Source organism: Cupriavidus sp. FW305-27, from assembly GCF_058787995.1.
Map to the genome: position 1 here is coordinate 16,281 of NZ_JBYTAG010000018.1, position 55,980 is coordinate 72,260.

A 55,980-nucleotide genomic window follows, 5' to 3' on the forward strand; every position below is an offset into this window, starting at 1 on the left:
ATTTGCGGCGCCCCGCGGCGGTTAAGCTTCAGTTTCATTGACACGCAATCCTAGTAGGTGGTGCGACAGCAGGACGCCGCGAAAGATCAGGCCAGCAGGCCGGCGGCGGCCAGTGCCTTGCGTACATAGTCGTGGTTGGCCTCGGATAGAGGGGTCAGCGGCAGGCGGATACCGCCTTCCATCCTGCCCATCTGCTGGAGCGCCCACTTGACCGGGATCGGGTTGGCCTCGATGAACATGGCCTTGTTCAGCCCGATCAGCTCCATGTGCAGGCGGCGCGCGGTGACGACGTCGCCCTTGAGCGCCGCGACGCACATCTCGTGCATCTTGCGCGGTGCCACGTTGGCGGTGACCGAGATATTACCGTGGCCGCCCAGCAGGATCAGCGCAACCGCGGTGGGGTCATCGCCGCTGTAGATGGCAAAGCCTTCCGGCGCGTCCTTGATCAGCTGCGCGGCGCGGTCGATATTGCCCGTCGCCTCCTTGACGCCGACGATGCCCGGCACCTGCGCCAGGCGCAGGATGGTCTCGTTGTTCATGTCCGCGACCGTACGGCCCGGCACGTTGTACAGCAGCACCGGCAGCTCCACCGCTTCGGCGATGGTGCGGAAATGCCGGTACATGCCTTCCTGGGTCGGCTTGTTGTAGTACGGCACGACCTGCAGCGACGCATCGGCGCCCACCTTCTTGGCGAAGGCGGTCAGCTCGATGGCCTCCTTGGTGGAGTTGCCGCCGGTGCCCGCGATGATCGGGATGCGCTTGCCGGCCTGTTCCACGGCAACGCGGATCAGTTCGCAGTGCTCCTCGACGGAAACCGTCGGGGACTCGCCGGTGGTGCCCACGATCACGATGCCGTCGGTGCCTTCGGCCACGTGCCAGTCGACCAGTGCGCGCAGGGCCGGGAAGTCCAGGCTGCCGTCTTCATGCATCGGGGTAACGATGGCGACAATGCTGCCGGTAATCTGTGTCATAACGTTAAGGAATTCGGGATGCGAATAACGGGATTGTACCGGAACCGCAGGCCGCCTCGACCGCCGCCCGGACAGGGGTTGATACCAACTGTTTCAACGTGTGCAGCGGCATTCTCGCCGACAGCGCCGTGCCTGGCTCAGGCGTCGAGCCGGTAGCGTGCCGGCGCGGGCGCATCGGCGCCGCCAGCCGCCTCGCGCACCGCACATATCCGCTGCACGAAGGCTGTTTTCGGCACTTCGACCAGGCCATCCTCATAGGCGACTACGCGCAGGCCATGCTGGCGCGCCACTTCGAGCAATTCGCCCGGCCGCAGCAGGAAATCCGGCCGCGACGGCTTGCCGACGGTTTCATTGCCCGCGGCAAAGGTTTCATAAATCCACATGCCGCCGGGCGCCAGTGCCGCCGCCAGGTGCGGCCACAGCGGCCGGTGCAGGTAGTTGGTGACGACGATGGCGTCGAACGGCGCCTCGCCGGCCAGCGGCCAGGCGCCCTGCTCCAGGTCGGCCACCCGGCCGGTCACGCCGGCCGGCAGGCCGGCGATGGCCTCGCCGTCGCGGTCGACGGCCAGCACCGTGTAGCCGCGTGCCGCCAGCCAGGCGGCATGGCGGCCGCTGCCGCAGGCCAGGTCCAGCACCCGCGCGCCGGGGCGCAGCAGGCGGGCCCAGCGGGCAACCCAGGGGGATGGCGCCGAAAGCCCGGCATGCGATAGCGTCATGGCGTTCCCCTGCACGTCAATGCAGCAGCATCACGATCGGGCGCAGCATCAGCTCGATCAGCGACATCAGCACATTGACCACCGGCGTCATCCAGATCGTGGTGATCACGCCCGCGGCCACCAGCGCCAGCACCACGAAGATGCCGTACGGCTCGATGCGCGACACCGCGCGGGCAATGCCCTGCGGCAGCAGCGCGGTCAGCACGCGGCCGCCGTCCAGCGGCGGCACCGGGAACAGGTTGAAGGCCGCCACCACCAGGTTGACGCGCACGCCCGCCAGCGCCATCTCGCCGAAAAACGGCTCGCGCACGCCGCCCCAGGTCAGGCCGATGGCCAGCAGCACCCAGACGAAGGCCTGCACCACATTGCTGGCCGGCCCGGCCAGCGCCACCCACATGCCGTGCCAGCGCGGGTTGCGCAGGCGCTCGAACGCCACCGGCACCGGCTTGGCATAGCCGAACACGAACTGGCCGCTGGTCATGATGTAGAGCAGCAGCGGCACCGCGATGGTGCCGATCGGATCGATATGGCGGATCGGGTTCAGGCTGACGCGCCCGAGCGCATAGGCCGTGTCGTCGCCGAAAAGCTTGGCCACGTAGCCATGCGAGGCCTCATGCAGCGTGATGGCGAACAGCACCGGCAGGGCATAGACCGCGAAGGTCTGGATAAGGGAGGAATCCATGGCCCCTATTGTAACGGCCCGGCGCCGCCCAGGCGCACGCTCGTGCACCCGCCAGGCGGGGTGGCAGCGCCCGGGGAAGTCAGAGCCCGAAGCGCCCGACGTCGCCGCGGCCCGCGCGGATCAGCTCGGGCTCGCCGCCGGTCAGGTCGATCACCGTGGTCGGCTGCGCCGGCGCCGGGCCGCCGCACACCACCAGATCAAGCTGCTTCTCGAGCCGCGCGCGGATTTCCGCCGGGTCGTTGAGCGGCTCTTCGTCGCCCGGCATCTGCAGCGTGGCCGAGATCAGCGGCTCGCCGGTCTCGCCCAGCAGCGCCAGCGGAATCGCGTGTTCAGGCACGCGCACGCCGATGGTCTTGCGCGCCGGGTGCGACAGCCGCCGCGGCACCTCCTTGGTCGCCTCCAGGATGAACACGTACGGGCCCGGCGTGGCGCCCTTGAGCCAGCGGTACTGCCGGTTGTCGACGCGCGCAAAGTTGCCGAGCTCGGACAGGTCGCGGCACATCAGCGTCAGGTGGTGGCGGTCATCGATGCCGCGCAGCCGGCGCAGGCGCTCGACGGCGGCCTTGTCGTCGAGCCGGCAGGCCAGCGCATAGCTGGAATCGGTCGGCAGCGCAATCAGGCCGCCCTTCTGCAGGATCTGGGCGGCCTGCTTGACCAGGCGCGACTGCGGATTGAGCGGATGGATCTCGAAGTACTGTGACATGGACCAGGGTGGCGGATTCGGACAGATCGGAGCGGAATCTGGGGGGTACCCCGGCCAGGCCGGGCTTGCACCTACCAGTCGTGCCAGACCGGCGTCACCGTCGACGGCAGCGGCGGCAGCTTGCCCAGCTCAACGCGCCCTTCGCCAGGGCCGTGGAAGTCCGAGCCACGCGAGGCCAGCAGCCCGTAGTGGCGGGCCACCGCGGCATAGCGGCGGTACTGGTCGGGCGTGTGGCTGCCAGTCACGACCTCGACGGCGCCACCGCCCAGGGCGGTGAATTCATCGAACAGCGCGTCGTGCTGAGTATCGGTGTAATTGTAGCGGCCCGGGTGCGCCATCACGGCGATGCCGCCGGCGGCGCGGATCCAGCCGACTGCGTCGGCCAGGCTGGCCCAGCGGTGGCCGACATAGCCGGGGCGGCCTTCCGACAGGTACTCGCTGAAGACCTCGCCCACGGTGGCGCAACGGCCCTGGTCGACCAGCCAGCGCGCAAAGTGCGTGCGCGAGATCAGGTCCGGGTTGCCCACGTGCTGCAGCGCCCCTTCATAGGCGCCTGTGATGCCCACTTTTGCCAGCGCCTCGGCAATATCGCGCGCGCGGCGCGCGCGGCCCGAGCGGGTATCGGTCAGGCCGTCGATCAGTTCCGGGCAGTGCGGGTCGATCTGCAGGCCGACGATATGCACGGTCTGCCCGGCCCAGGTCACCGAGATCTCCACGCCCGGCACATAGCGCATGCCGAATTCCTCGGCCGCGGCACGCGCCTCGGCCTGCCCGCCCAGTTCGTCGTGGTCGGTCAGGGCCCAGAACGCGACACCCGCGTCGCGGGCGATTTCCGCGATGGCGCGCGGCGCCAGCGTGCCGTCGGACACGGTGGAATGGCAATGCAGGTCGGCATTGATGGCGTGGGCGTTTTGCATGGGGCCATTCTACTCCCGTCGTCCCCTCCATGCGTGACGCCGGCGCCCCCTGGAAAGCCATGCCAAAGCCCTGCCGGCAACGCTGGCGTGGGCGGAAACGGGCGATGTGCGGGGTATAGTCGGGCCTTGCACCGTCTTTTTGCGGGCACCTGGCGTGCCCGCCATGCCCAATGTCCACCGCTACCCCTCTCGCACCAACCCCCGTCACCACCACCGATGTCCTGATCGTGGGCGCCGGCCCGGTCGGGCTCTTTGCCGCGTTCCAGGCCGGCGTGCTCGGCCTCAGATGCGAGCTGATCGATGTGCTCGACCGGGCCGGCGGCCAGTGCACCGAGCTCTATCCCGAAAAACCGATCTACGACATCCCCGCCGTGCCGGGCTGCCTGGCGCAAGACCTGGTCGACCGGTTGCTGGAGCAATGCGCGCCGTTCGCTTTCCCGATGCACTTCGGCCAGCGCGCGGAGAGCCTGTCCGAAATCCCGCGGCAGCCGGCACCTGACGGGCATGCCGCCCATGAGCGCCTGCTGGTCACCACTGACGGCGGCAAGCGCTTCGATGTCTCTGCGGTGCTGATCTGCGCCGGCGCGGGCGCGTTTGCGCCGCAGCGTGTATCGCTGCCGGAAGCGCCGGCACTGGAAGGCCGCCACGTGCACTACGCCGTGCGTGATGTGTCGCGCTTTGCCGGCAAGCGCGTGGTGGTGGCCGGCGGCGGCGACTCGGCGCTGGACTGGGCGCTCGCGCTGCGCAAGGTGGCCGCGCGCGTGACTCTGCTGCACCGGCGCGAAGGCTTCCGCGCGGCCGACGGCACCGTCGCGGAAATGCGCGAGGCAGTGGCGGCCGGCGAGATGGATTTCGTGGTCGGCATGCTCGGCGCCCTGCGCACCGAAGGCCAGGACGGCCCGCTGACCGAGGTCGAGGTGCGCACCCGCGACGGCAGCACGGTGCTGCCCGCCGATGAACTGGTGGCGCTGTACGGCCTGGTGTCCGAGCCGGGCCCGATCGCGCAGTGGGACATGGACATGCGCGCCGGCCGCATCCTGGTCGACACCACCACTTATGAAAGCTCGCGCCGCGGCATCTTTGCCGCGGGCGATATCGCCTACTACACCAACAAGCAGAAGCTGATCCTGTCAGGCTTCCACGAGGCCGCGCTGGCGTTGCGCCGCGCCTACCACTACGCCTTCCCGGAAAAGGCGCTGGTGCACGTGCACACCAGCAACAATGCCGCGCTGAAGGAAAAGCTGACGCACGCCTGAGCGGCGGCGCCAGCGCTCACACCGCGCTACAGAACGATTCCACCAGCTCCGCCACCGCCGCGGGCTGGTCGTGATGCAGCATGTGGCCGGCATCATCGACCACGGCTTCACGGAAGTCGCGGAAGGCGCGGAAGCGCTCCTTGAATTCGTCGATGGCCTGCTTGTGGGCGATATTGCGCAGCGTTGCAGAATCGCGCGCTTCCACATGCAGCACTGGCGCGCTGACCTGCTCCCAGATCGCCATCACCTCATCGAGCCGGTACAGCATCGGGTTGACCAGCTTGTGCGCCGGATCTCCCAGGATCTCCCAGCGGCCCTCCGCATTGCGGCGCGACCAGTGCGCGGCCAGGAAGGCGGCACGGTCGTCGGGCAAGCGCGGGTTGGTCTTCTGCAGCCGGGCGGCAACGCCGTCCACGCTGTCATACGTCTTCAGCGCCGAGCCGGTGCGCAGTTCGTCGAGCCAGCGCGCATAGCGCTTCGGCGCATGCACCGGCCGCGTCGCCGTCATACCGAAGCCCTCCAGGTCCACCACGCGGCGCACGCGCTGCGGGCGGATGCCGGCATACAGGCAGATCACGTTGGCGCCCATGCTGTGGCCGACCAGGTCGACCTGGCCGTCGGGCTCATAGTGGTCGAGCAAGGCCTCCAGGTCGGCGATATAGTCGGCGAACCAGTACGACTGCGTGCCCGGGTAGCGCGTGGGCCAGTCGCTCTCGCCAAACCCGCGCCAGTCCGGCGCAATCACATGCCAGTCGCCGCGCAGGTGGTCGACCAGGAACTGGAACGACGCGGACACATCCATCCAGCCATGCAGCATGAACAGCTTGCGCGCGCCGGGCTGGCCCCAGTGGCGCACGTGGTAGCGCAGTCCGCGCAACGTGATAAATTCAGACCGCGAGGTTTCCTTGATTGTCATTGTCTCCACCCTTGCGCGCGGGTCTTCCTGCCGCCGGGCGCGGCGCCACGGGGGCTGGCGAGGGAAGCCCACGCAAAATAGAACGATCGTTCGCTTGCGCGCATTATAGCGGCCGCCGCCATTCCGGGGGCCCCGTGGCCGCGCGAGCCGGACCTACCGGAGACCTTGGATGGCCGCAGCTGCCTTGCCGGCAAGCCGGCGCGACGACTATCGCGCCCTGTATGAATCCTTCCGCTGGGAAATCCCCCCGCATTTCAATATCGCCGAGGCCTGCTGCGGGCGCTGGGCGCGCGACCCGGCCACGATGGACCGCATCGCGGTCTATACCGAGCATGAGGACGGCCGCCGCAACGCGCATACCTTTGCCCATATCCAGGCCGAAGCCAACCGCCTGTCGGCGGCGCTGCGCGCACTGGGCGTGGCGCGCGGCGACCGCGTGGCAATCGTGATGCCGCAGCGGATCGAGACCGTGATCGCGCATATGGCGATCTACCAGCTCGGCGCCATCGCCATGCCGCTGTCGATGCTGTTCGGGCCCGAGGCGCTGGCCTACCGTATCGCACACAGCGAAGCCAATGTGGCGATCGCGGACGAGACTTCCATCGACAATGTGCTGGCCGCGCGCCCGGAATGCCCGACGCTGGCCACCGTGATTGCCGCCGGCGGCGCGCATGGCCGCGGCGACCACGACTGGGACGTGCTGCTGGCCGCGCAGCTGCCGACTTTTGTCGCCGAGCAGACCAAGGCCGACGAGGCCGCGGTGCTGATCTACACCAGCGGCACCACCGGCCCGCCCAAGGGCGCGCTGATCCCGCACCGCGCGCTGATCGGCAACCTGACCGGCTTTGTCTGCTCGCAGAACTGGTATCCGCAGGACGACGACGTGTTCTGGAGCCCGGCCGACTGGGCCTGGACCGGCGGCCTGTGGGATGCGCTGATGCCGGCGCTGTATTTCGGCAAGCCCATCGTCGGCTACCAGGGCCGCTTCTCCGCCGAGCGCGCCTTCGAGCTGCTGGAGCGCTACGCCGTCACCAACACCTTCCTGTTCCCGACCGCGCTCAAGCAGATGATGAAGGCCTGCCCCGAGCCGCGGCAGCGCTACGACATCAGGCTGCGTGCGCTGATGAGCGCCGGCGAGGCCGTGGGCGAGACCGTGTTCGGCTGGTGCCGCGATGCGCTGGGCGTGATCGTCAACGAGATGTTCGGCCAGACCGAGATCAACTACATCGTCGGCAACTGCACCGCGCAGAACGACGACAAGCAGCTGGGCTGGCCGGCACGGCCGGGCTCGATGGGGCGTCCCTATCCGGGCCACCGCGTGCAGGTGATCGACGACGAAGGCCAGCCCTGCGCGCCGGGCGAGGACGGCGAGGTCGCGGTATGCGCCACCGACAGCGCCGGGCATCCGGACCCGGTGTTCTTCCTCGGCTACTGGAAGAACGAAGCCGCCACCGCGGGCAAGTACGCCGAGCGCGACGGCCTGCGCTGGTGCCGCACCGGCGACCTGGCGCGCGTCGATGCCGATGGCTACCTGTGGTACCAGGGGCGTGCCGACGATGTGTTCAAGTCCTCGGGCTACCGCATCGGGCCGAGCGAGATCGAGAACTGCCTGCTCAAGCATCCGGCGGTGTCCAACTGCGCCGTGGTGCCCTCGCCCGACCCCGAGCGCGGCGCCGTGGTCAAGGCCTTCGTGGTGCTGACACCGTCGGTGGCGCGCTCGTTCGACAGCGACGCGGCGCTGGTCACGGAGCTGCAGGCGCATGTGCGCGGCCAGCTGGCGCCGTATGAATACCCGAAGGCGATCGAATTCATCGACCAGCTGCCGATGACCACCACCGGCAAGATCCAGCGGCGCGTGCTGCGCTTGCTGGAGGAAGCGCGCGCGGGCAAGCGCGCCTAGGCAGGAAAGACCCGCTCGCAGAGGAAATCGACCAGCGCCCTCACCTTGGGCGAGGGATGCCTGCTCGCCGGCCAGAGCACGTGAAAGGCCTTGGCTGGCCCCACATGGCCAGCCAGTACCTGGCACAGGCTGCCATCGGCGAGCTGCTCGCGGATGGCGAAATCCGGCAGGCAGGCAATGCCCAGGCCGCGCAGCGCAAAACACAGGCGCGTCTCGATGTTGTTGCAGATCATCGATGTCGGCAGCGCCAGCTCGGGCTCGCCCGGCGCGCGCCGCAGCGGCCAGGCCTCGAGCTTGCCGGTGTGCGGGAAACGGTAATGCAGGCAGGCATGGCCGGTCAGGTCGGCAGGCAGCTTCGGCGTGCCACGCTGCGCGAGGTAGTCGGGCGATGCCACCAGCATCGCCTGGAACGCACCCAGCCTGCGTGCCGACAGGCGCGAGTCGGCGGGCTCGCCGGTGCGGACCACCGCATCGAAGCCCTCCTCGATGACATCGACCAGCTGGTCGGTGAAATCCAGGTCCAGCTCGATGTCCGGATACGCGCGCATGAAGTCGCCCAGCACGGGCAAGACCAGTGAACTGACCAGCGGCAGGCTCACCCGCAGGCGGCCGCGCGGTGCCGCGGTGGCTTCGGCCAGCTCCAGCTCCGCCGCTTCGATCTCGGCGAGCACGCGGCGGCTGCGCTCCAGGAACAGCGTGCCTTCGGCGGTCAGCGTCACGCTGCGCGTGCTGCGGTGGAACAGCCGTACGCCGAGCCTTTCTTCCAGCCGCGCCACGCTCTTGCCGACGGCGGAGGCCGACACCCCAAGCAAGCGCCCCGCCGCGACAAAACTGCGGGTCTCGGCCACCTGCACAAACACTGCGAAGCCACTGAGGCTGTCCATGATGCCCCCGATTGCGGACACAAAGTTCCGGAGAAAAAGGAACTGTAGCCCACTTTTTCTTTAATGGCCGGGTCCTTATCGTGAGCGGGTCGTTCATTGAACAAGGATTCGCTGTGTCCCTCCCCACGATTGCACCGCCCCCGGGCGTGTCCCCTGCATTCCCCGCGCCCGTGAGTGCGCGCATCGACGCCGTGGTCCGGCAGGCGCTGGAGCAACGGCGACTGGTCGGCGCCGTCGTGCTGGTCAGCCGTGACGGCGAACTGGTCCACCGGCAGGCGGCAGGCCTGGCCGATCGGGAAAGCGGACAGCCGATGCGCATGGATGCGGTCTTCCGGCTGGCTTCGGTAAGCAAGCCGATCGTCTCCGTGGCGGCACTGGTGCTGGTCGCACAAGGCCGGCTCGAGCTTGACCAGGGTATCGACCGCTGGCTGCCTGAATTCCGCCCGCGCCTGGCCGATGGCCGACCGGCACGTATCACGGCGCGGCAACTGCTCAGCCATACCGCGGGGCTGGGCTATCGCTTCTTCGAGTCTGGCGAAGACGGACCCTATGCCCGCGCCGGCGTCTCCGACGGCATGGACGACGCCACCATCAGCCTGGCGGAGAACCTGCGGCGCATCGCCAGCGTGCCCTTGCTGTACGAACCGGGTACCGCGTGGGGCTACTCGCTCGCGACCGACGTGCTGGGCGCGCTGATCGAGCGCGTCCATGGCACGCCGCTGGACACCGCAGTGCGGCAGCTGGTGACCGGCCCGCTGGGCATGGCCGACACCGGCTTCGTGGCACACGACGTGCACCGCGTGCCGACCCCGTACGTGAACGACAGCCCGCACCCGCACCGCCTGCGCGAAGGCGAAACCGTGCCCGTGCTCGAAGGCACGGTTGGCATTCCCTACAGTCCCGCACGCATCTTCAATGCGCGGGCCTTCCCCTCCGGCGGGGCGGGCATGGCGGGCACGGCGCAAGACTTCCTGTGCCTGCTGGAGAGCTTGCGCCAGGGCGGCGGCGCGTTGCTGCCATCCGCCCTGGTCGAGGACATGGCGCTCGACCAGACCGGCGGCCTGGACCTGCCCGATGCGCCGGGAACCGGCTTCGGGCTGGGCTTCTCGGTGCTGCGCGATCCGCGCCGGGCGGGCTCGCCGGAAGCCGCCGGCACCTGGCGCTGGGGCGGGGCCTACGGCCACGCCTGGTTCGTCGACCGCAGCCAGGGGCTGAGCGTGGTGGCGTTCACCAACACGCTGTACGAGGGCATGTCCGGCCGCTTTGTCACCGACCTGCGCGACGCGGTCTACGGTGTCGCCCCCACAGCCGCGTAACCATCCAGGCAACACATCAGTCCTTATCCAGGCGCCAACATGACCACAGCCACCAACACGCTTGCGAACGATGCACAGCCGGACACGCGGCCTGCGCGGCTACCGCTTCCGGCACTGCTTGCGCTTGCCGTCGCAGGCTTCATCACCGTCCTGACCGAGGCCTTGCCGGCGGGGCTGCTGCCGCAGATCGGCGCGGGCCTTGCCATCTCCGAGCCGCTTGCCGGCCAGTTCGTCACCATCTACGCCTTCGGTTCACTGGTGGCCGCCATGCCGCTGACGGCGGCTACGCAAGGGCTGCGGCGGCGGCCGCTGCTGCTGCTTGCCATCGCGGGCTTTGCCGTCGCCAACGCCGTGACGGGCTGGTCCGGCAGCTATGTCCTGACGATGGCGGCGCGCTTCCTTGCGGGGGTCTCGGCCGGACTGCTGTGGGCGCTGCTGGCTGGCTATGCCGCGCGCATGGTTCCCGATCACCTCAAGGGTCGTGCCATTGCTGTCGCGATGGTTGGCATCCCCCTGGCCTTGTCGCTGGGCGTGCCATCCGGGACCTTCCTCGGTGCGTTCATGGGCTGGCGCGCGTGCTTCGGCATCATCAGCGTGCTGACGCTGGGACTGATTGCCTGGGTGCTGGCGAGCGTGCCGGATTTTGCCGGCCAGCCCGCCGGCCAGCGGCTGCCGATCGCGCGCGTGTTCACCGTGCCGGGCGTGCGTCCGGTGCTGTTCGTGACGCTCGCCTTCGTGCTGGCGCACAACATCCTCTACACCTATATCGCGCCGTTCCTGCGAGCCGGCAACGCCGGGGCACGGCTTGACCTGGTCCTGTTCGTGTTCGGCGTGGCCTCGCTCGCCGGCATCTGGATCACCGGCGTGCTGATCGACCAGTGGCTGCGGGCGCTGACGCTGGCCAGCACGCTGCTGTTCGGGCTTGCGGTGCTGGCGCTTGGGGCCGGGGGCGGGCACCCGGCCGTGGTCTATGCCGCGGCCGCGATCTGGGGCCTGGGCTTCGGCGGCGTCTCAACGCTGTTCCAGACGGCGCTGGCGAAGACCGCCGGCAAATCCGCGGACGTGGCCCAGTCGATGCTGGTCACGGCCTGGAATATTGCCATTGCCGGCGGCGGCGTCATCGGCGGGCTGCTGCTCGATGGCTTCGGGATCGGCGCATTCCCGCCCGTGCTGGCTGCGCTGCTCGCCGCAACCTGGCTGGCGGTCTGGTCGGCGCGCAAGTATGGCTTTCCGCCGCGCGGCTGAGGCACTGGGCGGCAGCACTAACCGGCCGATGCCTCCAGCCAGGCCAGTTCCTCTTCATCGAAGCCCGCAGCGCGCCGCGCATCGAGATTGAACGGCCCGCGCAGCTTCGGCGCGCGGTACTGCCCGGCCAGCTGCGCGTAGGTGGCAACGGGGTCCAGGCCGCGCTGCGCGCACAGCCAGCGGTACCAGTGGTTGCCGATGGCGACGTGGCCGACCTCGTCGCGCAGGATGATGTCGATGATGGCCGCGGCGGCGTGGTCGCCGGCGCCGGCCAGCCTGGCGCGCACCGGCGGCGACGCATCGAGCCCGCGCGCCTCCAGCGTGCGCGGCACCAGCGCCATGCGCGCAAGCACGTCGCCGGCGGTCTTGTCGGTCATCTCCCACAGGCTGTTGTGGGCAGGGAACTCGCCGTAGGCCGCGCCCAGCGTGCCAAGGTGGTCGGCCAGCAGCGAGAAGTGGTACGCCTCTTCATCGGCCACGCGCAGCCAGTCGCGGTAGTAGCCGGGCGGCATGCCGGCGAAGCGCCAGGCCGCGTCCAGCGCCAGGTTGATGGCATTGAACTCGATATGGCACAGCGCATGGATCATCGCCGCGCGCCCGGCCGGGGTATGCAGCGAGCGGCGCCGCTCGACGTCCTGCGGCGCCACCAGCGGCGGCCGCGCGGGGCGGCCGGGGATGGCCTGGCCGGCATCGGCCTGGATCGCCTCGCCGGCGGCAAGCGCCTCGTCCGGCAATGTCGTCACATGGCGGTAAAGTGCCCGCGCCGCCACGGACTTTTCCCGAGGATCCGTCATGCACAACACCGCCAGCGCCTGGTGGCGCGGCGAAAGTGACGGTTCGGGCAAGGCGGCGGCGGGTGTTTTTTCTGGCATGAGCGTAAAATCCGGGTCTGCCGCCATTGTAGGGCCTGGCCGGTGCCCGACTGCCGGGCAAGCCGCGCAGTCGCCGTGGCGCCGCGCGCCCGCACTCCACCCTGGCCCTTTAAAGTCCGGCGGCAACCCCCACTTCAACAAAAGCCTTTCGTGCAGGAGACCCCATGGCGCTTTACCAGCTCGGCGACGTCAAGCCCAATATCGACAGCGATGCCTACGTGGCCCCCGAAGCCACCGTCATCGGCAACGTGACCCTCAAGTCCCGCGCCAGCGCCTGGCCCGGTGTCGTGATCCGCGGCGACAACGAACCGATCGTGGTGGGCGAGGACACCAACATCCAGGAAGGCTCGGTGCTGCATACCGACCCGGGCTGCCCGCTGACCCTGGGCGACAAGGTCTCGATCGGCCACCAGGCCATGCTGCATGGCTGCACCGTAGGCGAAGGCTCGCTCATCGGGATCCAGGCCGTGGTGCTGAACCGCGCCGTGATCGGCAAGGAATGCCTGGTCGGCGCCGGTGCCGTGGTGACCGAGGGCAAGGTCTTCCCGGACCGCTCGCTGATCCTGGGCGCGCCGGCCAAGGTGGTGCGCCAGCTGACCGACGCCGACGTCGCCAACCTGTACCGCAACGCCGAGACCTACGCCACCCGGCAGGCCATGTACAAGCAACAGCTCAAGCGGATCGGCTGACGACCGCGGCGGCACTTACCGAATCATCGACAGATTATTGTGACCGATACCACCACCCCCGACACCCTGCAGAAATTCCTGTTCGACGCGGCTCCCGTGCGCGGCGAGCTGGTGCGCATGGAAGCCACCTGGCAAGAAGTGCTGGGCCGCCACAGCTACCCCACACCGGTGCGCCGGCTGCTGGGCGAGATGATGGCCGCCGCGGCGCTGCTGTCGGCCAACCTGAAGTTCAACGGGGCGCTGGTGATGCAGCTGCACGGCGACGGCCCGGTGCGCATGCTGGTGGTGGAATGCCTGTCCGACCTGTCGATGCGCGCCACCGCCAAGCTGGCCGAGGGCGCGCACATCGCCGACGACGCCACGCTGGCGCAGATGGTCAACGCCCACGGCCACGGCCGCTTTGCCATCACGCTGGATCCGAAGGACAAGCTGCCGGGCCAGCAGGCGTACCAGGGCATCGTGCCGCTGGCCGACGCGCATGGCCCGCTGGGCTCGATCAGCGCCGTGCTGGAGCACTACATGCAGGCGTCCGAGCAGCTCGACACGCGCCTGTGGCTGGCGGCGGACGACCACGTCGCCGCCGGCATGCTGCTGCAGAAGCTGCCGGCCTACGGCGGCACCGCGGAAGTCGGCGAGACCGGCGCGCCGCTGGCCAGCCATGCCCGCGCGCAGGACCTGGACACCTGGGACCGCGCCGTGCAGCTGGGCGCCACGCTCAAGGCCGACGAACTGCTGGCCGAGACCCCCGACACCCTGCTGCGCCGCCTGTTCTGGGAAGACCTGCAGGCCGCCGGCCTGCGCGTGTTTGAGCCGCTGACGCCGCATTTCCATTGCTCCTGCTCGCGCCCCAAGGTGGCCGGCATGCTGCAGTCGCTGGGCCAGGAAGAGATCGAAGGCATCATCGCCGAGCGCGGCCAGGTCGAGATCCACTGCGACTTCTGCGGCCTGCGCTATGAGTTTGATCCGGTCGACTGCGCCCAGCTGTTCTCGGCCACCCATATCGCCACCGGCGCCGGTGCCGGCGCGCACCAGCACCACTGAGCGGCAGGCGCGGGGCGGCACGGCGGAAACAACCGCCTTGCCGTCCTGTCCAACGGCTGTACGATGGCAGCATCCAGCTGCCCCAAGCAAGCCTGAGTACAGCCATGTCCGCCCGAGCCACCCCCTCCCTGCCTGAATCTCCCGCCATCGTGCCGGCCGTGCTGCGCTGCCTTGCCGCCTGCGCCGCGACCGGCGCACTGCTGCTGGCCGCAGGCTGCGCAGAGCTGCCGCGCGACGTCAACGGCTCGCCGCCCACGGCGCGGCTGGCGCCCAACGCCATCCCGCCAGCGCCGCTGACGGCCGACGACAAGCAGAAGCTCGACACGCTGAACCAGCAGATACTGCGCGAGCAGGCCGCCGCGATCGCGCTCGACCAGCAGGCCGCGGCCGCGCGCGCGGCTTATGGCTATCCGAACACCAGCTGGAACCTGTATTACGGGGGATGGGGTGGTGGCCACTGGGGCGGCGGCGTCAGCGTCGGCATGCCCGGCTGGGGCTGGGGCGGTTATCCGTACGGCTGGTGGTGACAGGCAGGCGGCGGGCTGGATGCAAGCCCACCGACAGCGAGAGGCAAGGCGCCCCTTAGTGGCCACCTCTTCCGGCGACCGAATTCGCCGGCGGCGGCAACGGCGGTGTCGCGCTGACCTTGGGCGCCGGCGCGACAAACTGCACGAAGACCTCGCCTTCCCTCACCATGCCCAACTCATAGCGGGCACGTTCCTCGATCGCGCCGGTGCCGTCCTGCAGGTCGGCGACTTCCCCTTCCAGCTTGGCGTTGCGCAGCTTGAGCGTCTGGTTGCGGGTGCCCTGCTCGGTCAGTTGCCGGTTCAGGTCCCACACGCGCAGCCAGCCGCCCTTGCCCAGCCAGAGCGGGTACTGGATGGCAAGCAGCAGCACAAACAACAGCAGCGAGATCAGGCGCATGAAAGATGGCGGACAGGAAATTCCGCACAATGATCTGCGAACTCAGCCCGGAAGGCAATTGCCAGGCAGATTTCGATACAAAAACGGCGGCGGCCAGGGAATCCCGGCCCCCGCCATTCCATCCGCTTGCTGCCGCTCCCGCGCAAGCGGGAACGGCAGGGCAAGGTGTCAGCGCAGGTTGTAGAACGCGCCCTTGCCCGGGTAGCTGGCGATATCGCCGAGGTCTTCCTCGATGCGCAGCAGCTGGTTGTACTTGGCCATGCGGTCCGAGCGCGACAGCGAGCCGGTCTTGATCTGGCCGGCGTTGGTGCCCACGGCGATATCGGCAATGGTGCTGTCTTCGGTCTCGCCCGAGCGGTGCGAGATCACGGCGGTGTAGCCGGCGCGCTTGGCCATCTCGATGGCGGCGAAGGTTTCGGTCAGCGTGCCGATCTGGTTGATCTTGATCAGGATCGAGTTGCCGATGCCCTTCTCGATGCCTTCCTTCAGGATCTTGGTGTTGGTGACGAACAGGTCGTCGCCCACCAGCTGCACGCGCGTGCCCAGCTTCTCGGTCAGCGTCTTCCAGCCGTCCCAGTCGCCTTCGGCCATGCCGTCCTCGATCGACACGATCGGGAACTTGTCGCACAGGTTGGCCAGGTAGTCGGCGAACTGGGTCGACGACAGCTTCAGGCCTTCGCCTTCCAGCTGGTACACGCCTTCGCCTTCGTGGTAGAACTCGCTGGCGGCGCAGTCCAGCGCCAGCAGCACGTCTTCACCGGCACGGTAGCCGGCCTTCTCGATGGCCTGCACCACAGTGTTCAGGCATTCCTCGTTGGACGAGAAGTTGGGGGCGAAGCCGCCCTCGTCGCCGACCGCGGTGGACATGCCCTTGTCGGCCAGGATCTTCTTCAGCGCGTGGAAGATCTCGGCGCCGCAGCGCAGGGCTTCGCGGAAGCTGGTCTGCGACACCGGCATGATCATGAATTCCTGGATGTCCAGGCTGTTGTTGGCGTGCGCGCCGCCGTTGACGATGTTCATCATCGGCACCGGCAGTTGCATCGCGCCCGAACCGCCGAAGTAGCGGTACAGCGGCAGGCCGGCTTCTTCAGCGGCGGCCTTGGCAACGGCCATCGACACCGCCAGCATGGCGTTGGCGCCCAGCCGGCCCTTGTTCTCGGTGCCGTCGAGGTCGATCAGGGTGCGGTCCAGGAAGGCCTGCTCGGAGGCATCCAGGCCCATGATGGCTTCGGAGATTTCAGTGTTGATGTGCTCGACGGCCTTCAGCACGCCCTTGCCCAGGTAACGCGACTTGTCGCCGTCACGCAGTTCGATGGCTTCGCGCGAACCGGTCGAGGCGCCCGACGGCACTGCCGCACGGCCCATCACGCCGGATTCCAGCAGCACGTCGCATTCGACGGTGGGGTTGCCGCGCGAGTCGAGAACCTCGCGACCGATGATATCTACGATTGCACTCATGAATTCCTCTCTGACTGTTGATTCTTGCTGCTGCTGATTACTTCAACCTGTGCCCGTGTCAGGCGCATGTCAAACTGCCCGACAACCCTCAGGCAGCGCCTTCCACCACGATCATGTTCATCTTTGCCGCGTGCTCGCGCGCCTTGCGGGCGGCGCGATAGGCTTCGCCGTCATGGAACGACCTGGCGGCTTCATAGCTGGGGAATTTCAGCACCACGACGCGGGTCGGCGCCCACTCGCCCTCCAGCGGCTCGGTCTTGCCGCCGCGCACCAGCACCTCGGCGCCATGGACCTGCATGGCCTTGCTCGAGAGCACTTTGTATTCTTCGTACTGCTGGGGGTCGGTCACGTCGACGTAGGCGATGATATAGCCCGCGGCCATGGAGAATCTCCCGATTTTTTGTATTGTCTTTCGATATGGTTTGTCACCACCGGCATTGCGGTGGTGACAAGACCGGGCCTGCTCAGGCGCAGGCCGGCCAGCCGAAGTTGTCTTCCAGGAAACCGGCGCGCTTGACCAGCGTGTCCAGGTCCTTGAGCACGGCCAGCAGTTCCTTCATGCGCGACAGCGGCACCGCGTTGGGGCCATCGGACATGGCCTTGCTCGGGTCCGGGTGCGTTTCCATGAACAGGCCCGCCACGCCGGTGGCGACGGCGGCGCGCGACAGCACCGGCACGAACTCGCGCTGGCCGCCCGAGCTGGTGCCCTGGCCGCCCGGCAGCTGCACCGAGTGGGTGGCGTCGAACACCACCGGGGCACCGGTCTCGCGCATGATCGCCAGCGAGCGCATGTCGGACACCAGGTTGTTGTAGCCGAACGAGACACCACGCTCGCAGGCCATGAAGACATCGTCAGGCAGACCGGCTTCGCGCGCGGCGTCGCGCGCCTTGTCGATCACGTTCTTCATGTCATGCGGCGCCAGGAACTGGCCCTTCTTGATGTTCACCGGCTTGCCGCTCTGGGCGCAGGCACGGATGAAATCAGTCTGGCGGCACAGGAAGGCCGGCGTCTGCAGCACGTCCACCACGGCAGCGACGGGCTTGATCTCGTCGATCTCGTGGATGTCGGTCAGCACCGGCACGCCGATCTCGCGCTTGACGGTGGCCAGGATCTCCAGGCCCTTCTCCATCCCCAGGCCGCGGAACGACTTGCCGGACGAACGGTTGGCCTTATCGAACGACGACTTGTAAATGAACGGGATGCCCAGTTCGGCGGTGATGGCCTTGAGCTCGCCGGCCGTATCCAGCGCCATCTGCTCCGACTCGATCACGCACGGACCGGCGATCAGGAAGAACGGCTTGTCGAGGCCGGCCTCGAATCCACAGAGTTTCATGACTGTCTCTCCTGCTTGCCGCCGGGGCTTACGCGCCCTTGCGCTGCTGGCTGGCCAGCGCGGCTTCGACGTAGGCCTTGAACAGCGGGTGGCCGTCACGCGGCGTCGAGGTGAATTCCGGGTGGAACTGCACGCCGACGAACCAGGGGTGCATCGACTCGGGCAGCTCCATCATTTCCGGCAGGTTCTCGGTCGGCGTGCGCGCCGAGATCACCATGCCGGCCTTTTCCAGCGTCGGCACGTAGTGGTTGTTGACCTCGTAGCGGTGACGGTGGCGTTCATTGACCTCGGCGCCGTAGATCGTCGCTGCCTTGGTGCCTTCCTTGACCGGCACGCGCTGGGCGCCCAGGCGCATGGTGCCGCCCAGGTCGGAATCGGCCGAGCGCTGCTCGACCTTGCCTTCGCGGTCCACCCACTCGGTGATCAGCGCGACCACGGGGTGTTCGGTTTCCAGGTTGAACTCGGTCGAGTTGGCATCGGTCATGCCGGCCAGGTGGCGGGCAAACTCGATCACGGCCAGCTGCATGCCCAGGCAGATGCCCAGGTACGGGATCTTGTTCTCGCGGGCGTACTGGATCGCGCGGATCTTGCCTTCCGTGCCGCGCTTGCCGAAGCCGCCCGGCACCAGGATGGCGTCGAGCGGGGCCAGCACTTCGAGGTGGCCCGATTCCAGTTCCTCGGAGTCGATGTACTCGATGTTGACGCGCGTGGCGGTGTGCATGCCGGCGTGGCGCAGGGCCTCGATCAGCGACTTGTACGACTCGGTCAGGTCGACGTACTTGCCGACCATGCCGATGGTGATCTCGTGCTCGGGATTTTCCTGGGCGTTGACCAGCTTCTGCCACATCGACAGGTCGGCGGGCTTGGGATCCAGGCGCAGTTCCTCGCAGATCAGGCGGTCCAGGCCCTGCTCGTTGAGCATCTGCGGGATCTTGTAGATGCTGTCCGCATCCCACACCGAAATCACGGCGTCTTGCGGGATATTGGCGAACAACGAGATCTTGGCGCGCTCGTCGTCCGGGATCGGGCGGTCGGCGCGGCACAGCAGCGCGGTCGGCGAGATGCCGATTTCACGCAGCTTCTGCACCGAGTGCTGGGTCGGCTTGGTCTTGAGCTCGCCAGCGCTGGCAATGAACGGCACCAGCGTCAGGTGCACGAAGGCGCAGTGGTTGCGGCCCATGCGCAGGCTCATCTGGCGCGCGGCTTCCAGGAACGGCAGCGATTCGATGTCACCCACGGTGCCGCCGATTTCCACCAGCGCCACGTCGGCCTTGCCGTCGTGCGACGCCGCGGCGCCCCTTTCGACAAAGGCCTGGATCTCGTTGGTGATATGCGGGATCACCTGCACGGTCTTGCCCAGGTATTCGCCGCGGCGCTCCTTGCGGATCACCGATTCGTAGATCTGGCCCGTGGTGAAGTTGTTCGACTTGCGCATCTTGGCCGAGACGAAACGCTCGTAGTGGCCGAGATCGAGGTCGGTTTCAGCACCGTCTTCCGTGACAAACACCTCGCCATGCTGGAAGGGGCTCATCGTGCCGGGATCGACGTTGATGTAGGGATCTAGCTTGAGGAGGGTGACTTTGAGGCCGCGCGACTCAAGAATGGCCGCGAGCGAGGCAGCAGCGATGCCCTTGCCGAGAGAAGAGACGACGCCACCGGTGACGAAGACGAATTTGGTCATAAACCGAGCTTGCCGGGGAAATCGGGATTATACATGAGAGCCCGATTCCCGCCGACCCGGAAATTGTGACAGCACCCCTCCTCGGCGGGGCTGCAACAGGCTTTCCCGGTGCGTTGCGGCGCATGCGCCGCACCCCGCCTCAGCGCCCCTCGCGGCGCATCGCGCCGATCAGGTCGCGCACCAGCTGCGCCGTCTCCTGCGGCCGCTCCATCGGGTACAGGTGGCCGCCCTCGATAAAGCGCAGATTCGGGCCGACCAGCTTGCGGGTGGCACCCAGCCCACACTGGCGCACCTCGCGCGAACGCGTGCCGGCGACAAAGCCGACCGGCACCGGCGCGCCGCGCGCCACCTTGCGCCCCAGGCTGGTCGGCAGCGTGCGGTAGATCCAGTATTCGACCTCGCGGTCAAAGCGCAGCCGCCGCTCGTTGTCCTTGCCGGTCGGCTCGGTGCCGTGGATGGCGTAGTCGCGCAGCACCTCTTGGTCCCACACCGCGAAGTTGGGCTTGGCGCGGAAGTGTTCCCAGACCGCCTCGGCGTCCGGCCAGTGGGTGCGCCGGTTTTTGGTCACCGCCGCCGGGCCGGGCTTTTCGTCCATGCCGAACATCTGGGCGGTCTTCAGCAGCGACGCGCGCCAGCCGGCAATGATCGGCGAATCCAGCATCACCACGCCGCGCACGCGCTCCGGGCGCCGCAGCGCCGCCATCAGCGACAGGAAGCCGCCCAGCGAATGGCCCACCAGCCACACCGGCTCGTGGTACTGGCGGTCGATCTCGCCGAGCAGCTCCTCCACCAGGTGCGGCCAGCCGCGCGTCACCGGGAATTCAGGCTTGTGCCCGTAGCGGTCCACGGCGCGGAATTCGAAGTCGCCGTCCAGTTCGCCGAACAGCTTGCGGTAGGTGGTCACCGGGAAGCCGTTGGCATGGGAAAAATGAATGATCTCGCGCATCGCTTGTTTCCTCGCCCGGCCTCAGTCCTGGGTACGCGACGGATTGCGCTTGGCGCGCACCGGCTGGCCCCAGCGGTCGGCCTCGCCGGGACGCGCCAGCGAGAATTCCGCGGGCGCGCCGGGATCCCACTCGGGATTGTGGATCTCGCCGAAGACCTGGCGCAGGCGCTGCCCCCAGGTGTCGCGGATCATGCGGAAGTAGGCGTTGCGCTCGTCGATGTTGACGAAGCGCGTCACGCACAGCGTATCGGCCTCATAGACCAGCAGGTCCAGCGGCAGGCCGACCGAGATATTCGACTTGAGCGTCGAATCCATCGAGATCAGCGCGCATTTGGCCCCCTCGGCCAGCGGCAGCGACGGGTGCACCACGCGGTCGATGATGGGCTTGCCGTACTTGGCCTCGCCGATCTGGAAGTAGCAGTTCTCGGGCGTGGCCTCGACAAAATTGCCGGCCGCGTAGATGTTGAACAGCCGCACGCGTTCACCGCGCACCTGGCCGCCGAAGGTCAGGCTGACATTGAATTCGATGCCGGCATCGCGCAGCGCATGCGCATCGCGCTTGTGCACCTGGCGCACCGCCTCGCCGACGATGGAAGCGGCCTCGAACATGTCGCGCGCGGTCCACAGCGAGCGCTTCTCGTCATGGTTCTCGGCCAGGATCTGGCGCACCGACTGGCTGATCGCCAGGTTGCCGGCGGTCATCAGCACCATCACGCGGTCGCCGGGCTCTTCGAACACCGTCATCTTGCGCGACGTGGAGATGGCATCTACCCCCGCATTGGTGCGGGAATCGGACAGGAATACCAGGCCGGCATCCAGCCGCATGGCTACACAGTAAGTCATGGTCTTGTTTTGGTGTGCTTTGCGGCGGCCGGAAGTGGCCAGCCGATGGCCTGCATACCCGGGATTCTAGCGCCCGTATTGCGGCACCGCGCCCTGTCTGGAATCAGGCACCTAATCAGGTAAAAAGCGGCGTGATGCTCACATCAACTTCAAGCGTCTCGCCGGACCCCCCTTCCAGGATGCCCCTGACTGGTGCAGCCGACGCATAATCGCGCCCCACCGCGAGGCGTATATGACGCTCGTCGGTCAGGCAGCCGTGGGTGATGTCGACGCTGCACCACACCTCGCGCGCCGGGTCCAGGCATACGTCGGCCCAGGCATGGCTGGCCATCTCGATCGCGGCCGGATCGTAGAAGTATCCGCTCACATAGCGTGCCGGGATACCGAGCGCCCGGCACGCCGCCACCATCACCTGCGCCTGGTCCTGGCACACGCCGCTGCCCAGGCTGAAGGCCTCGGCCGCCGAGGTGCCGACGTCAGTGGTGTTGGGCTTGTAGCGCACCCGCTCCGCAATCCCCTGGGCCAACGCCAGCAGCGCCGGAATCTCGTGCCCGGCCGCCAGGAACGGCGCGGCAAACGCCTGCATCTCCGGCGGAGCCGAGGTCAGTGGCGTGCTGCCGAGGAAGTACAGCGGCGACACCCGGGACTCGCCGGGGGGCGGAGCGTCGCAGAACGCATGGTGGCCGTCCCGGTCGAGGTCGCCATGCGGCGGCAGCACTTCCACCTCGCCGCTGGCTTCGATCGAGATGGTGCCGGTCGGTCCGGCCACCGTGAAGTTGTGCACGATATTGCCGAATCCGTCGCGCGCCGCCGACGGATTGCCAGGCGCGACCAGTTGCCAGCGGTGCACCGTCTGCAGCGGGCCCGAACGCGGCTCGAGCCGCACTTCGTGCACGCTGCGGCGCACCGGCTCGGCGTAGCGGTAAACAGTATGGTGGTGGATCTTGTATTTCACGGTATCAGGGCGCGGCGGCGGCACATGGAGGCTGCCGGCGGCCCATTTCAGGCAGCCAGCAGCGGCACGAGGAAGTCCCGGCTGATGCCATTGCCGAGATCGCCGATGCGCTCCAGGAAGCTGGTCAGGTACGCGTGCAGGCCGACCGCGAAAATATCGTCGATGCGCGCGTACTTCAGGTCGGCGTGGAGTTTACCAGCCTGGCGCTCGGTTTCCGCCGATTGCTGGTTGCGCACCGTATGCAGGATGGCCACCACCTCGTCCATGCTCGACACCAGCGAGCGCGGCATGTCGGGCCGCAGGATCAGCAGCTCGGCCACGCGCTGCGGCGTAATGACCGCGCGATAGACCTTGCGGTAGACCTCGAAGCCCGAGACCGAGCGCAGCACCGCGGCCCAGTGATAGAAATCGTTCTGGTCGCGGTTGGCATCGCTCTCGTCGCTGCCCGATGCCTGGAACTTGACGTCGAGGATCCGCGCGGTGTTGTCGGCGCGCTCCAGGAACGTGCCCAGCCGCATGAAGTGGAAGGCATCGTCCTTGAGCATGGTGCCGAACTGGACCCCGCGCGCCAGGTGCGAGCGGAACTTGACCCATTCGAAGAACGCCGACGGGTCCTCCTTCAGCACGCCGTCGGCGATCAGGCGCTGCACCTCCAGCCAGGTCGTGTTGACGGTCTCCCAGACCTCGGTGGTCAGCGAGCCGCGCACCGCGCGCGCATTCTCGCGCGCCGCGCGCAGGCAGCTCATGATGGACGAGGCGTTGGTCATGTCGCGCACCATGAAGTCGATCACATCGTCGCGCGACAGCAGTCCGTACTTGTGGTCGAAGACATCGGTCAGCTCCGAGATATCGAGCATGGCCCACCAGCCCTGCTCGGCCACCTCGGCCGATTGCGGCAGGAGCGAGGTCTGGTAGTTGACGTCGAGCATGCGCGCGGTGTTCTCCGCGCGCTCGGTATAGCGGGCCATCCAGAACAGGTGGTCGGCGGTGCGGCTCAGCATGTGGGCTCTCCTGGCGTGGCGGCGGTCGCCATGGCGGTCGTTGCGGCGGTCATCATGTGGTTCGCGTTCATCGTTCCAGCACCCAGGTGTCCTTGGTGCCGCCCCCTTGCGAGGAATTCACCACCAGCGAGCCCTCGCGCAGCGCCACGCGGGTCAGCCCGCCAGGCACCATGCGCACCTCCTTGCCCGACAGCACGAACGGGCGCAGGTCGATATGGCGCGGCGCGATGCCCGACTCCACATAGGTCGGGCAGGTCGACAGCGCCAGCGTCGGCTGCGCGATGTACTGCTCCGGGCGCGCCTTCACCACTTCGCGGAAGGCATCGATCTCGGCCCGCGTGGCGGCCGGGCCGACCAGCATGCCGTAGCCGCCGGCGCCGTGGGTCTCCTTGACCACCAGTTCTTCCATATGGTCCAGCACGTACTGCAGGTCGTCCGGGCGCCGGCACATATAGGTCGGCACGTTGCTGAGGATGGCCTCTTCGCCCAGGTAGAAGCGGATCATGTCGGGCACGTACGGATAGATCGACTTGTCGTCGGCCACGCCCGTGCCGATGGCGTTGCAGATAGTCACGTTGCCGGCGCGGTAGACCGACAGCAAGCCGGCCGCGCCCAGCGAGGAATCGTGGCGGAACACCAGCGGGTCGAGGAAGTCGTCGTCGACGCGGCGGTAGATCACGTCGACGCGCTGCGGGCCCTGCGTGGTGCGCATGAACAGGTGGTCGTCCTCGACGAAGAGATCGCTGCCTTCGACCAGTTCCACGCCCATCTGCTGCGCCAGGAAGGCATGCTCGAAGTAGGCCGAGTTGTACATGCCCGGCGTCAGCACCACCACGGTGGGATCGGCAATGGCCTGCGGCGACACCCCGCGCAGCATGTCGAGCAACAGGTCAGGATAGTGGGCCACCGGCGCCACGCGGTTGCGCGCGAACAGGTCCGGGAACAACCGCATCATCATCTTGCGGTTTTCCAGCATGTACGACACGCCCGAGGGCACGCGCAGGTTGTCTTCCAGCACGTAGAACTCGCCCTCGCCGGCGCGCACCACGTCGATGCCGGCCACGTGCGCATAGATGTCGTGCGGCACGTTGACGCCGAGCATCTCGGGCCGGTACTGGGCGTTGTTGTAGATCTGGTCGGGCGGGATCACGCCGGCGCGGATGATGTCCTGGCCGTGGTAGATATCGTGGACAAAGCGGTTGAGCGCGGCCACGCGCTGGCGCAGCCCTTTTTCCAGCAGCGCCCATTCGTTCGCCGGGAAGATGCGCGGGATCACGTCGAACGGAATGGTGCGTTCGGTGCCGCTGTTGGCTTCATCCTTGTCGCCGTAGACGGCAAAGGTAATGCCCACGCGCCGGAAGATCAGGTCGGCCTCGGCGCGCTTGTTGCCCATCGTGCCTTCAGACTGCCGCGCCAGCCAGTCAGCGAAATGCCGGTAATGCGGGCGCACCGCGCCTTCAGGCAACGCCTGCCCCGCCTGGATAACCCATTGCGCCCCGTCCGTGCGCCAGTCCAGCATCTCGTCGAAATACCGCCCCGCCATGATGGCCGTTCCTCCATGTCGCGGGCTTCCGGTGCTACCGCTTCACTGCGACTTCGTGGTCGCTACCGGCTGCCCTGGTTTTGCCCTGGCTTTCCCGTCCCCAGCCCGCCGCGCCTGCCCGTTCGGGACGCTCACGGCGATACTGTCGAGTCACTGGCCCTTTCAGCATACCCGTACCGGCGAAACCCGCAAGCTGGCGGGTGCCGGCCGGCACGGAAAGTGAACTAGCAAGATGTCTGCCAGCGCACGCAAAAACGGCCGCCAGCCAGGCTGGCGGCCGCTTGCGGGCTGCACGGGAACGGGGCCGGCCGGAACGGTCGGCGAGGTCAGCAGGTCAGCGCGCCGCGCCGGCGCCCTGCGGCACCGTGGCCTGCAGGATGGTGGCGACCAGCGCCTCGGGCGACTGGCGGATGTCGAGCACCAGCGCGTCGCTGGGCTCTTCCAGCGTATCGAACTGGCTTTGCAGCAGGTCGGGGTTGAAGAAGTGTTCCGTGCGCGCGGACAGGCGCGTGCCGATCAGCGATGCATCGCCCTTCATGAAGACGAAGGTCACGCCGCCGTCGGGCGGGGTCAGCCGGTCGCGGTAGGCCTGGCGCAGTGCCGAGCAGGTGAACACATGGGTGCGGCCTTCGGCCCGGGCCGCGTCGATGGCGGCGCGCATGGCCGCCAGCCATGGCCAGCGGTCTTCGTCGGTCAGCGGGACGCCAGCGTGCATCTTGGCCTTGTTGGCGTCGCTGTGGAATGCATCGGCGTCATGGAAGCCGCAGCCCAGTCGCTGCGCCAGCAACTGGCCGACCGTGGTCTTGCCGCTGCCGGAAACGCCCATCAGGATATAGATCATGTCTGCTCCGTCGGTCTTGGTATCGGATGGTGTCGCCATCCTTGTCTGTCCTTGTCGGTCCAGCTGGACGTCCTTGCGGCGGCGCAAAGACGTCGGGGGGGCGCTGCCGCCCCGCAGGGAACTTCAGGGGAAAATCGGCCTCAGGCCTGGCTATTGTGCGACGGTTTGCGCCGCTGCGGTACGTTGGCGCCCGCCTGCGCCGGCCCCAACATCCGCCTCGGACAGGTCAAGTGCGCTGCCGCCCTCTTCCGCGATGCGCGCGTGGCGCCGGAACAGGCCGAACAGGCCGCGCCCCAGGCTGAATTGCGCGAAATCGTCGTCCGGCGCCGCGGCCAGCTCGCGCGCCGCGAATTCACGTTCGTCGCCCAGCCACTGCAGCGTGCCGGCAACGGCATCGACACGGATGCGGTCGCCGTCGCGCACGCGCGCGAGCGCGCCGCCGGCCAGCGCCTCGGGGCCAACGTGGATCACCGCCGGCACCTTGCCCGACGCGCCGGACATGCGGCCGTCGGTCACCAGCGCCACCTTGTGGCCGGCGTCCTGCAGCGCGCCCAGCACCGGGGTCAGGCGGTGCAGCTCGGGCATGCCGTTGGCGTTCGGCCCCTGGAAACGCACCACCGCGACCAGGTCGCCGGTCAGCTCGCCCGCATCGAAGGCCGCCTGCAGCGCCTCCTGCGCATCGAACACCCGCACCGGGGCTTCGACCACGCGGTGCTCCGGCGCCACCGCCGAGACCTTGATCACGCCGCGGCCCAGGTTGCCCTGCATCAGCCGCAACCCGCCCTCGGCCGAGAAAGGCTCCGCGACCGTCGCCAGCACCTGCGCGTCGCCGCTGTGCGCCGCGCCGTCGCGCCAGCGCAGCACGCCGTCGGCCATCACCGGCTCCTGCGCATAGCGGGCCAGCCCGGGGCCGGCCACGGTCTGCACGTCCTCATGCAGCAGGCCGGCCTGCAGCAGTTCGCGGATGACGAAACCGGCGCCGCCCGCGGCATGGAAGTGGTTCACATCGGCCGAGCCATTCGGGTAGACGCGCGCCAGCAGCGGCGTGATGCGCGACAGCAGGTCGAAATCGTTCCAGTCGATGACGATGCCCGCGGCGCGCGCCATCGCCACCAGGTGGATGGTGTGGTTGGTGGAGCCGCCGGTCGCCAGCAGGCCGACCATGGCGTTGGCAATGGCGCGCTCGTCGACGATGCGCGCCAGCGGCAGGTATTCGTCGCCGCGCGCGCGCAGGGCGATCGCGCGTTGCGCGGCCGCCGCGGTCAGCGCATCGCGCAGGCCGCTGTCCGGGTGCACGAAGGCCGCGCCCGGCAGGTGCAGGCCCATGATTTCCATCAGGAACTGGTTGCTGTTGGCGGTGCCGTAGAAGGTGCAGGTGCCGGCGCCGTGGTAGGCCTGGCATTCGGCTTCGAGCAGCGCATCGCGCCCGACCTGGCCGGTGGCGTAGAGCTGGCGCACGCGCGCCTTCTCCTTGTTGGGCAGCCCGCTGGCCATCGGGCCCGCCGGCACGAACACCATCGGCAGGTGGCCGAACTGCAGCGCGCCCATCAGCAGGCCGGGCACGATCTTGTCGCACACGCCCAGCATCAGCGCCGCATCAAAGGTGTTGTGCGACAGCGCCACCGCGGTGCCCATCGCAATCGCATCGCGCGAGAACAGCGACAGCTCCATGCCCGGGTTGCCCTGCGTGATGCCGTCGCACATCGCCGGCACGCCGCCCGCCACCTGCGCCACCGCGCCCACCGCGCGCGCGGCCTCGCGGATCACGGCGGGGTAGCGCTCGTACGGCTGGTGCGCCGACAGCATGTCGTTGTACGCGGTGACGATGCCCAGGTTGGGGGCATGGTCGACGCGCAGCTTCAGCTTGTCGTTGGCCGGCAATGCGGCAAAGCCGTGCGCCAGGTTGGCGCAGGACATGCCGCGCAGCGGCCCCAGTTCAGCCTGCGCGCGCTCGCAGCGGGCAAGGTAGGCGGCGCGGCTGGCGCGGCTGCGCGCGACGATGCGCTCGGTGACGGCAAGAAGCTCGGCATGGACGGCAGAAGGCATGGCGGAGACGTTCCTTGTGGGCTTGGTGGCGGCGCGGCAATGCCGCGCCATCGCATGTAGATTTTCTACAGATCGCCGCCATTATACCGAGCGCGAGCACGCCGTCGACCCGCTCATGCATCACAATTGCGCAGAAATTCCCGGAATCAGGGCAAACCCCGAGGGCGGGCGACGCACCATTTCGGGCAAGATGCGGCGCCATCCGATGTAGAATCTCTACATATCCGCAACCCCCGACACTGCCTCCCGCCGCCATGCGCGACCGAATCCTAGCCGTCTACGACACGCTCCGCCCTTCTGAACGCCGCCTGGCCGACTATGTCGCCCGGCATGGCGCCGCCGTGATCCGGCTGTCGATGCCCGAGCTGGCCGAGCGCGCCGGCGTGTCGCAGCCCACCATCGCGCGCTTCTGCGCGGCGCTGGGCTACGACGGCTTCCGCGAATTCAAGCTGCAGTTCGCGCAGAACGTTGGCGGCGGCACGCCCTTCGTGCACCAGGACGTCGCGGCCGACGACCGCCCCGCGGACATCGCCGGCAAGGTCTTCGACCGCACCATTGCCACGCTGATGAGCGTGCGCAATGCGCTGTCGGCCGACCAGATCGAGCATGGCATCCAGCTGCTCGCCGGCGCGCGCCGCATCGAGTTCTACGGCTGCGGCAACTCCGGCATCGTCGCGCTGGATATCCAGCACAAGTTCTTCCGCCTGGGCATGCCGACGGTTGCGTATTCCGACCCGCACGTGTTCAGCATGTCGGCCGCGCTGCTCGCCCGTGGCGACGTGGCCGTGCTGGTCTCCAACAGCGGCCGCACCTGGGACATGCTGACCGCCGCCACGCTGGCGCGCAGCAGCGGCGCCAGCGTGCTGGCAATCACGCACAGCGGCTCGCCGCTGGCGCGGCTGGCTGACGTCTGCGTGTTTTCCGACGTCGAGGAAGACAGCGAGGTCTACACGCCGATGACCTCGCGCATCAGCCACCTGGTGCTGGGCGACGTCCTGGCCGCCGGCGTGGCGCTTGCGCGCGCCGACACCGTCGCCCCCCGCCTGCAGCGCGCCAAGGCGCATCTGCGCGAACGACGCATTGCCGGTGCGGAGCCGGCCCGGCCAGTACCGCCGGCACGAAACCGCGCCAGGCCCGCCGCAGCCGAGCCAGCCACGCCCGCGCTGCCCGCCACCCGCACGCGCCGCCGCAAGGCCAGTTGACGCTAACGCGGCGCCGGCGGCCGCGCCCGCCAGTAGCGCGGCTGCGCCTGCCGGAACACCGACAACGCAAAGCCCCCGGGCGCAGTGTCCATGGTCACCGCGCCGGTTTCATCGGTCCGGTAGCGCAGGACGCCCGCGCGGCCGTAGCGCTCCCACACCTCGCCGCTCGGGTGGCGATAGCGGTTGGCATAACCCAGCTGGAACACCGCCGCCGACGGGCGCACTGCCTCCAGCCAGGCTGCACCGGATGAGGTGCCGCTGCCATGGTGGGCCACCACCAGCACGTCGGCACGCAGCACCTCGGCCGGCAACCTGTCGATCAACGCACGCTCCTGCGCCACGCCGATGTCTCCGGTCAGCAGCAGGCTGTGCGCCGCCGCATCCACGCGCAGCACGCAGCTGCGCGCATTGCTGGCAATGGCTGCCTGCTGCGCCTGCTCCGCGAGCGGATGCAGCACGGTAAAGCGCACGCCGTCCCACTCCCATTGCTGGCCCGCCGCGCATGGCGACCAGTCATTGGCCGCCGACCCAAGCAGAACGTGACCGGCAGGCGCTCCGGTGCTGCGCGCGGACACGGCCACCGCCGCCGTGATGTCCGCCACGCCGCCGGCATGGTCGGTGTCCTCATGGCTGACCATCAGGTGGTCGATCCGGCCAACCCCCTCGCCCCGCAGCAATGGCACCACCACCTGCGCACCGGCGCTGGATCCCGACGCATAAGACGGCCCGGTGTCATACAGCAGCGCATGGGCGCGCGTTCGCACCAGCACCGCCGTGCCCTGCCCCACGTCCAGCATCACCGCGCGGAACTCGCCATGCGCAACCGGCGGGCCGCGCGCCAGCAGCATCGGCAACATCAGCAGCCCGCCGTGCAGGCGCGCGCGCGCGGTGGCGACCGGCGCGACCAGCAGCCCGACACCGAGCGCCGCCAGCACCAGCGCCAACGGCCCCGCGCTGGCCGCTTCCCACATCGCCCATGGCAGCGCCGAAAGCCAGCCCAGCACCGCGGCCAGCGCCACCATAGCCAGGTGGGCCACCGCCAGCACCGGCCCGGCCAGCGCCATCGGCAAGGCGGCGCCGAGCAAAGCCAGCGGCGTCACCAGCAGGCTGACGACCGGGATCGCCACCGCATTGGCCAACGGCGACACCACCGATACCTGGCCGAACAGCAGCAACGTCAGCGGCACCAGCCCGATGGTCACGGCCCACTGCGTGCGCGCCCCGGCGGCGAGCACGGACCGCAGGCGTTGCCAACGCCCTTCCGTCGAAGCATCCCGGCCGGGCCGGGCCGCGAAGAAGATCACGGCCACCGCGCCGAAGGACAGCCAGAAGCCGGGCAACATCACCGCCCACGGATCCAGCAGCAATGCCACCAGCGCCGCCCACGCCAGCACCACCGAGGCGGGCGGCGCACGCGCACTCCATACCGCAATGGCCGCCACGCAGAGCATGGCCACGGTGCGCAGCGCCGGGACCTGCATGCCGGCCAGCAGGCCGTAAGCCAGCGCACTGGCCACGGCCGCCACCAGCGCGGCCTGCCGGGCCGGCAGCCACAGCGGCAACGGCCGGCGCAGCCAGCGGCCGAGTCCGAACGAATGCCGCCACAACAGCCCGGCAAGCGACGCCGCCATGCCGGCGATCATGGTGATATGCAGCCCGGAGATCGCGACCAGGTGGCTGACGCCGGTGCGCCGGAACAGTTGCCAGTCGTCCGCATCGATACCGCGCTGGTCGCCAATGACCAGCGCGGTCAGCACTGCGCCAAAGCGCGCATCGGCCGGCAGCGCCGCGCGCAGGTGATCGCGCACGGCGGCGCGCACGGCCTCAATGCGCCATGCCAGCCGCTCCGCGGACGCGTCCTGCGGCGGCCCTTGTGCGCGGCGCACATAGCCGGTGGCGCCATAGCCCTGCGCCAGCAGCCAATAGGCGTAGTCAGAACCAAAAGGATTGGCGAGTCCGCGCGGACGCCGCAGGCGCAGGGTCAGCGTGAGGCGCTGCCCGGGACGCAGGTCGGGCGGTGCGCCACGCCAGTTGAGGATCACGCGGCGCGGCAGAGGCTGGCCCGCATCACCCTGCTCCACAGTCAAGGCAAAACGCGTCCCGGTGGCGGCATCCGCCGGCAGCCCCGACACCACGCCGCGCACGTCGAGGTCGCGCGCCTCCAGCGTGGCCGGCAGCCAGTCGCGCATGCGCAGTTCGGCCCGCCAGGCCGCCCAGCAGAAGGCGGCGCCGAACGCCAGCCCGGCAAGCGCCAGGCCATGCAGCACGACGTGCAGGCGCCTACCCCACAAGGCGATGCCGAGAGCGACCAATGTCAGCGCCACAGCACCGAGGCGCAGGCCATCCTGCGGCGGCAGCATTGACTGCTGCTGCAGCGTCCAGCATCCCGCGACGAAAGCCACCACGAACCAGCGCACCACAACTCTCCTGCGTGTTCTGCACAGAGACGGTTGTACCGCCGCAGTGGGGCTGGAACCTTGTCAGGCTGTCAGGAGGAAGTGAAGTTGTGTGACTGGATTCAGTACAGCACGCCGGTGATTCGGATGGGGTGAGAGCGGGCGCATCGACGAAGTCTGACCGGCGAAGTCCTGTCTACCTCAGGCCCGGTCGTGGCGCCATGCTTTCGGCAAAGGTTCCTAGCCGCGGCATCGCATCCACGGCGTTGCGCCATGTCGCGTGCGCCAGCGTCATCGCATCGATGCCGCGCAATTCAGCCATCACACGCGCCACGCCCGCCACCTCCGCCGGCGTGTTGCGCGCCTTGTGCTGTTCGCCGAACTGATCGTCAGACAGCCACGCCGGCGCCATGTCGGGTGCGTCGGTTTCCAGCACCAGCGCCTCCAGCGGCAGCTCCGTCGCCAGCCGGCGGATCTGCCGCGCACGGCTGAAAGTGACGTTGCCGCCGAAGCCGAGCTTCAGGCCCTGCTCGACAAAGCGCCGCGCCTGTTCATTGCTGCCGTTGAAGGCGTGGGCAATGCCGCGCTTCACGCCCAGCTTGCGCAGTTGCGCGCCAACCTGGTCCTGCGACTTGCGCACATGCAGCAGCACCGGCAGGTCAAATTCGCGCGCAATCTTCAGTTGCTCCGCGTAGAGCCAGGTCTGGTGCTCAGCATCCAGCCCCGCGACGAAGAAGTCGAGCCCGATCTCGCCGATGCCGACAAAGCGCGGGTCGCCCATGCTCGCCGCCACCTCGCGCCGCAGCGTGTCAAGGTCGGCCTGGCCGGCGCCGGGCGAGCACAGCGGATGGATGCCGAGTGCATAGACGCAGCGCACATCGTGGCGCGCCAGCGCGCGCACTGCCTCGAAGTTCCTCGCTGCCACCGCCGGCACCACGATGCCGCGCACGCCGGCGGCCTCGGCCGCGTCGGCCACCTGCTGGCGGTCAGCGTCGAACTCGCTGGCGTCGAGGTGGCAGTGGGTGTCGATCCACATGGGCCGGCCCGCTCAGCGTTCCTGGTGCAGGTGCCCGTCGCGCAGCCGCAGCACGCGATCGCAGCGTCCGGCCAGGTCCAGGTCATGGGTGACGATGATGAAGCTGGTGCCGAGCGTGCGCGACAGTTCCAGCATCAGGTCATAGACGCCGCCGGCGGTGTGGTCGTCGAGGTTGCCGGTGGGTTCGTCGGCCAGCACGCAGGCCGGCTGCCCCACCAGCGCGCGCGCGATCGCCACGCGCTGGCGCTCGCCGCCGGACAGCTCGCCCGGGCGGTGCTTCGCGCGCCCGCCCAGGCCCACGCGCTCCAGCATGGCCTGCGCCACGCCGCGCGCGTCATGCTGGGTCAGGCCGCGGATGCGCATCGGCATGGCCACGTTGTCCAGCGCGGTGAATTCCGGCAGCAGGTGGTGGAACTGGTAGACGAAGCCCAGCTGGCGGTTGCGCACCACGTTGCGCTCGCGCTCGCGCAGCGCCGTGAAGGGCTTGCCGAGCAGCGCGACGCGGCCGGAGTCGGGCTCATCCAGCCCGCCCAGCACATGCAGCAGCGTGCTCTTGCCCGAGCCCGAGGCGCCGACGATGGCAACTTTCTCGCCGGCATCGACGCGCACATCGACGCCGCGCAGCACGTCCACGTCGAGTTCGCCCTGGCGGAAACGCTTGGTCAGGCCCTCGGCCACCAGCACCGGCGAGCCGGTGCGCGGCTGGTCCGCGGCGGGCGTGGGGGTCTCGGCATGCAACACGGCTTCACTCATAGCGCAGCGCCTCCGCCGGGTTGACGCGGGCGGCACGCCAGCTGGGATAGAGCGTGGCCAGCGTGGCCAGCACGAAGGAGATGATGCCGATGGTGGCGATGTCGTTCACGCGGGGATCCGAAGGCAGTTCGCTGATGAAATAGATGTCGCGCGGCAGGAACTGCACGTGCAGCAGCCGCTCGATGAAAGGCACGATCACGTCGATATTGGTGGCGATCAGCGTGCCGCCGGCCACGCCCAGGACGGTGCCGATAAAGCCGATGGCCACGCCCTGCACGATAAAGATCTTCATGATCGAGCCCGGCTGCGCGCCCATGGTGCGCAGGATGGCGATATCGGCCTGCTTGTCGGTGACGGTCATCACCAGGGTCGACACCAGATTGAACGCGGCCACCGCGATGATCAGCGTCAGGATGATGAACATCATGCGCTTCTCGGTCTGCACCGCGGCAAACCAGTTGCGGTTCTGCTTGGACCAGTCGCGCAGGTAGAGCTCGCCCGACATGGTGCCGGCCAGCTCGTTGGCCACCTGCGGCGCGCGCTGCATGTCCTGCAGCTTCAGGCGCACGCCGGTGGGGCCGCTCAGGCGGAACAGGGTCTCGGCGTCATGCATGTTGACCAGCGCCAGCGCGCTGTCGAACTCGAAGTGCCCGGACGAGAACACGCCCACCACGGTGAACTGCTTGAGCCGCGGCAGCACGCCCGCCGGCGTGATGGTGCCCTGCGGCGCCACCAGCGTGACCTTGTCGCCGACCTGCACGCCCATGGCGTTGGCCAGCTCGTTGCCCAGCGCGATGCCGAAGCCGCCCGGCTCCAGCGCCGTCATGCTGCCGGCCCGGAACTGGCTGCCGATGTCGGAGACCTTGGGCTCCTGCGACGGCTCCACGCCGCGCAGCAGCACGCCGCGCACGGCGTCGTCGCGGGTCAGCATGGCCTGGGCCGCGACATAGGGCGCGGCGCCGGTCACTTCCTTGTTCTGCAAGGCCTCGGCCGCGGTCTTCTGCCAGTCCGGCAGCGCCGACGGGCCGATCACTTCGATATGCGCCAGCACCGACAGCATGCGGTCGCGCACTTCCTTCTGGAAGCCGTTCATCACCGACAGCACCACGATCAGCGCGGCCACGCCAAGGGCGATCCCGAACATCGAGATCATCGAGATGAACGAAATGAAGGTGTTGCGGCTGGCGCGCTTGCTTGCGCGGGTGTATCGCCAGCCGATCTGCCACTCGTAGGGAAAGTTCAAGAGGATTCCTGTTGTTTCGGGAAAGCGCCGGTGCCCGGTGGAGGGGCGCCGGCGGCACGCATGCGGGCCATCGGGTGCGCCGCCTGCCTCTCGCAAGACTGGCGCCGGCCAGCCGGGAGTTTACAATCTCGCCACCATGATGACGCACCTGACCCTGATTGTGCCCTTTTCCGTCCCGCCGGGCGCCGGCGACGACGGCCGGGACGATGTCGTCCCCGGCGCGCTGCTGCGGCAGTTGGAGCTGCCCGCGCTCGGAAAGTTGCTGACCCGGGCCGAGCCCGGCCCGCGCGAGCGGCATGACGACCCCTTCCTGCGCAGCCTGCCGCAGGAGCGCTGGCTGGCCGGCAAGGCGGGGTTGGACCCGGTCCGGGTGCCGCTGGCGCCCTATATGCGGCTGGCCGACAGTGGCGGCGCCGTCCCCGCCACCCCCGATGGCCAGTCCTGGACCTGCCTGCAGCCGGTGCACATCCACGCCGCGCGCGATCACCTGGTGCTGATGCCGCCCGCCCAGCTGGGCATCCGGCCGCAGGAAGCCGCGGCCCTGCGCGCCGCCATCGACGAACTGCTGCTGGAATCGGGCATCGCGCTGGAATCGCCCTGCCCGCAGCGCTGGTACCTGCCCGAAGCCGTATTCGGCCCGCTGGAGGCGACCACGCCGCTGCGCGCGGCGGGCCGCAATATCGATATCTGGATGCAGGCCGGCGAACGCGCCCGCGACTGGCGCCGCCTGCAGAACGAGATCCAGATGACCTGGTACGACCACCGCGTCAACCAGGCCCGCGAGGCCGCCGGCGAGGCGCCGGTCAATTCGGTCTGGCTGTACGGCGGCGGCGCGCTGCAGCCGGTGCCGCGGCTGGCCGATACGGTGCTGAGCAACGATCCCTTCCTGAGCGGGCTGGCCCTGGCCGCGGGCAGCCGCGTGCTGCCGGTGCCGGCCGGCCTGGCTGGCGCCAGCGCGGTGCAGGGCACGGTGCTGGCCATGCTCGACAGCGCCACCGAAGCGCATATCGCCGAAGACTGGGGCCTGTGGCTGGACCGCATGCATGCGCTGGATGCCGACTGGTTCGCGCCGGCACTGGAAGCACTGGTGGCCGGCCAGGTCGGCGCCATCACGCTGGTGCTGGCCGGCGAGAATCACTTTGCCGAGTTCACCGTGCGCCGTGCCGACCTGCGCAAGTTCTGGCGCGGAATGGGCCAGCGCGGCGACTGGCGCGCACTGCTGTCCGACCTCGCCTATGCCGCATAAAGCCGCCTGACACGCGCCGCCCCTACTGAAACATCACCTGCCGCCCCGCCCATGACCCGGATCGCCATCCGCCAATACTCTCCCGAACACGCCAGCTCGCTGGCGGCCGCCGGCCTGCACCCCACGCTGGCGCGCATCCTGGCCGCGCGCGGCGTGGCGCGCGCGGCCGAGCTGGCCACCGACCTGCCCGAACTGGTGCCGCCCGCAGCCATGAAGGGCATCGGCCACGCCGCAGCCTACCTGGCCGACGCCATCGCCGCCGGCAAGCGCCTGCTGATCGTGGCCGACTATGACTGCGACGGCGCCACCGCCTGCGCGGTGGGCGTGCGCGGGCTGCGCATGCTGGGCGCGCGGGTGGAATACATCGTGCCGAACCGCTTCGAGTACGGCTACGGCCTGACCCCGGAGATCGTGGCGCTGGCGGCCAGGCAGCAGCCGGACGTGATCGTCACGGTCGACAACGGCATCGCCAGCGTCGACGGGGTGGCCGCGGCCAATGCGCTGGGCATCGACGTGGTGGTGACCGACCACCACCTGCCGGGGTCGGAGCTGCCGCAGGCCGCGGTGATCGTCAACCCGAACCAGCCGGGCTGCGAATTCCCCAGCAAGAACCTGGCGGGCGTGGGCGTGATGTTCTACGTGCTGCTGGCGCTGCGCGCCGAACTGCGCCAGCGCGGCGTCTATACCCAGGCCACGCAGCCGCCGCTGCAGACGCTGCTGGACCTGGTGGCGCTGGGCACGGTGGCCGACGTGGTCAAGCTGGATACCAACAACCGCATCCTGGTGGCACAGGGCCTGCGCCGCATGCGCGCAGGACGGATGCAGCCGGGCGTGGCGGCGCTGTTCCGCGCCGCCGGGCGCGAGGCGGCGCGCGCCAATACCTTCGACCTGGGTTTCGGGCTGGGTCCGCGCCTGAACGCGGCCGGCCGGCTGGCGGACATGTCGCTGGGCATTGAATGCCTGCTGACGGAAGATGCCAACCGCGCATGGGAGATCGCGCAGGAGCTGGACAGCATGAACCGCGAGCGGCGCGACATCGAGGCCGGCATGCAGCAGGAGGCGCTGCAGATCCTGGAGCAGCCGCTGGCCGGCCCGGACCCCTCAGCGCGCTTCACCGTCAGCGTGTTCAACGACACCTGGCACCAGGGCGTGATCGGCATCGTGGCGTCGCGTCTGAAAGACAAGTTCCACCGCCCCACCATCACCTTCGCCCCGGGCGACGAGACCACCGTCAAGGGCTCGGGCCGCTCGATCCCCGGCTTCCACCTGCGCGATGCGCTTGACCTGGTGTCCAAGCGCCATCCCGGCATGCTGCTCAAGTTCGGCGGCCACGCCATGGCGGCCGGGCTGACCGTGCGCGCCGAGCGTTTTGCCGAGTTCCAGGAGGCCTTCGAGGCGGTCGGCCGCGAATGGCTGACCGACGACCAGCTGGCGCGCGTGATCGAGACCGATGGCGATATCGAGGACCAGTGCTTCAGCCCGGAATTCGTCACCCTGCTGGAGCAGCAGGTATGGGGCCAGGGCTTCCCGGCGCCGACCTTCTGCGGCGAGTTCGACGTGCTGCGCCAGAGCGTGCTCAAGGGCAAGCACCTGAAGCTGCAGCTCGGGCGCGGCAGCCAGCGCCTCGACGCGATCTGGTTCAACCATGCCGACTCGCTCGGCGCCAGCGCACAGGTGGCCTACCGGCTCGACAACAACACCTTCAACGGCGTCACCCGCGTGCAGCTGGTGATCGAACACGCGCAGTAGCGTGCTCCCGGGGGCTCCCCCCGTTCAGCCCCGCGACGGCAGGTAGGCAGCGGGATCCACTGGCTTGCCGTTGCCGCGCACCTCGAAGTGCAGCTCGCTCGGGCTCGCGCCCATGCGGCCCACGTCCTGCCCTGCCGAGACCTGGGCGCCTTCCGTGACCAGCGGCTGGTCCAGGTTGCCGTAGACGGTCAGCCAGTCGTCGCTGTGCTTGACGATCACCAGCATGCCGTAGCCGCGCAGGTTGCCGACGTGGATGGCGCGCCCGGCGGCGGCGGCGCGCACCGCGCCGTTGGCCGGCACCGCGATGCTCAGGCCCTTGCTGGCCGGCGGCGCGAAGCCGGCGGTGACGCGCCCGTCGGCCGGCCATTGCAGGCGGATGCTGCTGGCGTGCGGCCGGGAGGCCGGGCCGCTGTCGACACGCGGGGTATCGGTCACGGCCTGGCCGGCCGAAGCACTGCCTGAGGCACCACCCGGCGGCCGCACGCGGATCAGCTGGCCCACCTCGATCTGGCTGGGGCTGGTGATGTCGCTGTTCCAGCGGGTCAGGTCGCGTACGCTGCGGCGGTGCTTGCGCGCGATCGAATACAGCGTGTCGCCGCGCTCGACGCGGTAGTAGCCGTCCGGCACGGGACCGCCCGTGGTGCCGCAGCCGGCCGCGACCGCGGCCGCGGCGGCCAGCAGCAGGCCCAGCGCGCGGCGCCGGCCTGGTTCGATGTCATGTCTGGTTTGCGTCATTCGTCCCTGTTCTTTGTCGTGCCGGGGGCGGCTTGCGACCCGTATTATCGCCGCGTGCGTCGCCCGGCACCGGCGGATAGACCGCGCCGCGGCCAATCCGTTCGGTCCGCGGCCCGCCGAGGCGGTCCGGAAGCCCCGGGTTGCCGCGCCGATCCGCTATAATTCGAGGTTTTCGAAGCGCAGGAACATCATGGAAGCAGAACGCCTCAACGCCATCTCCGGTGCCATCTCCGATCTCCGTTCGCGAACGGAAGATCTACGGGGGTATCTTTGACTACGATGTCAAAGTAGGAAGGCTGGACGAAGTCAACGGTTTGCTGGAAGACCCCGACGTCTGGAACAACCCCAAGCGGGCCCAGGACCTCGGCAAGGAAAAGAAGGCAATCGAGGGCGTGGTAAGCGTGCTCAGCAAGCTCACCGACGACCTCAGCGGCGCCGAAGAGCTGTTTGAGCTCGCCAGGGAAGAAGGCGACGACGACACCCTCGAAGCGATCGAGGCCGACGTCAAGGGCTTCGAGGAGATCGTCGCGGGCATGGAATTCCGCCGCATGTTCTCGGGCGAGATGGACCAGGCCAACGCCTTTATCGACATCCAGGCCGGCGCTGGCGGCACCGAAGCGTGCGACTGGGCCTCGATGCTGCTGCGCCAGTACCTGAAGTACTGCGAGCGCAAGGGCTTCAAGGCCGAGGTGCTGGAAGAGTCCGAAGGCGACGTGGCCGGCATCAAGAGCGCGACCATCAAGATCGAGGGCGAATACGCCTTCGGCTACCTGCGTACTGAAACCGGCGTACACCGCCTGGTGCGCAAGTCGCCGTTCGATTCGTCGGGCGGGCGCCATACCTCGTTCTCGTCGGTGTTCGTCTACCCCGAGGTCGACGATTCGTTCGAGGTCGAGGTCAACCCGGCGGACCTGCGCGTGGACACCTACCGCGCCTCGGGGGCGGGCGGCCAGCACATCAACAAGACCGATTCGGCCGTGCGGATCACGCACATCCCTACCGGAATCGTGGTGCAGTGCCAGAACGACCGCTCACAGCACCGCAACCGTGCCGAAGCCATGTCGATGCTGAAATCGCGCCTGTACGAGCACGAGATGCGCAAGCGCCAGGCCGAGGCCGACAAGCTCGAAGCCGGCAAGACCGACGTGGGCTGGGGCCACCAGATCCGCTCCTACGTGCTGGACCAGAGCCGCATCAAGGACCTGCGCACCAACGTGGAAATGTCCAACACCCAGAAGGTGCTGGACGGCGACCTGGACCCGTTCATCGAGGCCAGCCTCAAGCAGGGACTGTAAGGCCGTACCGGGCCGCCCGCGGCGGCACAGCAACATCACCGCAATCGCTGGATCATCGCTGTACCGCCGCAGCTGCGGCCTTTCCGACCGGGGCACCATGAGCGAAGCCAATCACCTCTACATCATCACCGGCGCCTCGCGCGGGCTGGGCGCGGCACTGACCAATGCCCTGCTCGTGCCGGGCAACCGACTGATCTGCGTGGCGCGCAGCCGCAACAGCGAGCTCGAGCGCATCGCCACCATGAGCGGCGTGCCGGTGGCCTGGCACCTGCAGGACCTGTCGCAGGCCGGCCCCGCCGCAACCTGGCTCGCCAGCGTGCTCGATACGCTCGACATCCCGCCGACCAGCGCCACGCTGATCCTGAACGCGGGCGTGGTCGAACCGATCGGCCCGGTCACGCGCCTGCAGGAGAAAACCCTGGTGCCGCACCTGCTGACCAACCTGGCGGCGCCGATGACGATGACCGCGGCGTTCCTGGAGCGCACCGAGAAGTTCGACTGCCCGCGCAAGGTGCTGGCGATCTCCTCCGGCGCGGCGCGCCGCCCGGTCGAAGGCTGGAGCGCCTACTGCGCCGGCAAGGCCGGGCTGGACATGTTCATGCGCTCGGTCAACGCCGAGTACGCCCAGGCCGAAGCCCCGCGCACCGTGCGCGCCGTGGCGCTGGCCCCGGGCGTGATCGACACCGGCATGCAGGCCACCATCCGCAATGCCGACTTCGCCCAGGTGCAGCGCTTCCGCGAGCTGAAAGCCAATGAACAGCTGGCGTCGGCCGAGGAAACCGCCGGCCGCATCGTCGCCTACCTGCACCGCCCGGATTTCGGCAGCACCGAGCTGGACGATCTCCGCAACTACTAAGCCGCACCCATCAAGCCATCTGAATCCGCGCGCGGCACGCCGCGCGCCCGATCCGACAAGACATCATGACTGAACCGAACCGCGCCCAGGCCAAGCCAGCCGCCGCAGATACTCCCGCCGTCGACGAGAACAAGATCATCGCGGAGCGGCGCGAGAAACTGGCCGCGCTGCGCCAGCAAGGCGTGCCCTTCCCCAACGATTTCCGCCCCACCCACCAGGCCGCCGCGCTGCAGGCGCAATACACCGAGACCGAGCAGGCCACGCTCGAGGCCGCGCCGGTCGAGGTCGCCATCGCCGGGCGCATGATGCTCAAGCGCGTGATGGGCAAGGCCAGCTTTGCCACGGTGCAGGACGGCAGCGGCCAGATCCAGTTCTACATCACCCGCGACAAGGTCGGCGAAGAGGTCTACGCGGCCTTCAAGCACTGGGACCTGGGCGACATCATCAGCGCCCGCGGCGAACTGTTCCGCACCAACAAGGGCGAGCTGTCGGTGCAGGTGCGCGAGCTGCGCCTGCTGTCCAAGTCGCTGCGTCCGCTGCCGGACAAGTTCCACGGCCTGGCCGACCAGGAAATGAAGTACCGCCAGCGCTATGTCGACCTGATCGTGTCGCCGGAAACACGCAACACCTTCCGCGCCCGCACCAATGCGATCTCGTCGCTGCGCCGCCATATGGCCGATGCCGGCTTCATGGAAGTGGAAACGCCGATGCTGCACCCGATCCCGGGCGGCGCCGCGGCCAAGCCCTTCATCACGCACCACAATGCGCTGGACATGCAGATGTTCATGCGCATCGCGCCCGAGCTGTACCTGAAGCGCCTGATCGTCGGCGGCTTCGAGCGTGTGTTCGAGATCAACCGCAACTTCCGCAACGAAGGGGTGAGCCCGCGCCACAACCCCGAGTTCACCATGATGGAGTTCTACGCGGCCTACACGGACTACCGCTGGCTGATGGACTTCACCGAGGACCTGATCCGCAAGGCCGCGATCGATGCGCGCGGCAGTGCCGTGCTGACCTACCAGGACCGCGAGCTGGACCTGTCCAAGCCGTTCCATCGGCTGACGATCTGCCAGGCGATCCAGAAGTTCGCACCGCAGTACACCGATGCGCAACTGGCCGATGCCGGGTTCCTGCGCACCGAGCTGAAGAAGTTCGGCGTCAACACCAACGCGCCGCAGTTCCTCAACGCCGGCCTGGGCACGCTGCAACTGGTGCTGTTCGAGGAAACCGCGGAAAGCCAGCTGTGGGAGCCGACCTTCATCGTCGACTACCCGGTCGAGGTCTCGCCGCTGGCACGCGCCTCGGACACGGTGCCTGGCATCACCGAGCGCTTTGAACTGTTCATCACCGGCCGCGAGATCGCCAACGGCTTCTCGGAGCTGAACGATGCCGAGGACCAGGCCGACCGTTTCCGCAAGCAGGTCGAGCAGAAGGACGCCGGCGATGAAGAAGCCATGTACTTCGACGCCGACTACATCCGCGCGCTGGAATACGGCATGCCCCCGACGGGCGGCTGCGGCATCGGCATCGACCGCCTGGTGATGCTGCTGACGGATAGCCCGAATATCCGCGACGTCATCCTGTTCCCGCACCTGCGCCGGGAAGACTGAGCAAGCGCTTTGGCAAGATGAAGCCCCACCGAATCGGTGGGGCTTTTTCCTTGGGGCGCCGCCAATGTCATGCCAAGCCGCCGAATGTTACAGCCTGGCCCCGTGATATGCGCCCCAACCAACCATAAGGCATTGATATAAAAGATATTTTCCGCCTACATATATTTACAAAAACAAACGGAAAACCCCACCCGCTTCGGCCACACTGGTTCCATCCCAACGCGGCCTTCGCCGCACCGGAGCCATAGCAATGCAAAGCCAAGCCACCCCGAACGACAACACCCCTGCCCCGCTGCCGCCGCAACGCCGGCTGCATCCGCTCGTCGGTGCGGCAGCCGTCGCCGTGGTGATCGCCAGCCTGACCGCGGTCGCCGCCGTCACTGGCGTGCTGCCGATCGGCAAGGCCAGCCCTGACCTGCCGGCGCAGGCCGGTGCGCAGGCAGACCCGCAAGGGCCGCTGCCGGTCACGGCAGCGCCCGCCCCGGGCAGCACAACCCGGCCGCCGGTCTACAACGACGGCCAGCAGCGCCCGGCCGGCCAGGATGCCACCGGTTCGTCGCAAGCCGCGCCACGCACCGCCCCGGCACGCCAGGCCGCGCAGCGCGACAGCGAGCCGCGCGCCAGCCAGCGTGCCGACACCGAGCGCCAGGCTGCCAAGGGCAGCCCCTACGCCGGCCGTATCGTCTCGGTGACGCCGATCCAGACCCAGAAGCCCAACACCAGCGGCCTGGGCGCGCTCGGCGGGGCCGTGGTGGGCGGGCTGCTGGGCAACCAGGTCGGCAAGGGCAATGGCCGCATCGTCGGCACCGTGGTGGGTGCCGTGGGTGGCGGCGTGGCCGGCAACCAGATCGAGAAGACCGTCAGCAAGGACACGCACTATGAAGTGCGCGTGCGCATGGATGACGGCAGCCACCGCACCTTCACCTACGAGAAAGACCCCGCCGTGCAGCCAGGCGAGCGCGTGCACCTGGAGAACGGCGCGCTGATGCGGGGCTGATCCGGCTCTCGCGCAGCAGCAAAGCAAAAGGCCGGCAATTTGCCGGCCTTTTGTCGCCATCCCGATACTGCGTCGCTTATTCGGCTTCCTGGATCCAGGCCTGCTGGATCGCCTCCAGGATCTTCTCGCCCGAGCGCTCGGGCGCGTCGGCAAAGCCGTCGAGCTCCAGCACCCAGCGGCGCAGGTCAGTGAAGCGCACGCCCGCCGGATCGACATCCGGGAACTTGTCATACAGCGCTTCGGCAATGGCGTAGGTATCGGTCCACTTCATGGGATTGTTCTCCGCTGAGATTTGCCGGCCGCTCAGTGGCCTTCCTTGGCGTGGTTGATGGTGTACTTCGGGATTTCGATGGTCAGGTCTTCATCATCGACGATGGCCTGGCACGACAGCCGCGAATTCGGCTCCAGCCCCCAGGCCTTGTCGAGCAGGTCTTCTTCCTTCTCCTCGGCTTCGTTGAGCGAATTGAAGCCCTCGCGCACGATCACGTGGCAGGTGGTGCAGGCGCACGACTTCTCGCACGCATGCTCGATCTCGATGCCGTGCGAGAGCAGCGCGTCGCAGACGCTGACGCCCTTCTCGGCTTCGATCACCGTCCCTTCCGGGCAATATTCAACGTGGGGCAAAACAACGATCTGTGGCATGTGGTGTCCTGATGTCTGTATGTCGGTGCGGGCCCGGTGATCAGCCCAGCTCCTGCACCTTGCGCCCGGCCAGCGCGCTCTTGATCGAACGGTCCATGCGGCGCGCGGCGAATTCGTCGGTACCGTGCGACAGCTTCTCCACCGCGGCGTGGATGGCGTGGTGGTCTTCGCCGGTGGCGATCTCGCGCACCGTAGCCATCAGCGCCTCGACCGCGGTGCGCTCTTCCGCCGACAGCAGGTCGCCATCGGTTTCCAGCGCGCGCTGCGTGGCCTCGACCAGCCGGTCGGCTTCCACGCGCTCTTCGGCCAGCGCGCGGCTCTTCATGTCGTGCTCGGCCTCGCGGAAGCTTTCCTGCAGCATGCGCGCGATATCGTCGTCGGCCAGGCCGTACGACGGCTTGACCGTGACCGAGGCTTCCACACCCGAATGCGTTTCGCGCGCGGTCACCGACAGCAGGCCGTCGGCATCGACCTGGTAGGTCACGCGGATGCGCGCCGCGCCCGCCACCATCGGCGGGATGCCGCGCAGCTCGAAGCGCGCCAGCGAGCGGCAGTCGCTGGCCAGCTCGCGCTCGCCCTGCAGCACGTGGATCGCCATCGCGGTCTGGCCATCCTTGAAGGTGGTGAATTCCTGCGCGCGCGCCACCGGGATGGTGCTGTTGCGCGGGATGATCTTCTCGACCAGGCCGCCCATGGTCTCAACGCCCAGCGACAGCGGGATCACGTCGAGCAGCAGCCAGTCTTCGCCCGGGGCATGGTTGCCGGCCAGCAGGTTGGCCTGCATCGCGGCGCCCAGCGCCACCACGCGGTCCGGGTCGAGGTTGGTCAGCGGGGTCTGGCCGAAGTAGTCGCCCACGGCCTTGCGGATCGACGGCATGCGCGTGGCGCCGCCGACCAGCACCACGCCCTTGACCTCGTCGGGCGCGACGCCCGCGTCGCGCAGCGCCTTGCGCACCGGCACCAGGGTCTTCTGCACCAGGTGCGCGGTGACCTGGTCGAAGATCTCGACAGTCAGCGTCAGGTGGACGATCTCGCCGGACTCCAGCACGGCGTCGATCACGGTGCTGTCGCTTTCCGACAGCGCTTCCTTGGCCGCGCGCGCACGCACCATCAGCAGGCGCATGTCCTGCGCCGATAGCGGCTGCAGGCTGGCCTGCTCGACGATCCAGCACAGCAGGCGCTGGTCGAAGTCATCGCCGCCGAGGGCCGAGTCGCCGCCGGTGGCCAGCACCTCGAACACGCCCTGCGTGAGCTTGAGCACCGAGATATCGAAGGTGCCGCCGCCCAGGTCGTAAACCGCGTAGATGCCTTCCGAGGCATTGTCCAGGCCGTAGGCAATGGCCGCGGCAGTGGGCTCGTTGAGCAGGCGCAGCACTTCCAGGCCGGCCAGGCGCGCGGCGTCCTTGGTCGCCTGGCGCTGGGCCTCGTCGAAGTAGGCCGGCACCGTGATGACGGCGCCGACCAGGTCGTCGCCCAGCGTGTCTTCAGCGCGCTGGCGCAGCGTGGCCAGGATCTCGGCCGAGATCTCCACCGGGCTCTTTACGCCGGCGGCGGTCTTGATCTGCAGCATGCCCGGCGCGTCGACAAAGTCATACGGGCTGTGCTCGATATTGGCCACGTCGCGCAGGCCGCGGCCCATGAAGCGCTTGACCGAGACGATGGTGTTCTTGGGGTCGCGCACCGCTTCTTCCTGGGCCCGGTAGCCGATATGGGCGGTACGGTCCGGCAGGTAGCGCACGACCGACGGCAGCAGCGCGCGGCCGCGCTCGTCGCCCAGCACTTCGGGAATGCTGCTACGCACCGCGGCCACCAGCGAATTGGTGGTGCCGAGGTCGATGCCGACGGCCAGGCGGCGTTGGTGGGGCGCCGGCGACATGCCGGGTTCGGAAATCTGGAGCAGTGCCATGGTATTTCTTTGCTGTCTTGTGCGGCAGTGGAAACCGCCATGCGGGTGGCATTGGGGAGCGGTTTTCGCGCCGGGCGCCATTGTGTCACGGCCCCGGCAAACGTGCCGGTCAGTGTTCCAGCCGGTCGATGGCCTCGCTGGTATCGTGCTCGATCTTCTCGATAAACATCAGTTGCCGCACCGCGCCGCCAGCCGCCTCGTTGTCGCCGGAATCCAGCAACGCGCCCAGTGCTTCGTGGCGCTCACGCTTTTCCTGGCGCAGCTCGCGCAGCAGCGCATCGAGCCGGTCCACTGCGCGCTCCTCCACCGCTTCCTGCAGCGCTTCGCGCCATTCCATCTGCTGCATCAGGAAGGCCGGAGTCATGGCCGTGTTGTTCTCGGCCTGCACATCGACGCCGCGCAGCTTCAGCAGGTAGGTCGCGCGCCGCAACGGCTGGCGCAGCGTACGGTAGGCTTCATTGGCATGCGCGGCCCATTGCATGGCCACGCGGCGCTCGGCGTCGCCCGCCTTGGCAAAGCGGTCCGGATGCGCCTGCGACTGCACGGTGCGGTACGCCGCATCCAGCGCGGCGTCATCGACGCCGTACTGCGCCGGCAGGCCGAACAGCGCAAAAAAATCGTCTTTCAACTGCTTCCCCAAGAAAAAAGAGCGGCCGCGCCGCCCCTTTGTCCATTGCCGCCACGGTGCCGCTCAGGCGGGCTTGCGTGCCCACTCGGCCGGCGGTTCGTTGCGGTCGCACTTCAGGCAGTTCACCCGCATGCCGATCATGGCAGTGGCGGCCCTGTTCGCTTTGCGTCCATGGCCGCGACTGCCATGGCGGGTCGTGCCGCATATGCTGGCCGTGCCCGCATTCGAGTTCGGCCACCCAGTGGCCTTCCTCGTCCCGGCGGAACCCGACGATGCTGCGCTCCACCGGGGCTTGCTTGCGCTGGCGCGCCTCAGACCGTGAAGGACTCGCCGCAGCCGCACTCGTCCTTGACGTTGGGGTTGTTGAAGCGGAAACCTTCGTTCAACCCTTCACGTGCGTAGTCGAGTTCGGTGCCGTCGATATACGGCAGGCTCTTGGCGTCGACGATGACCTTGATGCCGTGCGATTCGAACACCGCGTCTTCCGGCAGCAGCTCGTCGACGTATTCCAGCTTGTAGGCCAGGCCCGAGCAGCCGGTGGTCTTCACGCCCAGGCGCAGGCCCACGCCCTTGCCGCGGCGTTCCAGGTAGCGGGCCACATGCTTGGCCGCCTTCTCGGTCATGGTGATCATCGTTGCGTCTTCCTTCGTCGATGCCGTGGTCAGTGCGACAGAATCAGGCAGCCTTCTGCTCGGCGCCGTGCTTCTTCTTGTAGTCTTCGACGGCGGCCTTGATCGCGTCTTCGGCCAGGATCGAGCAGTGGATCTTCACCGGCGGCAGCGCCAGTTCTTCGGCGATCTGGGTGTTCTTGATCTCCAGCGCCTGGTCCACGGTCTTGCCCTTGACCCACTCGGTCACGAGCGAGGACGAGGCAATGGCCGAGCCGCAGCCGTAGGTCTTGAACTTGGCGTCTTCGATCACGCCCGCCTCGTTGACCTTGATCTGCAGCTTCATCACGTCGCCGCAGGCCGGCGCACCGACCATGCCGGTGCCGACCGCATCGTCGTTCTTGTCGAACGAACCGACGTTGCGGGGGTTTTCATAGTGATCGAGAACCTTGGTGCTGTATGACATTTTGCTTACCTCTTGCGTATCTTTGCGGGGGTATTGCGTTTTGTTCTGATGATCTGTGCGGGCGCGTCAGTGCGCGGCCCACTGGATCGAATTCAAATCGACGCCGTCCTTGAACATTTCCCACAGCGGCGACAGGTCGCGCAGCTTGCCGATCTTGCTCTTGAGCAGTTCGATGGTGTAGTCGATCTCCTGCTCGGTGGTGAAGCGGCCCACCGTGAAGCGGATCGAGCTGTGCGCCAGTTCGTCGTTGCGGCCCAGGGCGCGCAGCACATACGACGGCTCCAGCGAGGCCGAGGTGCAGGCCGAACCCGACGACACCGCCACGTCCTTGATCGCCATGATCAGCGACTCGCCTTCGACGAAGTTGAAGCTGACATTCAGGTTGTGCGGCACGCGCTGTTCCAGGTCGCCGTTCAGGTAGACCTCTTCCATGTCCGACAGGCCGTTCCACAGGCGGTCGCGCAGCATGCGGATGCGTTCGTTCTCGGTCGCCATCTCTTCGCGGGCGATGCGGAAGGCTTCGCCCATGCCGACGATCTGGTGCGTGGCCAGCGTGCCCGAGCGCATGCCGCGCTCATGGCCGCCGCCGTGCATCTGCGCCTCGATGCGCACGCGCGGCTTGCGGCGCACGTACAGCGCGCCGATGCCCTTGGGGCCGTAGGTCTTGTGGGCCGAGAACGACATCAGGTCGCACTTCAGCTTGCCCAGGTCGATCGCCACCTTGCCGGTTGCCTGCGCGGCGTCGCAATGGAAGATGATGCCCTTCTCGCGGCAGATCTCGCCGATCTGCGCGACGTCCTGGATCACGCCGATCTCGTTGTTGACCAGCATCACCGACACCAGGATGGTGTCCGGGCGCAGCGCCTGCTTGAACACTTCCATGTCGAGCAGGCCGTTTTCCTTCACGTCCAGGTAGGTCACTTCAAAGCCCTGGCGCTCCAGCTCGCGCGTGGTGTCGAGCACGGCCTTGTGCTCGGTCTTCAGGGTGATGATGTGCTTGCCCTTGCCCGAATAGAAGTTCGCGGCGCCCTTGATCGCCAGGTTGTTCGATTCGGTCGCACCCGAGGTCCACACGATCTCGCGCGGGTCGGCGCCGACCAGTGCGGCCACCTGCTCACGTGCTTCTTCCACCGCGCGCTCCGCTTCCCAGCCGTACGCGTGGCTGCGCGAGGCCGGGTTGCCGAACTGCTCGCGCAGGTACGGAATCATCTTGTCCGCCACGCGCGGGTCCACCGGCGTGGTGGCCGAGTAATCCATGTAGATGGGGAAATGTGGGGTGCTCATCGTTATGACTGCCTTGTTAGGGACCGCTGATCGCTGTTTTGCTGTCGTTGCCTGGGCGCGCTCAGGACTGCGCCAGGCTGAAAACTGAATTCACCATTCTGGCCCGGACCGGCTTTTCCTGCTTGTCGGCCTTGCCGCGCGCAGCGGCCGCGACCGGCTGCGCGGCGTCCTCGCGCATGTCGTGCAGCACGGCCGGCTGGCGCTCGCGCTGCTGGTCCACCAGGTTCTTGAGGGAAACGGAGTCGAGGTACTCGACCATCTTCTGGTTCAGCGTGGCCCACAGTTCGTGGGTCATGCAGCGCCCGGAGCCGTCATCTCCGTTACAATTGCCCTTGCCGCCGCACTGGGTGGCATCCAGGGGCTCGTCCACGGCGATGATGATGTCCGCCACGGTGACGTCTTCGGCCTTGCGCGCCAGACTGTAGCCGCCGCCCGGGCCGCGCACGCTTTCGACGATCTCGTGCCGGCGCAGCTTGCCAAACAGCTGCTCCAGGTAGGACAGCGAGATCTTTTGCCGCTGGCTGATGCCGGCGAGCGTGACCGGTCCCTGGTCCTGGCGCATGGCCAGGTCGATCATCGCAGTGACCGCGAAGCGGCCTTTGGTGGTCAGTCTCATGGTGCAGGGCTCTGGGGGTGAAGCTAATACTTGATCGTTTCCGTCAAGTATAAAGGTACCCGACTAATTCAGTCAACTACCCCTGCCGCAGCGCACCACGCCCCGATCACGCTTCGCGCCCGCCCGCGGCCGTCTCCGGGCCTGCCGCGCGCGGCGGAATCACCAGCGACAACGGGTGCTTCAGGATGCGCCGCCGCACGGCCGCGCTCAGTTCGGCGCGGTCCACGCGCCGCAGGTTGCGTGACCGCAGCGCCATATTGAACGCCAGCGCGAAGCTCACCGCCACGTTCAGCATCCCCATCAGCGCAATGCCCGCCACCGCCAGCCACAGCGACGGCATGCGCAGTGCATCCAGCCCCAGCACGCCGATGGCGGCGCCGACCGAGCCCGTCGACAGCGTCACATGGCGCACTTCCATATGGGGCCCGAAGAAGCTCAGGATTTCCGGCCCCAGCCCCAGCAGCAGGCCCAGCGACACGTTGGCGGCTATGCCCGACAGGTTGCGCTTCCAGAAATCCGCCAGACGGGTGGCGCCGCGCGCACCCAGCACGTACTGGAGGCGCCGGTTGTAGGCCATCACGTCGTGCACGCGATGCAGCGCGAACCAGTTGTCGGCCCAGCCGGCAATCAGGCTGGACAGCCACAGCAGCACGCCGGTGAAGGCGGCATAGAGCGGCGTCGGGCCCAGGATCGAGAACGACTCGATGGTGGCAATCGCCTTGGCCGGCGTGATCAGGTTGGCGCCGAGCAGTTTGTGCGCCAGCCACTGGATCCCCAGCGCCACCGGGAACACCACCGCCAGGTTGCCGACGATCGCCGCCGCGTTGGAGCGGATCATGGCAATGGTGTCGTCGACGAATATCTCGCGCCCTTCCGGCCGCCCTGCCCCGTCCAGCCGGTGCGCCAGCGCCGGCCCGGTCATGGCCGGCTGCTTGGTCGCCAGCGTGAAGTGCGCAAAGTGGATGGCCAGGAAGCTGCCGGCGTAGTTGAGCGAGGCCAGCAACCCTTCACTGAACTTGTCCAGGTGCAGGCCGTAGATCAGGAACTTCAGGTACACGGTGGCGACCGAGACCAGGCCGCCGCCGGCCGCGGCGCGCACCAGCTCGGCGTATTCCTTGCGGTCGCGCGTGATGTAGTGCTCGCCGGTCTCGGCCGAGCGCTCCACCACCTTGCGCGCCAGCTGCGCGAACGAGGTGCCGGCCAGGTGCGAGATGCTGCGCCGGGCCTGGGTCGATCGGATCAGCTCCGCCACCAGGTGCGCATGCATGCCGGGCCGGCGGGGCTCGACCCAGGCCGCCAGCAGCAGCTCGATGCGGCTGAGCTGCACCTTCATGCGCTCGATCTGGAACACCACCTCGACCGACACGCCGTTCTCTTCCAGGTCCTCATACACCTGGCGGATCGCGGCATGGCAGCCGTCCAGCAGCGCGCGGAAGTAGTTCAGGCGGTGGCCAAAGCTGTTGTCGTCATGGCGCAGGCCCTCTTCACGCAAGGCCTGGATGGCCTCGTCCAGGCGGAAGAACGGTGTCTCTTCCACGCGCCCGGCCAGGCGCGAACGGATCGCCTGACTCAGGCCGGTGGCGCGCACCTGGCTGACCAGCACCGCGATGCTGGTGGCCAGCGTCTGGCCCAGCGCATCGCGATAGTGCGCCATGCCCGCCGCTTCGCCCCCGGCGCTGCCGGCCTGCAGCACGCGCGCCAGCCGCGCCAGCAGCCCATCGTCGATGGCCTCGACCCACTCCGCGTCCTCATCCCCGACGAACACCAGCGCAAACAGCCCCGCCATGTCGCTGCGGTTGGGCGGCGGCGGCAGGAAGCGGTTCTGCAGCCGGCCCACCATCTCGCTGACGAAGCCCGGGTGCAGGGCCACGCCGGTATCGCAGAACAGTCCGGTGGGGTCGTTCTCGCGCACCAGGCTGCGCACCGTCAGGGCGAAACGCCCGGCCCAGTCGGGATGCCGCTCCAGCACCTGCAGCAGGTAGCGCAGCCGCACATGCTCGGGGTGGCGGCGGTCCGTGCCAGGTTCCTGGCTGTCAGCATCGGCGCCCAGCCCGCCATCGCGGCGGATCCAGAAGCCCAACTCGATCAGCCAGCCGTTGCGCTCGGCCAGCGGCGCCTCAGGATCGGCAGCGGCCAGGATGGCGTCGAGCTGCAGGCTTGCATTGCGCGATTCGCGCCATTTGCGGAACAGTTTGCGAAGCATGGATTCTCGTGGGATCGGTCCGCCGGCCGCGGCGCTGGAGGCGTCGCGGCGCGGGCCGCAGAAAGGACGATGGAGCGGGCGCCGGGATCAGCCGGCGTTGCCTTGCAGGCGCTGGCGCAACTCGGCCACCAGGCCGTCGCAGGCATCTTCGATGTAGTCGAGCACGCGCTCGAAGCCATCGCCTTCGCCGTAGTAGGGGTCCGGCACCTCGTCGGCGTCGTGGCGGGTGGCGAAGCTCATCAGCAGGCGCAGCTTGGCGCCGGCATCGGGGCGCAGCCGCGCCAGGCCGGCCAGGTTCTCGCGGTCCATCGCCAGGATCAGGTCGAAGCGGTCGAAGTCAGGCAGGCCGACCTTGCGCGCGCGCAGCGCGGACAGGTCATAGCCGCGCTGCAGCGCGTGGCGCTGGGTGCGGGGATCGGGCGCGCGGCCCAGGTGGTATTCATGCGTGCCCGCCGAATCCAGTTCCACCAGTGCGTCCAGCCCCGCCGCAGCCAGCTTGGCGCGCAGCACGCCCTCCGCCGTCGGGGAACGGCAGATGTTCCCCATGCAACACATCAGGATGGCGTATGTCTTCATCGGATCACGGCTTGGCGGGAGTGGAACGGCGGGCGCACCGGCACACGGCAGGGCCGCCGGCCGGACAGCCGCAATTCTACCCGCAGCCCTTCAGGCCAGCTGCTTGGCCAGCCGCTCGCCGTGCGCAAACCCGGCCACTTCCGCGGCCTCGCGCGATTTGTAGTGCTCGGTGATGCGCGAGGTCTCGGTCAGCGTGCCGGCGGCGCGGATATTGGTGCCGGGGCGGCAGACGCGCACGGTGTAGGACCATTCGCTCTGTGAGCGCTGTTTGACCTGGACCTGCACCTCGTGGGTTTCATAGACCTTCTTCTTCCATTCACCGATATCGCTCATTGTGGTTCTCCACGGAAAATGGGTGATGCCTGGCTAGTTGACCTCGCCGGCGTCGATCGCGCGCATGGCGCCGGCCTCCGCCAGGGCGATGGCCCCTTCGGGCGTGGGCGCGTCGCCCGCAATCGCCTCGTAGCTGGGGCCGGATGGCTCGCCGAAGGCATCGGCGATGCGCATCTGCGCCGCAAACCCGCCGGCGGCATTGGGAACCGCACTGACCACGACCGCGTAGCCGCCGTATTCAAACTGGCGTTCCATCTTGCCTCCTTCGCGGCAGCCTTCGCGCTTTCACCCTTCATGACCGGCGCCGCCGCGAATTTCACTATAGGCGAAGCGCGCGTGGCGGTGCGGCGTATCAGGCAGGCGGCAGCGCGCCCTCTCCGCTGGCGCCGAACACCTGCGCCTTGAGCTTGGCCAGCTGGTCGCGCACCTGCGCCGCCTGCTCGAACTCCAGGTTGCGGGCGTGATCGAGCATGAGCTTCTCCAAACGCCTGATTTCCTTGGAGACCTGCTTCTCGCTCATGTCCTCGTAGCGGGCCTGCTCCTGCGCCGCCAGCAGCTCGGCCCTGGCATCGTTGACGCTATAGACGCCGTCGATAATGTCCTTGATGCGCTTGACCACGCCGCGCGGCGTGATGCCGTTGGCCTCATTGAAGGCGATCTGCTTGGCACGGCGGCGCTCGGTCTCTCCAATCGCCTTCTTCATCGACTCGGTCATGCGGTCCGCGTACAGGATCGCGGTACCGTTGACGTTGCGCGCGGCGCGCCCGATGGTCTGGATCAGCGAGCGCTCGGCGCGCAGGAAGCCTTCCTTGTCCGCATCGAGGATCGCCACCAGCGACACCTCGGGAATATCCAGGCCTTCGCGCAGCAGGTTGATGCCCACCAGCACGTCGAAGGTGCCCAGGCGCAGGTCGCGGATGATCTCCACGCGCTCGACCGTGTCGATGTCCGAGTGCAGGTAGCGCACCTTGACGCCGTTCTCGGACAGGAACTCGGTCAGCTGCTCGGCCATGCGCTTGGTCAGCGTGGTCACCAGCACGCGTTCGCCAACCTCCACGCGGGCGTGGATTTCCGATAGCAGGTCATCCACCTGCGTGGTCGCCGGGCGCACCATGATGATGGGATCGACCAGCCCGGTCGGACGCACCACCTGCTCCACCACCTGCCCGGCATTGTCCTGCTCGAACTGCGCCGGCGTGGCCGAAACAAACATCACCTGGCGCATCTTGCGCTCGAATTCGTCGAACTTCAGCGGCCGGTTGTCCAGCGCCGAGGGCAGCCGGAAGCCGTACTCCACCAGCGTGGTCTTGCGCGCGCGGTCGCCGTTGTACATGCCGTTGAGCTGGCCGATCAGCACGTGCGACTCGTCCAGGAACATCAGCGCGTCGGGCGGCAGGTAGTCGACCAGCGTCGGCGGCGGCTCGCCCGGCTTCGCGCCGGACAGGTGCCGCGAATAGTTCTCGATGCCCTTGCAGAAGCCCAGCTCGGACAGCATTTCCAGGTCGAAGCGGGTGCGCTGCTCAAGCCGCTGCGCCTCCACCAGCCGGTTTTCCTTGTGGAAGAACTCCAGCCGCTCGCGCAGCTCCGACTTGATCGCCTCGATCGCGCGCAGCACGGTCTCGCGCGGGGTCACATAGTGGCTCGACGGATAGACCGTGAAGCGCGGGATCTTCTGGCGCACGCGGCCAGTCAGCGGGTCGAAGAACTGCAGCGACTCGACTTCGTCGTCGAACATCTCCAGCCGCACCGCCATCTCGGCATGCTCGGCCGGGAAGATGTCGATGGTGTCGCCGCGCACGCGGAAGGTGCCGCGCTGGAAATCGGTCTCGTTGCGGGTGTACTGCATCGCGATCAGGCGCGCGATCACATCGCGCTGGCTGATCTTGTCGCCGGCCCGCAAGGTGAGAATCATCTGGTGGTATTCGGTCGGGTTGCCGATACCATAGATCGCAGAGACGGTCGCCACGATGATCGTGTCGCGGCGCTCCAGCAGGCTCTTGGTCGCCGACAGCCGCATCTGCTCGATATGCTCGTTGATCGACGAGTCCTTCTCGATAAACAGGTCGCGCTGCGGGACGTAGGCCTCGGGCTGGTAGTAATCGTAGTAGCTGACGAAGTACTCGACCGCGTTGCGCGGGAAGAACTCGCGAAACTCGGCGTAGAGCTGGGCCGCCAGCGTCTTGTTGGGCGCGAACACGATCGCCGGCCGTCCCATCCGGGCGATCACATTGGCCATGGTGAAGGTCTTGCCCGAACCCGTCACCCCCAGCAGCGTCTGGAACGACAGGCCGTCCTCGACCCCCTCCACCAGTTGCCGGATGGCCTCCGGCTGGTCGCCGGCGGGCGGGAACGGCTGGTAGAGCTGGAACGGGGAGCCGGGGAATGTGACGAATTTGTCTTCGTCCAGGGCCGGCGCGGCTTCTGCAAGGTTCGACATAGGGGGCGAATTTACGGGCGGAATTAGGGAAATACCTCAGGAATACGGGGCGAATACGCTAGAATCTTGGGGTTGCCAGCCCCCGCTTCAAGCCGGAAGCGTCACGGGGGCCTGTCAGCCCCCAGCGCAGTCCGAAGCATTCTACGCCTTCCCGTTTTCTTACATAGCCGACCACGAGATTCCAAATGAGTTTGTTTTCTGCCGTCGAGATGGCCCCGCGCGACCCGATCCTGGGCCTCAACGAAGCCTTCAATGCCGATACCCGCCCGACCAAGGTCAACCTGGGCGTTGGCGTGTACTTCACCGACGAAGGGAAAATCCCCCTGCTGCGCGCCGTCCAGGAGGCAGAAAAGGCACGTCTGACCACCGCCACGCCGCGTGGCTACCTGCCGATCGAAGGCATTGCCGCCTATGACCAGGCCGTGCAGACGCTGCTGTTCGGCAAGGAATCGCCGCTGATCACGGAAGGCCGCGTGGTGACGGCCCAGGCACTCGGCGGCACCGGCGCGCTGAAGATCGGCGCCGACTTCCTGAAACGCCTGTATCCGGACGCCAAGGTCGCCATCAGCGACCCGAGCTGGGAAAACCACCGCGCACTGTTCGAATCCGCCGGCTTCCCGGTGGTCAACTATGCCTACTACGACGCCCCCAGCCACGGCCTGAACTTTGCCGGCATGGTGGAATCGCTGAAATCGTTCCCGGCCAACACCATCGTCGTGCTGCACGCCTGCTGCCACAACCCGACCGGCGTGGACCTGTCGCCCGAGCAGTGGAAGCAGGTGGTGGAACTGGTCAAGGAACGCAACCTGATCCCGTTCCTGGACATGGCCTACCAGGGCTTTGCCGACGGCATCGACCCGGACGGCGCCGCCGTGCGCCTGTTCGCGGACTCCGGACTGCCCTTCTTCGTGTCGAGCTCGTTCTCGAAGAGCTTCTCGCTGTACGGCGAGCGCGTCGGCGCGCTGTCGATCGTCACCACCAGCAAGGAAGAAGCGCAGCGCGTGATGTCGCAGGTCAAGCGCGTGATCCGCACCAACTACTCCAACCCGCCGACGCACGGCGGCACCGTGGTCGCGACCGTGCTGAACAGCCCGGAACTGCGCGCCATGTGGGAAGAAGAGCTGGCCGAGATGCGCGACCGCATCAAGCTGATGCGCCATGCGCTGGTCGACAAGCTGGCCGCCAAGGGCGTGCCGGGCGACTTCTCCTTCGTCAAGGCGCAGCGCGGCATGTTCTCGTACTCGGGCCTGACCTCGGCCCAGGTGGACCGCCTGCGCAACGAGCATGGCATCTACGCCGTCGGCACCGGCCGCATCTGCGTGGCCGCGCTGAACAGCCGCAACATCGACGCCGTCGTCGATGCGATCGCAGCTGTGATGTAAAAGGCTTTTGCAATCGCCATCCCGCAACAGGTGGCGACTGGCGCAAGCGTCACAAAGCAATGCACAAAAAGCGGCTTCGGCCGCTTTTTGCATTTGTTTAC

54 protein-coding genes and 1 pseudogene are annotated in these 55,980 nt (G+C 68.0%); 16 read left to right on the top strand and 39 right to left on the bottom strand.

What is annotated here, in order from left to right; translation table 11 throughout:
- Positions 1-86: 86 nt before the first annotated feature.
- The 5 genes from dapA to AC3WRI_RS11170 form a co-directional block, all read right to left on the bottom strand.
- A complete protein-coding gene (dapA, locus tag AC3WRI_RS11150) occupies positions 87-971 on the bottom strand; it encodes a 4-hydroxy-tetrahydrodipicolinate synthase (protein ID WP_010808980.1) in 885 nt (294 codons plus the stop codon).
- Between the two features lie 137 nt (positions 972-1,108).
- Complete coding sequence (locus tag AC3WRI_RS11155; RefSeq protein WP_011614930.1) at positions 1,109-1,687, bottom strand: class I SAM-dependent methyltransferase; 579 nt, start codon at positions 1,685-1,687, stop codon at positions 1,109-1,111.
- Between the two features lie 16 nt (positions 1,688-1,703).
- Positions 1,704-2,369 (bottom strand): site-2 protease family protein, encoded by a 666-nt coding sequence (locus AC3WRI_RS11160; protein ID WP_010808982.1) that lies wholly within the window; start codon positions 2,367-2,369, stop codon positions 1,704-1,706.
- Positions 2,370-2,448: 79 nt separating this feature from the next.
- Positions 2,449-3,072, bottom strand: coding sequence for an L-threonylcarbamoyladenylate synthase (locus AC3WRI_RS11165; RefSeq protein ID WP_010808983.1), 624 nt, complete (start codon positions 3,070-3,072; stop codon positions 2,449-2,451).
- 71 nt (positions 3,073-3,143) lie between these two features.
- Positions 3,144-3,989, bottom strand: a complete 846-nt coding sequence (locus AC3WRI_RS11170) for a 3',5'-nucleoside bisphosphate phosphatase (protein ID WP_439671511.1) — start codon at positions 3,987-3,989, stop codon at positions 3,144-3,146.
- A 170-nt stretch (positions 3,990-4,159) separates the two neighbouring features.
- On the opposite strand from AC3WRI_RS11170, the gene AC3WRI_RS11175 reads away from it, so the two are divergent.
- Entirely contained in the window at positions 4,160-5,245 is a 1,086-nt protein-coding gene (locus AC3WRI_RS11175) for an NAD(P)/FAD-dependent oxidoreductase (RefSeq protein WP_010808985.1), read from the top strand.
- A gap of 16 nt (positions 5,246-5,261) precedes the next feature.
- On the opposite strand, the gene AC3WRI_RS11180 is transcribed toward AC3WRI_RS11175, so the two are convergent.
- Positions 5,262-6,161 carry an alpha/beta fold hydrolase gene (locus AC3WRI_RS11180; RefSeq protein ID WP_058696906.1) on the bottom strand — a complete coding sequence of 300 codons (900 nt, stop codon included), beginning with the start codon at positions 6,159-6,161 and terminating at the stop codon, positions 5,262-5,264.
- 169 nt (positions 6,162-6,330) lie between these two features.
- On the opposite strand from AC3WRI_RS11180, the gene AC3WRI_RS11185 reads away from it, so the two are divergent.
- On the top strand, positions 6,331-8,061 hold the full coding sequence (locus AC3WRI_RS11185; protein ID WP_492293334.1) for an acetate--CoA ligase: 1,731 nt from the start codon (positions 6,331-6,333) through the stop codon (positions 8,059-8,061).
- Here AC3WRI_RS11185 and AC3WRI_RS11190 read toward each other — a convergent pair.
- Positions 8,058-8,945 (bottom strand): LysR family transcriptional regulator, encoded by an 888-nt coding sequence (locus AC3WRI_RS11190; RefSeq protein WP_011614926.1) that lies wholly within the window; start codon positions 8,943-8,945, stop codon positions 8,058-8,060. The two genes, AC3WRI_RS11185 and AC3WRI_RS11190, sit on opposite strands and share 4 nt — an antisense overlap.
- Before the next feature lie 113 nt (positions 8,946-9,058).
- On the opposite strand from AC3WRI_RS11190, the gene AC3WRI_RS11195 reads away from it, so the two are divergent.
- Together AC3WRI_RS11195 and AC3WRI_RS11200 are read left to right on the top strand one after the other, a co-directional pair.
- Complete coding sequence (locus tag AC3WRI_RS11195; RefSeq protein ID WP_439671509.1) at positions 9,059-10,261, top strand: serine hydrolase domain-containing protein; 1,203 nt, start codon at positions 9,059-9,061, stop codon at positions 10,259-10,261.
- A 39-nt stretch (positions 10,262-10,300) separates the two neighbouring features.
- A complete protein-coding gene (locus AC3WRI_RS11200; RefSeq protein WP_439671508.1) occupies positions 10,301-11,506 on the top strand; it encodes an MFS transporter in 1,206 nt (401 codons plus the stop codon).
- 17 nt (positions 11,507-11,523) lie between these two features.
- Here AC3WRI_RS11200 and AC3WRI_RS11205 read toward each other — a convergent pair whose 3' ends face one another.
- Positions 11,524-12,405 (bottom strand): ferritin-like domain-containing protein, encoded by an 882-nt coding sequence (locus AC3WRI_RS11205; protein ID WP_492293335.1) that lies wholly within the window; start codon positions 12,403-12,405, stop codon positions 11,524-11,526.
- A gap of 137 nt (positions 12,406-12,542) precedes the next feature.
- On the opposite strand from AC3WRI_RS11205, the gene AC3WRI_RS11210 reads away from it, so the two are divergent.
- The 3 genes from AC3WRI_RS11210 (at position 12,543) to AC3WRI_RS11220 (ending at position 14,635) form a co-directional block, all read left to right on the top strand.
- Positions 12,543-13,067, top strand: a complete 525-nt coding sequence (locus AC3WRI_RS11210; protein ID WP_010808992.1) for a gamma carbonic anhydrase family protein — start codon at positions 12,543-12,545, stop codon at positions 13,065-13,067.
- A 39-nt stretch (positions 13,068-13,106) separates the two neighbouring features.
- A complete protein-coding gene (hslO, locus tag AC3WRI_RS11215) occupies positions 13,107-14,108 on the top strand; it encodes an Hsp33 family molecular chaperone HslO (RefSeq protein WP_492293336.1) in 1,002 nt (333 codons plus the stop codon).
- Between the two features lie 104 nt (positions 14,109-14,212).
- Positions 14,213-14,635: a hypothetical protein gene (locus tag AC3WRI_RS11220; protein WP_011614921.1), complete on the top strand. Its 423-nt coding sequence runs from the start codon at positions 14,213-14,215 to the stop codon at positions 14,633-14,635.
- A gap of 55 nt (positions 14,636-14,690) precedes the next feature.
- On the opposite strand, the gene ftsB is transcribed toward AC3WRI_RS11220, so the two are convergent.
- The 12 genes from ftsB to edd all read right to left on the bottom strand — a co-directional run bounded on the left by ftsB (position 14,691) and on the right by edd (position 27,680).
- A complete protein-coding gene (ftsB, locus tag AC3WRI_RS11225) occupies positions 14,691-15,032 on the bottom strand; it encodes a cell division protein FtsB (RefSeq protein ID WP_010808995.1) in 342 nt (113 codons plus the stop codon).
- 168 nt (positions 15,033-15,200) lie between these two features.
- Entirely contained in the window at positions 15,201-16,490 is a 1,290-nt protein-coding gene (eno, locus tag AC3WRI_RS11230) for a phosphopyruvate hydratase (RefSeq protein WP_010808996.1), read from the bottom strand.
- Positions 16,491-16,578: 88 nt separating this feature from the next.
- Positions 16,579-16,872, bottom strand: coding sequence for a DUF1330 domain-containing protein (locus AC3WRI_RS11235; protein ID WP_058696912.1), 294 nt, complete (start codon positions 16,870-16,872; stop codon positions 16,579-16,581).
- Between the two features lie 82 nt (positions 16,873-16,954).
- Positions 16,955-17,824, bottom strand: a complete 870-nt coding sequence (gene kdsA, locus AC3WRI_RS11240; protein ID WP_010808998.1) for a 3-deoxy-8-phosphooctulonate synthase — start codon at positions 17,822-17,824, stop codon at positions 16,955-16,957.
- Between the two features lie 28 nt (positions 17,825-17,852).
- The gene (gene pyrG / locus AC3WRI_RS11245) at positions 17,853-19,505 is read right to left on the bottom strand and encodes a CTP synthase (protein WP_010808999.1); all 1,653 of its coding nucleotides are present in this window, start codon (positions 19,503-19,505) and stop codon (positions 17,853-17,855) included.
- 139 nt (positions 19,506-19,644) lie between these two features.
- A complete protein-coding gene (locus AC3WRI_RS11250; protein ID WP_010809000.1) occupies positions 19,645-20,451 on the bottom strand; it encodes an alpha/beta fold hydrolase in 807 nt (268 codons plus the stop codon).
- Between the two features lie 21 nt (positions 20,452-20,472).
- Entirely contained in the window at positions 20,473-21,294 is an 822-nt protein-coding gene (locus tag AC3WRI_RS11255; RefSeq protein WP_492293337.1) for a proteasome-type protease, read from the bottom strand.
- Between the two features lie 115 nt (positions 21,295-21,409).
- Positions 21,410-22,249, bottom strand: a complete 840-nt coding sequence (locus AC3WRI_RS11260) for a transglutaminase family protein (RefSeq protein ID WP_193385847.1) — start codon at positions 22,247-22,249, stop codon at positions 21,410-21,412.
- Between the two features lie 47 nt (positions 22,250-22,296).
- Entirely contained in the window at positions 22,297-23,250 is a 954-nt protein-coding gene (locus AC3WRI_RS11265) for an alpha-E domain-containing protein (RefSeq protein ID WP_010809003.1), read from the bottom strand.
- Positions 23,251-23,317: 67 nt separating this feature from the next.
- Positions 23,318-24,793 (bottom strand): circularly permuted type 2 ATP-grasp protein, encoded by a 1,476-nt coding sequence (locus tag AC3WRI_RS11270; protein ID WP_010809004.1) that lies wholly within the window; start codon positions 24,791-24,793, stop codon positions 23,318-23,320.
- A 334-nt stretch (positions 24,794-25,127) separates the two neighbouring features.
- Entirely contained in the window at positions 25,128-25,634 is a 507-nt protein-coding gene (locus AC3WRI_RS11275) for a gluconokinase (RefSeq protein WP_037024362.1), read from the bottom strand.
- A 150-nt stretch (positions 25,635-25,784) separates the two neighbouring features.
- Positions 25,785-27,680 (bottom strand): phosphogluconate dehydratase, encoded by a 1,896-nt coding sequence (edd, locus tag AC3WRI_RS11280; RefSeq protein ID WP_011614918.1) that lies wholly within the window; start codon positions 27,678-27,680, stop codon positions 25,785-25,787.
- Here edd and AC3WRI_RS11285 point away from each other — a divergent pair.
- Entirely contained in the window at positions 27,679-27,891 is a 213-nt protein-coding gene (locus AC3WRI_RS11285) for a hypothetical protein (protein ID WP_136227752.1), read from the top strand. The two genes, edd and AC3WRI_RS11285, sit on opposite strands and share 2 nt — an antisense overlap.
- 43 nt (positions 27,892-27,934) lie before the next feature.
- A complete protein-coding gene (locus AC3WRI_RS11290) occupies positions 27,935-28,882 on the top strand; it encodes a MurR/RpiR family transcriptional regulator (protein ID WP_011614917.1) in 948 nt (315 codons plus the stop codon).
- 2 nt (positions 28,883-28,884) lie between these two features.
- Here the strand turns inward: AC3WRI_RS11290 and AC3WRI_RS11295 are convergent, their stop codons facing one another.
- The 4 genes from AC3WRI_RS11295 to AC3WRI_RS11310 form a co-directional block, all read right to left on the bottom strand.
- Entirely contained in the window at positions 28,885-31,299 is a 2,415-nt protein-coding gene (locus tag AC3WRI_RS11295; protein ID WP_492293338.1) for a DNA internalization-related competence protein ComEC/Rec2, read from the bottom strand.
- Between the two features lie 175 nt (positions 31,300-31,474).
- On the bottom strand, positions 31,475-32,314 hold the full coding sequence (locus tag AC3WRI_RS11300; RefSeq protein ID WP_492293339.1) for a TatD family hydrolase: 840 nt from the start codon (positions 32,312-32,314) through the stop codon (positions 31,475-31,477).
- Between the two features lie 12 nt (positions 32,315-32,326).
- Complete coding sequence (gene lolD, locus AC3WRI_RS11305; RefSeq protein ID WP_011614915.1) at positions 32,327-33,067, bottom strand: lipoprotein-releasing ABC transporter ATP-binding protein LolD; 741 nt, start codon at positions 33,065-33,067, stop codon at positions 32,327-32,329.
- Positions 33,060-34,310: a lipoprotein-releasing ABC transporter permease subunit gene (locus AC3WRI_RS11310; protein WP_010809011.1), complete on the bottom strand. Its 1,251-nt coding sequence runs from the start codon at positions 34,308-34,310 to the stop codon at positions 33,060-33,062. The genes lolD and AC3WRI_RS11310 overlap by 8 nt, the downstream gene beginning before the upstream one ends.
- A gap of 136 nt (positions 34,311-34,446) precedes the next feature.
- On the opposite strand from AC3WRI_RS11310, the gene AC3WRI_RS11315 reads away from it, so the two are divergent.
- Both AC3WRI_RS11315 and recJ read left to right on the top strand, forming a co-directional pair.
- Positions 34,447-35,556 (top strand): hypothetical protein, encoded by a 1,110-nt coding sequence (locus AC3WRI_RS11315; RefSeq protein ID WP_010809012.1) that lies wholly within the window; start codon positions 34,447-34,449, stop codon positions 35,554-35,556.
- Between the two features lie 51 nt (positions 35,557-35,607).
- Positions 35,608-37,305 (top strand): single-stranded-DNA-specific exonuclease RecJ, encoded by a 1,698-nt coding sequence (recJ, locus tag AC3WRI_RS11320; RefSeq protein WP_010809013.1) that lies wholly within the window; start codon positions 35,608-35,610, stop codon positions 37,303-37,305.
- Between the two features lie 24 nt (positions 37,306-37,329).
- Here the strand turns inward: recJ and AC3WRI_RS11325 are convergent, their stop codons facing one another.
- On the bottom strand, positions 37,330-38,040 hold the full coding sequence (locus AC3WRI_RS11325) for a peptidoglycan DD-metalloendopeptidase family protein (RefSeq protein WP_492293340.1): 711 nt from the start codon (positions 38,038-38,040) through the stop codon (positions 37,330-37,332).
- 190 nt (positions 38,041-38,230) lie between these two features.
- Between AC3WRI_RS11325 and prfB the strand changes: the two genes are divergently transcribed.
- The 4 genes from prfB to AC3WRI_RS11345 all read left to right on the top strand — a co-directional run bounded on the left by prfB (position 38,231) and on the right by AC3WRI_RS11345 (position 42,798).
- Positions 38,231-39,335 (top strand): peptide chain release factor 2 gene (gene prfB, locus AC3WRI_RS11330; protein ID WP_099045607.1). Its coding sequence is split into 2 segments (ribosomal slippage): positions 38,231-38,311 and positions 38,313-39,335, totalling 1,104 coding nucleotides; the frame shifts between segments, so codons are not numbered across the junction.
- A 97-nt stretch (positions 39,336-39,432) separates the two neighbouring features.
- On the top strand, positions 39,433-40,191 hold the full coding sequence (locus tag AC3WRI_RS11335) for an SDR family oxidoreductase (protein WP_010809016.1): 759 nt from the start codon (positions 39,433-39,435) through the stop codon (positions 40,189-40,191).
- Between the two features lie 65 nt (positions 40,192-40,256).
- A complete protein-coding gene (gene lysS / locus AC3WRI_RS11340; protein WP_058696916.1) occupies positions 40,257-41,801 on the top strand; it encodes a lysine--tRNA ligase in 1,545 nt (514 codons plus the stop codon).
- Positions 41,802-42,051: 250 nt separating this feature from the next.
- Positions 42,052-42,798, top strand: coding sequence for a glycine zipper 2TM domain-containing protein (locus tag AC3WRI_RS11345; protein ID WP_010809018.1), 747 nt, complete (start codon positions 42,052-42,054; stop codon positions 42,796-42,798).
- 76 nt (positions 42,799-42,874) lie between these two features.
- Here the strand turns inward: AC3WRI_RS11345 and iscX are convergent, their stop codons facing one another.
- The 14 genes and pseudogenes from iscX to uvrB all read right to left on the bottom strand — a co-directional run bounded on the left by iscX (position 42,875) and on the right by uvrB (position 54,497).
- On the bottom strand, positions 42,875-43,069 hold the full coding sequence (gene iscX, locus AC3WRI_RS11350; protein WP_010809019.1) for a Fe-S cluster assembly protein IscX: 195 nt from the start codon (positions 43,067-43,069) through the stop codon (positions 42,875-42,877).
- 32 nt (positions 43,070-43,101) lie between these two features.
- Entirely contained in the window at positions 43,102-43,440 is a 339-nt protein-coding gene (gene fdx, locus AC3WRI_RS11355) for an ISC system 2Fe-2S type ferredoxin (protein WP_010809020.1), read from the bottom strand.
- A gap of 40 nt (positions 43,441-43,480) precedes the next feature.
- A complete protein-coding gene (gene hscA / locus AC3WRI_RS11360; protein ID WP_492293341.1) occupies positions 43,481-45,346 on the bottom strand; it encodes a Fe-S protein assembly chaperone HscA in 1,866 nt (621 codons plus the stop codon).
- A gap of 109 nt (positions 45,347-45,455) precedes the next feature.
- Positions 45,456-45,974 carry a Fe-S protein assembly co-chaperone HscB gene (gene hscB / locus AC3WRI_RS11365; RefSeq protein ID WP_010809022.1) on the bottom strand — a complete coding sequence of 173 codons (519 nt, stop codon included), beginning with the start codon at positions 45,972-45,974 and terminating at the stop codon, positions 45,456-45,458.
- 63 nt (positions 45,975-46,037) lie between these two features.
- Positions 46,038-46,260 (bottom strand): annotated as a pseudogene (locus AC3WRI_RS11370) (DUF3565 domain-containing protein).
- A 25-nt stretch (positions 46,261-46,285) separates the two neighbouring features.
- On the bottom strand, positions 46,286-46,606 hold the full coding sequence (gene iscA, locus AC3WRI_RS11375; RefSeq protein WP_010809024.1) for an iron-sulfur cluster assembly protein IscA: 321 nt from the start codon (positions 46,604-46,606) through the stop codon (positions 46,286-46,288).
- A gap of 43 nt (positions 46,607-46,649) precedes the next feature.
- Entirely contained in the window at positions 46,650-47,048 is a 399-nt protein-coding gene (iscU, locus tag AC3WRI_RS11380) for a Fe-S cluster assembly scaffold IscU (RefSeq protein WP_010809025.1), read from the bottom strand.
- Between the two features lie 66 nt (positions 47,049-47,114).
- Positions 47,115-48,338, bottom strand: coding sequence for an IscS subfamily cysteine desulfurase (locus AC3WRI_RS11385; RefSeq protein WP_269446663.1), 1,224 nt, complete (start codon positions 48,336-48,338; stop codon positions 47,115-47,117).
- Between the two features lie 55 nt (positions 48,339-48,393).
- On the bottom strand, positions 48,394-48,948 hold the full coding sequence (gene iscR, locus AC3WRI_RS11390; RefSeq protein ID WP_011614910.1) for a Fe-S cluster assembly transcriptional regulator IscR: 555 nt from the start codon (positions 48,946-48,948) through the stop codon (positions 48,394-48,396).
- A 106-nt stretch (positions 48,949-49,054) separates the two neighbouring features.
- The gene (locus AC3WRI_RS11395; RefSeq protein ID WP_439671498.1) at positions 49,055-51,151 is read right to left on the bottom strand and encodes a site-specific recombinase; all 2,097 of its coding nucleotides are present in this window, start codon (positions 51,149-51,151) and stop codon (positions 49,055-49,057) included.
- 87 nt (positions 51,152-51,238) lie between these two features.
- Positions 51,239-51,727, bottom strand: a complete 489-nt coding sequence (locus tag AC3WRI_RS11400; RefSeq protein WP_010809029.1) for a low molecular weight protein-tyrosine-phosphatase — start codon at positions 51,725-51,727, stop codon at positions 51,239-51,241.
- Positions 51,728-51,817: 90 nt separating this feature from the next.
- Positions 51,818-52,060, bottom strand: coding sequence for a hypothetical protein (locus tag AC3WRI_RS11405; protein ID WP_010809030.1), 243 nt, complete (start codon positions 52,058-52,060; stop codon positions 51,818-51,820).
- Positions 52,061-52,093: 33 nt separating this feature from the next.
- Positions 52,094-52,315: a hypothetical protein gene (locus AC3WRI_RS11410; protein ID WP_010809031.1), complete on the bottom strand. Its 222-nt coding sequence runs from the start codon at positions 52,313-52,315 to the stop codon at positions 52,094-52,096.
- A 97-nt stretch (positions 52,316-52,412) separates the two neighbouring features.
- The gene (uvrB, locus tag AC3WRI_RS11415) at positions 52,413-54,497 is read right to left on the bottom strand and encodes an excinuclease ABC subunit UvrB (protein WP_010809032.1); all 2,085 of its coding nucleotides are present in this window, start codon (positions 54,495-54,497) and stop codon (positions 52,413-52,415) included.
- A gap of 185 nt (positions 54,498-54,682) precedes the next feature.
- Here uvrB and AC3WRI_RS11420 point away from each other — a divergent pair, with 185 nt between their 5' ends.
- Positions 54,683-55,879, top strand: a complete 1,197-nt coding sequence (locus AC3WRI_RS11420) for an amino acid aminotransferase (RefSeq protein WP_010809033.1) — start codon at positions 54,683-54,685, stop codon at positions 55,877-55,879.
- Positions 55,880-55,980: the final 101 nt, after the last annotated feature.

What these genes read in the sequence shown, in the direction of transcription:
- dapA (WP_010808980.1), bottom strand. Translation starts at nt 971, where the DNA reads ATGACACAGATTACCGGCAGCATTGTCGCCATCGTTACCCCGATGCAT.
- AC3WRI_RS11155 (WP_011614930.1), bottom strand. Translation starts at nt 1,687, where the DNA reads ATGACGCTATCGCATGCCGGGCTTTCGGCGCCATCCCCCTGGGTTGCC.
- AC3WRI_RS11160 (WP_010808982.1), bottom strand. Translation starts at nt 2,369, where the DNA reads ATGGATTCCTCCCTTATCCAGACCTTCGCGGTCTATGCCCTGCCGGTG.
- AC3WRI_RS11165 (WP_010808983.1), bottom strand. Translation starts at nt 3,072, where the DNA reads ATGTCACAGTACTTCGAGATCCATCCGCTCAATCCGCAGTCGCGCCTG.
- AC3WRI_RS11170 (WP_439671511.1), bottom strand. Translation starts at nt 3,989, where the DNA reads ATGCAAAACGCCCACGCCATCAATGCCGACCTGCATTGCCATTCCACC.
- AC3WRI_RS11175 (WP_010808985.1), top strand. Translation starts at nt 4,160, where the DNA reads ATGTCCACCGCTACCCCTCTCGCACCAACCCCCGTCACCACCACCGAT.
- AC3WRI_RS11180 (WP_058696906.1), bottom strand. Translation starts at nt 6,161, where the DNA reads ATGACAATCAAGGAAACCTCGCGGTCTGAATTTATCACGTTGCGCGGA.
- AC3WRI_RS11185 (WP_492293334.1), top strand. Translation starts at nt 6,331, where the DNA reads ATGGCCGCAGCTGCCTTGCCGGCAAGCCGGCGCGACGACTATCGCGCC.
- AC3WRI_RS11190 (WP_011614926.1), bottom strand. Translation starts at nt 8,945, where the DNA reads ATGGACAGCCTCAGTGGCTTCGCAGTGTTTGTGCAGGTGGCCGAGACC.
- AC3WRI_RS11200 (WP_439671508.1), top strand. Translation starts at nt 10,301, where the DNA reads ATGACCACAGCCACCAACACGCTTGCGAACGATGCACAGCCGGACACG.
- AC3WRI_RS11205 (WP_492293335.1), bottom strand. Translation starts at nt 12,405, where the DNA reads ATGGCGGCAGACCCGGATTTTACGCTCATGCCAGAAAAAACACCCGCC.
- AC3WRI_RS11210 (WP_010808992.1), top strand. Translation starts at nt 12,543, where the DNA reads ATGGCGCTTTACCAGCTCGGCGACGTCAAGCCCAATATCGACAGCGAT.
- AC3WRI_RS11220 (WP_011614921.1), top strand. Translation starts at nt 14,213, where the DNA reads ATGTCCGCCCGAGCCACCCCCTCCCTGCCTGAATCTCCCGCCATCGTG.
- ftsB (WP_010808995.1), bottom strand. Translation starts at nt 15,032, where the DNA reads ATGCGCCTGATCTCGCTGCTGTTGTTTGTGCTGCTGCTTGCCATCCAG.
- eno (WP_010808996.1), bottom strand. Translation starts at nt 16,490, where the DNA reads ATGAGTGCAATCGTAGATATCATCGGTCGCGAGGTTCTCGACTCGCGC.
- AC3WRI_RS11235 (WP_058696912.1), bottom strand. Translation starts at nt 16,872, where the DNA reads ATGGCCGCGGGCTATATCATCGCCTACGTCGACGTGACCGACCCCCAG.
- kdsA (WP_010808998.1), bottom strand. Translation starts at nt 17,824, where the DNA reads ATGAAACTCTGTGGATTCGAGGCCGGCCTCGACAAGCCGTTCTTCCTG.
- pyrG (WP_010808999.1), bottom strand. Translation starts at nt 19,505, where the DNA reads ATGACCAAATTCGTCTTCGTCACCGGTGGCGTCGTCTCTTCTCTCGGC.
- AC3WRI_RS11250 (WP_010809000.1), bottom strand. Translation starts at nt 20,451, where the DNA reads ATGCGCGAGATCATTCATTTTTCCCATGCCAACGGCTTCCCGGTGACC.
- AC3WRI_RS11255 (WP_492293337.1), bottom strand. Translation starts at nt 21,294, where the DNA reads ATGACTTACTGTGTAGCCATGCGGCTGGATGCCGGCCTGGTATTCCTG.
- AC3WRI_RS11265 (WP_010809003.1), bottom strand. Translation starts at nt 23,250, where the DNA reads ATGCTGAGCCGCACCGCCGACCACCTGTTCTGGATGGCCCGCTATACC.
- AC3WRI_RS11270 (WP_010809004.1), bottom strand. Translation starts at nt 24,793, where the DNA reads ATGGCGGGGCGGTATTTCGACGAGATGCTGGACTGGCGCACGGACGGG.
- AC3WRI_RS11275 (WP_037024362.1), bottom strand. Translation starts at nt 25,634, where the DNA reads ATGATCTATATCCTGATGGGCGTTTCCGGCAGCGGCAAGACCACGGTC.
- AC3WRI_RS11285 (WP_136227752.1), top strand. Translation starts at nt 27,679, where the DNA reads ATGGCGGAGACGTTCCTTGTGGGCTTGGTGGCGGCGCGGCAATGCCGC.
- edd (WP_011614918.1), bottom strand. Translation starts at nt 27,680, where the DNA reads ATGCCTTCTGCCGTCCATGCCGAGCTTCTTGCCGTCACCGAGCGCATC.
- AC3WRI_RS11290 (WP_011614917.1), top strand. Translation starts at nt 27,935, where the DNA reads ATGCGCGACCGAATCCTAGCCGTCTACGACACGCTCCGCCCTTCTGAA.
- AC3WRI_RS11300 (WP_492293339.1), bottom strand. Translation starts at nt 32,314, where the DNA reads ATGTGGATCGACACCCACTGCCACCTCGACGCCAGCGAGTTCGACGCT.
- lolD (WP_011614915.1), bottom strand. Translation starts at nt 33,067, where the DNA reads ATGAGTGAAGCCGTGTTGCATGCCGAGACCCCCACGCCCGCCGCGGAC.
- AC3WRI_RS11315 (WP_010809012.1), top strand. Translation starts at nt 34,447, where the DNA reads ATGATGACGCACCTGACCCTGATTGTGCCCTTTTCCGTCCCGCCGGGC.
- recJ (WP_010809013.1), top strand. Translation starts at nt 35,608, where the DNA reads ATGACCCGGATCGCCATCCGCCAATACTCTCCCGAACACGCCAGCTCG.
- AC3WRI_RS11325 (WP_492293340.1), bottom strand. Translation starts at nt 38,040, where the DNA reads ATGACGCAAACCAGACATGACATCGAACCAGGCCGGCGCCGCGCGCTG.
- AC3WRI_RS11335 (WP_010809016.1), top strand. Translation starts at nt 39,433, where the DNA reads ATGAGCGAAGCCAATCACCTCTACATCATCACCGGCGCCTCGCGCGGG.
- lysS (WP_058696916.1), top strand. Translation starts at nt 40,257, where the DNA reads ATGACTGAACCGAACCGCGCCCAGGCCAAGCCAGCCGCCGCAGATACT.
- AC3WRI_RS11345 (WP_010809018.1), top strand. Translation starts at nt 42,052, where the DNA reads ATGCAAAGCCAAGCCACCCCGAACGACAACACCCCTGCCCCGCTGCCG.
- iscX (WP_010809019.1), bottom strand. Translation starts at nt 43,069, where the DNA reads ATGAAGTGGACCGATACCTACGCCATTGCCGAAGCGCTGTATGACAAG.
- fdx (WP_010809020.1), bottom strand. Translation starts at nt 43,440, where the DNA reads ATGCCACAGATCGTTGTTTTGCCCCACGTTGAATATTGCCCGGAAGGG.
- hscA (WP_492293341.1), bottom strand. Translation starts at nt 45,346, where the DNA reads ATGGCACTGCTCCAGATTTCCGAACCCGGCATGTCGCCGGCGCCCCAC.
- iscA (WP_010809024.1), bottom strand. Translation starts at nt 46,606, where the DNA reads ATGATCACCATGACCGAGAAGGCGGCCAAGCATGTGGCCCGCTACCTG.
- iscU (WP_010809025.1), bottom strand. Translation starts at nt 47,048, where the DNA reads ATGTCATACAGCACCAAGGTTCTCGATCACTATGAAAACCCCCGCAAC.
- iscR (WP_011614910.1), bottom strand. Translation starts at nt 48,948, where the DNA reads ATGAGACTGACCACCAAAGGCCGCTTCGCGGTCACTGCGATGATCGAC.
- AC3WRI_RS11395 (WP_439671498.1), bottom strand. Translation starts at nt 51,151, where the DNA reads ATGCTTCGCAAACTGTTCCGCAAATGGCGCGAATCGCGCAATGCAAGC.
- AC3WRI_RS11400 (WP_010809029.1), bottom strand. Translation starts at nt 51,727, where the DNA reads ATGAAGACATACGCCATCCTGATGTGTTGCATGGGGAACATCTGCCGT.
- AC3WRI_RS11405 (WP_010809030.1), bottom strand. Translation starts at nt 52,060, where the DNA reads ATGAGCGATATCGGTGAATGGAAGAAGAAGGTCTATGAAACCCACGAG.
- AC3WRI_RS11410 (WP_010809031.1), bottom strand. Translation starts at nt 52,315, where the DNA reads ATGGAACGCCAGTTTGAATACGGCGGCTACGCGGTCGTGGTCAGTGCG.
- uvrB (WP_010809032.1), bottom strand. Translation starts at nt 54,497, where the DNA reads ATGTCGAACCTTGCAGAAGCCGCGCCGGCCCTGGACGAAGACAAATTC.
- AC3WRI_RS11420 (WP_010809033.1), top strand. Translation starts at nt 54,683, where the DNA reads ATGAGTTTGTTTTCTGCCGTCGAGATGGCCCCGCGCGACCCGATCCTG.